Here is a 55,017-nt window from a genome sequence, read left to right on the forward strand (position 1 = left end):
GGGCCCAACGAGGTCAAGATGGGCTGGAACGCCCAGCCCACCCGCCCCGTCATCCTCGACGGCGTGCGCGTGCCCGCCGCCGACCGGCTCGGCGCCGAGGGCGAGGGCTTCACGATGGCGATGAAGGCGCTCAACGGCGGCCGCCTCAACATCGCCGCGTGCTCGCTCGGCGGCGCCCAGTGGGCGCTCGACCGCGCGGTGCGCCACATCTCGACCCGGCGCGCGTTCGGAGCTCCGCTGTCGACGCAGCAGTCGCTCGTGTTCACGATCGCCGACATGGAGACGGAGCTGCAGGCCGCCCGCCTGCTCCTCCGCAGCGCCGCGCAGTCGATCGACAGCGGGCATCCCGACGTCGCCGCGCACTGCGCGATGGCCAAGCGCTTCGCGACGGACGTCGCCTTCACGGCCGCGAACGCCGCCCTGCAGCTGCACGGCGGCTACGGCTACCTCGCCGAGTACGGTATCGAGAAGGTCGTGCGCGACCTCCGCGTGCACCAGATCCTGGAGGGCACGAACGAGATCATGAAGCTCATCATCGGCCGCAGCGTGCTCGAGAAGGTCTCGTGAGCGACGTCTCCGACTCGCACGGCGGCGAGCCCGAGCTCATCGTCGAGGTGCGCGGCTCGCTCGGCCTGCTGACCCTCAACCGGCCCCGCGCCCTCAATGCGCTCACGCACGGCATGGTCGTCATGATGCGCGCCGCGCTCGACGAGTGGGCCGGCCGCGACGACGTGCTCGCCGTCGCCGTCGTCGGCGCGGGCGAGCGCGGGCTGTGCGCGGGCGGCGACATCGTCTCGCTGCACGCCGACGCGCGTGCAGGGGGAGGCGCAGCGGCCGCCGCATTCTGGAGCGATGAGTACCGCCTCAACGCCGCGATCGCCTGCTACCCCAAGCCCTACATCGCGCTCATGGACGGCATCGTGCTCGGCGGCGGCGTCGGCATCTCGGCGCACGGCTCGCACCGCGTCGTCACCGAGCGCTCGCGCATCGGCATGCCCGAGACCGGCATCGGCTTCGTGCCCGACGTCGGCGGAACCTGGTTGCTCTCGCACGCGCCCGGCGAGCTCGGCACCCACCTCGCCCTCACCGGCACGATGATCGGCGCCGACGACGCGATCGCGGTCGGCCTTGCCGACGTCCGCGTGCCGAGCCGCTCGCTGGCGGAGCTCGTCGCCGCGCTCGAGCTCCTCGACCCGGCCGTCGAGGGCGACCCCGCGGCCGCCGTCGACGCGACGATCGCCGAGTTCGCCGAGCCGGCGGGCGCGGCCCCGCTGCTTCAGGAGCGCGCGTGGACCGATGAGGCGTACGCCAGCGACGACGCGGGCGTCATCATGGGGCGGATGCGCGCATCCGGCAACGAGGCGGCGAACGCCGCCGCCGATGCACTCGCCGCCCGCTCGCCCAGCGCCATCGCGGTGACCCTCGCCGCGCTCCGCCGCTCCGCGCGCGCGGGGTCGCTCGAGGAGGCGCTCGCGCTCGAGTTCCGCGCCGCGCTGCGCGCGCTCGCGGCGCCCGACTTCGCCGAGGGCGTGCGCGCGCAGGTCATCGACAAGGACCGCTCGCCGCGGTGGAGCCCGCCGACGCTCTCCGAGGTCGATCCGGCCGCGGTCGAGGCGGCATTCGCTCCGCTCGACGAGGCCGAGCGGGTCAGATTCGGCACGGGGGAGTGGGAGGCATCATGACGAGCGAGGGAGCATCCGGCGGGGTCGACGGCGCGGTCGGCAGCGCGCGTGACGGAGCAGTCGGCGGGGCGGCGGCCACCGGGCCGGTCGCGTTCATCGGGCTCGGGCACATGGGGGCGCCGATGGCGGCGAACCTCGCGCGCGCGGGCGTCGACGTGCGCGGGTTCGACCTGTCGGCCGAGGCCGTCGCGCACGCGCGCGAGGCCGGCGTGCCGATCGCGGCGTCGGCGGCCGAGGCCGTCGCGGGGGCGCGCGTCGTCATCACGATGCTGCCCGTGGGGCGGCACGTCCTCAGCGCCTACAGCGGCAGCGGCGACGGCGACGGCCGCGGAGACGCTGGCCTGCTCGCGATGGCCGCCCCCGGCACGCTCTTCGTCGAGTGCTCGACGATCGCGGTCGACGACGCGCGGCAGGCGCACGACCTCGCGATCGCCGCGGGCCACCGGAGCATCGACGCCCCCGTGTCGGGCGGCGTCATGGGCGCCGAGGCCGCGACGCTCGCGTTCATGGTCGGCGGCGCCGACGCCGACGTCGCCGAGGCGCGGCCCCTGCTCGAGGCGATGGGGCGCCGCGTCGTGCACTGCGGCGGGCCGGGCCTCGGCCAGGCCGCGAAGGTCTGCAACAACATGATCCTCGGGGTGTCGATGATCGCCGTGAGCGAGGCGTTCGTACTAGGCGAGCGGCTCGGGCTCACGCACAACGCGCTCTTCGAGGTCGCCGCGAACGCGAGCGGCCAGTGCTGGGCGCTCACGACGAACTGCCCCGTGCCCGGCCCCGTGCCGGCGAGCCCCGCGAACCGCGACTACCAGCCCGGCTTCGCGAGCGCCCTCATGGCGAAGGATCTCGACCTCGCCGCGCAGGCCATCGCGTCGACCGGCGTGCACGCCGAGGCCGGCTCGCTCGCCGCGCAGATCTACGCGCGCTTCGCCGAGGGCGACGGAGCGATGCGAGACTTCTCGGCGATCATCACCGACATCCGAGAGCGCAGCCTGACGACCGACGGCTCAGGCGAGCGCGGCGAAGGGGCCTCATGACCGGCACGAGCACCATCCTCACCGAGCAGCGCGGACGCGTCGGCCTGCTGACCCTCAACCGCCCCGACGCGCTCAACGCGCTCAACTCGCAGCTCATGACCGAGGTCGTCGATCAGGCGCAGGCGTGGGATGCCGACCCCGGCATTGGCGCGATCGTCATCACGGGCGCGGGGCGGGCCTTCGCCGCCGGCGCCGACATCAAGGAGATGGCGAGCGCCACCTACGAGCAGGTCGCGCGCGAGCGGCTCTTCGCCGGGTGGGACGCCCTCGCGGCGGTCCGCACCCCCGTCATCGCGGCGGTCAACGGATTCGCCCTCGGCGGCGGATGCGAACTCGCAATGCTGTGCGACCTCATCATCGCCTCGGAGGCCGCGACGTTCGGCCAGCCGGAGATCAACCTGGGCGTGATCCCCGGCATCGGCGGCACGCAGCGCCTCACCCGGGCGATCGGCAAGGCCAAGGCGATGGAGCTCATCCTCACCGGCCGCATGATGGATGCCCACGAGGCCGAGCGCACCGGTCTCGTCGCGCGCGTGGTCGCCCCCGAGTCCCTGCTCGACGAGGCGATGGCTCTCGCCGAGATCGTTGCGTCGAAGTCGAAGCCCGTCGCACAGGCGGCGAAGGCCGCGGTGAACGCCGCGTTCGAGTCGTCCCTCGCCGAGGGCGTGCGCGTCGAGCGGCAGCTGTTCTACGCGGGCTTCGCCCTCGCCGACCAGAAGGAGGGAATGACCGCCTTCGTCGAGAAGCGCGAGGCGCGGTTCGAGCACCGGTAGTCGGCCGCGCTGCCGGGGCTGCACGCGCGGGCAGGCCGGCGGCCGAGGTCGCTAGAGCGGATCGGGCGCCGGCGGTGGGGTGACGAAGTCGCCCGCGCTCTCCCGGAAGCGGGCGAGCGCGCGCACGATCGACGCGACGTCGTCGCGCGGCATCCCCGGCTCGGTGAAGACCTCTGAGTTGAGCGCCGCCGTCGCCTGCGCCGCCACGGCCCGGCCCGCATCCGTCAGCAGCAGCATGGAGGCGCGGCCGTCGCGCGGATGCGGCTCGCGCGCGATGAGGCCGTCGCGCTCGAGGCGCTGAACGGTGTTCGTGATGCTCGTGGGGTGCACCTGCAGTCGGGCGGTCGCGCTCGCCATCGGGATGATGCCGTCCTTCGTGAAGCTCAGCAGCTGCAGGAGCTCGAAGCGCGCGAAGGAGAGGTCGAAGCGCTTGAGCGTGCCCTCGACGCGGGCGAGCAGCAGCTGGTGGGCGCGCATGATCGAGGTGACGAGGGTCATGCCGTCGGCGGCGTCGCTCCAGCCGTGGGCGATCCACTGCCGACGCGCCTCGGCGAGCGGGTCGATCGGCAGGGGCTCGGGCACGACTCGAGCGTAGTCGCGGGGGTGCGCGGTGGGCGGCTGCCGGGCGGCGGCTCTTGGCCCGCCGTACCCGATGCGCAACTCAGGAATATCGACGGGTTCGAGGCCGGCAGGCCCGGAGAAGTGCGGATCGGCTTCCGCGGTTCCTGAGTTGCGCATCGCCACCGGGCGACACTCGCGCCCGCCGACCCCGATCCGCGCGCCTACCCGCGCGCGATGGCCGCGATCACCGGGACGACCGACTCGTCCTGCAGCGAGGTCGTGTCGCCGAGCTCGCGCCCGTCGAGCACGTCGCCGAGCAGCCGGCGCATGATCTTGCCCGACCGGGTCTTGGGCAGGTCGGGCACGAGCAGCACGTGCTTGGGCTTGGCGACCGGGCCGATGACCCGCGCGATGTGCGCGGCGAGCTCGGCCCGGGCATCCGCCGCGGCCGCGCGCCACGCGGCGGCGTCGAGAGCGGGGCCCTCCGCGCCGCCAGCACCCGCGCTACCGGCGCCCGCGTCCGCGGCGTCCGACCCCGGCCGCACCACCGGCACGACGAACGCCGCGACCGCCTGCCCCGTGACCGCGTCCGCGACGCCCACGACGCCGGCCTCCGCGACGAGCGGGTGCGCGACGAGCGCCGACTCGATCTCGATCGTCGAGAGCCGGTGCCCCGAGACGTTGATGACGTCGTCGACGCGGCCCTGGAGGCGCACGTACCCGCGCTCGTCGATCGTCGCGCCGTCGCCGGCGAAGAAGAGGCCCTGCGCGGAGAAGCGGCTCCAGTAGGCGGAGCGGTAGCGGTCGTGGTCGCCCCACACGGTGCGCGCCATGGCGGGCCAGCGCCCCTCGATCGTGATGTACCCGCTCGAGCCGGGCGCGACATCCGCCCCCTGCTCGTCGACGACGCGCACGGCGAGACCCGGCAGCGCGACGCCCGCCGCCCCCGGAACCCCCTCGTGCACGCCGGGCAGCGTCGAGACGATCGCGGCGCCCGACTCCGACTGCCACCACGTGTCGACGATCGGCGCACGGCCGCCGCCGAGAGCCACGTGGAACCACACCCACGCCTCGGGGTTGATCGCCTCGCCGACCGTGCCGAGCAGCCGCACGGTCGAGAGGTCGAAGGTCGACGGGAAGCCGTCCGGGAAGCGCGCCATGAACGTCCGGATGAGCGTCGGCGCCGTGTAGTAGACCGTCACGCCGAGCCGCTCGATGATCTCGGCGTGCCGCGTCGGCGCCGGGTGGTCGGGCGAGCCCTCGGCGATGACGATCGACGCGCCGTTCGACAGCGGACCGTAGAGCACGTACGTGTGCGCCGTCACCCACGCGAGGTCGGCGGTGCACCAGTACACGTCGTCCGGCTTCGCATCGAACGCCGCCCAGTGCGACCAGCTCGCCTGCACGAGATAGCCGCCGGTCGTGTGCACGACGCCCTTCGGCCGCCCGGTCGTGCCGCTCGTGTACGTGATGAAGAGGGGATGCTCGGCGTCGAGCTCGGGAGCCACGTGCTCCTCGGGCTGATCATCCACCGCCTCGTGCCACCAGACGTCTCGCCCGTCGACCCAGGGCGTGCCCGGGGTCTCGTCGCCGGTGCGCCGGACGACGAGCACGTGCTCGACGTGGTCGAGCCCCGCGACGGCCTCGTCGACGATGGCCTTGACGCCGACCGCGGAGCCGCGGCGGAACTGCCCGTCGCTCGCGATGACGACCTTCGCGCCGGTGTCGGCGACGCGGAACCGCAGCGCCTCCGCCGAGAACCCGCCGAAGACGAGCGAGTGTACGGCGCCGAGGCGCGCGACCGCGAGGGCCGCGACGACCGTCTCGACGAGCACCGGCAGGTAGATGACGACGCGGTCGCCGGCCTCCACGCCGAGCGCCTCGAGCGCGTGCGCCGCCTGGGCGACGCGGCGCTGCAGCTCGCCGTAGGTGACGCTCTCGCGGTCGCCGCGCTCTCCCTCGAAGTGCAGCGCGACGGTTTCGCCGCGGCCGGCGTCGACGTGGCTGTCGACGCACACGACGCTCGCGTTGAGCGCGCCCCCCGCGAACCAGGTGGCCCGCGGGCTCGCCGGGTCGTCGTCGCTCGGCGGCACCCAGTGGTGCACCGAGTCCCACGGCCGGGCCCAGGGCAGGCGGTGCGCCTGCTGCTCCCAGAAAGCGAGCGGATCGACGGGCAGCGCCGCGAGGTCGGCCGGCGTGACGTTCGCCTGGGCGACGAACTCGGCGGAGGGAGGGAAGCGCCGGGAGTCGTGCACCGTGGTGGAGGGCACGGGGGCGGGTGCTTCGCGCGAGCTCATCGTGGATTCCACGCTAGGCGGCCCGCGCGACCGCCGCAGGTCGGGGCGTCATGCGGCGTCACGCAGCGAACGCGGGGCCCGCGCCATGCGCTGGCGGGCCCCGCGTCCGGGTCGTGCTGCAGGGGGATCAGTCGAAGAACGAGTCGAGGTCGATCTCGCCCATGACGTCGTCGACGATGCCGTCGACGTCAACCTCGTCGAGCGTCGAGTCGACGATGTCGTTCACGTCCACCAGGTCGTTCACGTCGACGACGTCACCGAGGTCGACGTTCGTCTCGTTGCCCGAGCCGATGGGGGCGCTCACGTCGTTGCCGGAACCGATCGCGTTGCCCGAGGCGACGTCGCCGACCTCGGGGGCCACGACCACGGGGCTCTCGTTGCTGATGTCGCCGTTGCCGATCGCCGTGTCGCCGCCGATGGAGCCGACTGCCGCGTCGCCGCCGGTCACGTCGCCGCCGGTGATGTCGCCGAGCAGGCCGTCGATGCCGATGCCGCCGGTGCTCGCGCTACCGCCGGAGATGTCGCCGATGAGGCCGTCGACCGAGCCGTCGAGCAGGTCGGCGATCGTGGTCTCACCCGTGATGTCGCCGAGCAGGTCGTTGGTCAGCTGGCCCTCGGTGACCGTCGAGGTCGACTCGGTGGTCGACGTGGTCGAGCCAGCGTGGTCGGCGAACGCCGGAGCGGCGAAGCCCGCGGTCACGAGTCCGGTGACAGCGAGGGCGGAGGCGCCGACGATGGTCTTCCTGGAGGTGAATGCGTTCATGGGATGAACCCCTTTCGTGTCCGTATCCGTGCCGGGCCGCTCCCGATCGGGGGCGGTCCGCCCGGCACACTGGGGCATCCGGAGCGTGGACCGCTTCGGTTTGCGGCCGTCCCCCCGCACCCCCCGTTCGAGGGGGATGCCGGCACGATTCGCTGTGAGTTCCTGAGAGCCTTCTGCCGCGAGATCTCGGGCGAGCGCGCAGTGATCGAGAAGGATGCTGGGAGTCGGCTTCGAGCATCCGCCCCTGTGTTCTGATAGCGGCCTCGATCACGCCCGATGCGCGCCGCCCGATAGCCTGACCCGGTGACCCAGCCCCTGCAGCTCTCCGACGAGGTGGCCGCGGCGCTCGCCGCCGGGCGCCCCGTCGTGGCCCTCGAGTCGACGATCATCAGCCACGGCCTGCCGCGCCCCCGGAACCACGAGGCGGCGCTCGAGTTCGAGGCCATCCTGCGCGACCAGGGCGTCACGCCCGCGACGGTCGCGGTGCTCGACGGCGTCGCGCGCGTCGGGCTCGACGCCGAGGGGGTGCGCCGCATCTCCGACGACGAGATGGCGAAGGCGAGCGTGCGCGACCTGCCCATCCTCGCGGCCCGCGCCGCGAGCGGGGCGACCACCGTCGCGGCGACCGCGCACCTCGCGGCGATGGCGGGCATCCGCGTCTTCGCCACGGGCGGGCTCGGCGGCGTGCACCGCGGGGCGAGCGAGACGTTCGACGAATCGGCCGACCTGTCGACCCTGGCCGTCACCCCGATCACGGTCGTCTCGGCGGGAGTGAAGAGCGTGCTCGACATCGCCGCGACGCTCGAGCGGCTCGAGACCTACTCGGTGCCGGTCATCGGGCTCGGCACGACGGTCTTCCCGAGCTTCTGGCTGCGCGAGAGCGCCTTCACGCTCGACTGGTCGGTCGACGACGAGACCCAGGTCGCCGCCGTCATGGCCGCGCACGACGCGCTCGGGCACCGTCAGGGCATCGTGGTCGCGAACCCCGTGCCCGCCGACCAGGCCTGGGAGCCCGCCGAGCACGACCGCGTGCTCGCCGAGGCGTTCGCGCTCGCCGACGCCGCGGGCGTCACGGGCAAGGCGGTCACGCCCTTCCTCCTCGGCACGATCGTCGAGCTCTCGGGCGGGCGCAGCCTCGAGGTCAACCTCGACCTCGCGCGCAACAACGTGCGGGTCGCCGGCCGCATCGCGACGGCCTGGGCCGCGCGGCAGTCGGCCTGAGCGGCCGGGCCTCCGCCGTGACCGGGTCGCGCGCGCTCCTCGTGGGCGACGTCATCGACGACATCATCGTCGTGCCCTCCGGCCCCATCCGGCCCGACACTGACACGACCTCGCGCATCACCCGCCAGCCGGGAGGCAGCGCGGCGAACACGGCCGCGTGGCTCGGCTGGCTCGGAGCGGGCGTCGACTTCGTGGGCCGCGTCGGCGCCGGCGACGCTGACCGCCACGCGCGCGAGCTCGCCGCCGCGGGGGTCGCCGCGCACCTGCACGAGGATCCCGACCGGCCGACCGGCACGATCGTCATCCTCGTCGAGGGGCAGCAGCGCTCGATGCTCACCGATCGGGGCGCGAATGCGACGCTCGACCCCTCCCAGGTGACGGATGCCCTGCTCGCGACCGCGGGCATCCTGCATCTGACCGGGTACTCGCTCGTCGACGCCCTCTCGGCCCGCGCGCTGCGCGAGCTCGTCGACCGCGCTCACGCGCAGGGCGCGAGCGTCTCGCTCGACCCCAGCTCGACCGGGTTCATCGCCGACTACGGCGTCGCGGCGTTCCGGTCGGCGATCTCGGGCGTCGACGTGCTTCGCCCGAACCTCGACGAGGGGCGGCTGCTCGCGGGGCTCGACGCGGGCGCACCGCCCGCGCTCGTGGCCGAGGCGCTGCTCGACCTCGCGCCGGCCGTCGTGCTCACGTGCGGGGCCGCGGGCGTGACGATCGCCGAGCGCCGCGCCGGCGAGGGTGCGCGGGTCGCGTCGCTCGACGCCGAGCGCGTGCCGACGGTCGACCCGACGGGGGCCGGCGACTCGTTCACGGCAGGCTTCCTCGCCGCGCGCCTCGCCGGAGCCGACCTCGCCCACGCCGCGCGCGAGGGTCAGCGCGTCGCCGCGATCGCCGTGAGCCGCATCGGCGGCCGGCCGCCCCGCGCGTAGTCGCACGTCGCACGCTTGAGCCGTTTCATCGCATGTGAGCCCGAACCTTCCGGCTCACATGCGACGTATCGGCTCAATCGCAGGCAGCGCCGCGCAGGCAGCGCCGCGCAGGCAGCGCCGCGCAGGCAGCGCAGCGCAGGCAGCGCCGCGCGGTCAGCGCCGCTGCGCCGACGCGACCGCGCCCGCGCTCGCGGCGATGACGAGCGCGATCGCGGCGAGCTGCAGGAACGACAGCACCTGCCCGAGCACGATGAGCCCCGCGAGCGCGGCGACGACGGGGCCGAGGCTCGAGAGCACTCCGAAGACGCGCGTCGGCATGGTCTTGAGCGCGATGAACTCGAGCGCGTACGGCAGCGCCGAGGTCATGAGCGCGATGCCCGCGAACACCGCGAGCAGCACCGGCTCGGCCGCGACGGCCGCCGTCGCCGACACCGCCCCGAACGGCACGACGATCACCGCCGCGACGACCATCGCGACCGCGAGCCCATCGACTCCGCGCACGCTCGTCGCTCCGAGCCTGGCCGAGGCGAGGATGTAGAGGGCCCAGAAGGCGGCGGCCCCCGCGGCGAGGACGATGCCCGCGATCGCGAGGGCCCCCTGCGAGTCGAGGGCGAGCATCCCCACCCCGACGGCCGCGAGGGCGACCCACAGGAGGTCGCGCGGTCGGCGCGTGCCGGCGACCGCGACGGCGAGCGGGCCGATGAGCTCGACCGCGACGGCGACGCCGATCGGCACGCGCTCGATCGCGAGGTAGATGAGGCTGTTCATGCCCGCGAGGCCGATGCCGAGGGCGATGACGCCGATCCACACGCGGCGGGTCCAGCCGCGCACCGAGGGCCGCAGGACGACCAGGAGGATCACCGCCGCGAAGAGCAGGCGAAGGGATGCGGCGCCGAGAGCGCCGACCTCGGCGAAGGTCGTTCCGGCGAGCGCGTTGCCGAACTGCACCGAGACGATCGCGGCGATGGCGAGCGGGAGCGGGCCGAGGCGCGGGCGCCGCGCGGGAGTCGTCACTCCCCGAGTATGCCGAAGGCCGCCCCGCTCCGGTGACGGAGCGGCACGGCCCGGGGGGGCGCGTCTCTCCCACCCGAATGGGAGAGACGCTGGTCGGCGTCGGTCGCGCGTCAGTCGGCCGAGCCGGCGCTGGCCGCCGAGACGGCGCTCGGGACGGAGGCGGGCGTCGCGGGCGACGCGGGCGACGGCACGCTCACGGGCGAGGCCGGGGTCACGGGCGAGGGGATGCTCACCGGCGACGCGACCGAGGCGGGCGTCACGGGCGAGATCGGCGAGACGGGGCTCGCGGTCGTCGCGGGCGACGGGGTGACGATGCTGTCGCTCGTGACGTCGAAGGTCACGTCGGCGCTGCCGCTGCCGGTCGAGACGTCGTCGGTGGTCGACAGGCCGGGGAGGCGGGTGTCGTCGCTCGTGAGGGCCATCTCGTTGGCCGAGGCGACCGCGCCTCCGGCGATGACGCCGAGTCCGAGGGCTGAGGCGGCGCCGACGGCGATCCAGGTCTTCTGCTGCATGGTGCTCTCCTTCATCCGGTATTCGGTCTGAGGGGGAGGGGGCCGCCCTCCCGATGACTCAAGACTCGAGGCGGCGGATGAGACGGGAAGGAGGCGGAGGTGAGAGGGTTCTCATCGACCGGGCGCGGTCGCCGATCGGTGCGCGCCGTCAGCGCGCCGCACCCCGGGCCTGCTTGGCGGCCTTGACCGCCTCGTACGCGTCGAGCGCCGCCTGCCGCGATTCGCGCAGGTCGACCATGGGCTCGGGGTAGTCGTCGGTGCCGGCTTCGGGCACCCAGCGGTGCACGTACTCGCCGCGCGGGTCGAACTTCTTCGCCTGCAGCTCGGGGTTGAAGACCCTGAAGTAGGGCGCAGCGTCGGCCCCCGACCCCGCGACCCACTGCCACGACGCGGCGTTGCTCGCCTCGTCGGCGTCGACGAGCGTGTCCCAGAACCACTCCTCGCCCGTGCGCCAGTCGACCTGCAGGTTCTTCGTGAGGAAGCTCGCGGTGATCATCCGCACGCGGTTGTGCATCCAGCCCGTGCGCCACAGCTGCCGCATCCCCGCATCGACGATCGGGATGCCCGTGCGCCCGTGCCGCCACCGGTCCAGCTCGTCGTCCCCGGGCGTCGTCCACGGGAACGCGTCGAAGTCCGCCCGGTAGTTGCGCGTCGCCAGGTCGGGGTGGTGGAAGAGGATGTGATAGCTGAACTCCCGCCAGCCGATCTCGCTCAGGAACTTCTCCCGGTTCTTCGCCGCCGCCGCGCCGAGGCCGTGCCGCATGCGGTGCCACACCTCGAAGGGGCTGATCTCGCCGAAGCGCAGGTGCGGGCTCAGCATGCTCGTCGCCCGCAGGCCGGGCTCGTCGCGGCGGTGGTAGTCGGCGAGCACGTCCTCGGCGAATTCCTCGAGCCGGTCGTGCGCCCCCGCCGACCCGGGGGTCCACGTCTCGCGCAGCCCCTCAGCCCAGTCGGGGCGGGTGGGCAGCAGAGTCCACGTCTCGAGTGCGTCGCCGCCGGGCGCGAGGCCATCGATGCGCGTCGGAGCCGGCAGGGGCTCGCGCGGCTCGGGGCGATTCAGGCACGCCTTCCAGTAGGGGGTGAAGACGCCGTAGGGGCCGCCGGCACCGGTCGTGATGGTCCACGGCTCGAACAGCAGCGCGGCCTGGAAGCTCGTCGCCTCGACGCCCTCGTCGGTCAGGCGCGACTTGAGAGCGGCATCCGTCTGCTTCGCCGCTCCGTAGCGGCGGTTCCAGTAGACGGCGTCGGCGCCGGTCTCCTCGATCAGAGCGCGGATGCTCGGCTCGGCTGCCCCGCGCCGCAGGGTCAGCGCGCCGCCGAGGCCGGCGAGCTCCTCGTCCAGCCGCTCGAGCGAGCGGTGCAGCCACCACCGGCTCGCCCCGCCGAGCGGACGCACGCCGGGCGACTCCTCGTCGAGGAGGTAGAGCACGATGACGGGCCGGCCGCGCTCGACGGCCGCCGTGAGCGCCGGGTTGTCGGCGATGCGGAGGTCGTCGCGCAACCACACGATGCTCGGAGCGCCTGACATGGTGATCAGGCTAGGGGGAGGCAGGATAGCCTCACTGAGAGGTCACCGATGGTTCGAGAAACGCCGCCCTCCCCGGGCGCTTCCGCTGACGAGCGGCCGCTGAGCGAGCCGGGTCGAGGGGAGCGCGGACCGGGCGTCTACCGGTATCCCGAGCCCGAGACCGCGGAACTCGCCGCGCGGCATGCGTGCATGACCGAGGTGATCGACCTCATCGATGAGCTGGGCACCCGCGCACTGCTCGCCGGCAACATCGTCTTCCCGCCGAACGGGCTCGGCGCCCCCGAGCTGCGGGCCGCGTTCAACCTCCTCGTCGACCCGTCGAGGTGCCTCGAGCTCGCGGAGGCGCTCCTCGCTCGCGGGTGGGCGGCGGCTCGTGTGCGCTGGTTCGGGATCCTGCCGCCCGCGGTCATCTCCCTGCAGGATCCGCGGTCCGGCACGCTCCTGAACCTCTTCCCGCTCGTCCCCGGGTTCTTCACCGATCCGCAGACGGTCTTCGAGCACGCGTGGGGGTACCGCGGCGAGATGATCGTCTTCGACCGCCGCGTGCCGATCACCGACCGGCTGCTCACGATGGTGCTGTCGGTCCACGACAATCTCGGCCCGCGCGCGGCGGCCCCGAGACCGGAGTCGGAGACCGGCCCGCTCATCGACCGCTTCGCCGCGCTCATCACGAACGACGAGCTCGAGCGGCTGCCTCGCCTCGTTCGTGGCGTGGGGGCCGAGGGTGTCATGCGCCGTCTGTTCGACGGCCTGGGGCTGCCGCCCGCAGCCACCCGACTGCCGTCGCAGAACTACGCCCGCGCTCGCTTCGGGATCCCTGGCGCGGGTGTTCTCTCACGACTGCTGCTGCGCGCGATCGAGTCGAGCCCCGGCTATCCGGGCCACGTGACGCGCGACGTGTCGCTCGCCCGCCGGTGGGTCCTCGGCCGACTGCCGAGCGAGATCATCGGCGCGGCGGCGTACATCCTGCGCGCGCGGCGGGCGCGACGCCGATTGCTGCGTGCGGGCGGGGCCTAGCCCCGGAGGCGACGGCAGAGGCGGGCTAGCGGGGCGAGCTCGCCGAGTGCAATGCCGAGTACCGGCTGGCCTACCAGTGGATTTGGTCCGTGGTCTTGCTGATACGAAGTAGTAGTGATACGAATTACCCCAAAACCGCAACATCTGCTCAATGACGAGGGAAGTGCGCAATGAGGTTCCGAAAAACGGCCGCGATCACTCTGGTGGCCAGTCTGCTGGCGACGATCATCGTCTCCAGCCCCGCTGCCCCGGCGGCGGCAGTCGGCTCCACCTACTACGTCGATTCAGTCGCCGGAAGTGACACCAATGTCGGCACAGTCTCGTCAGCACCCTGGAAGACGCTGACGAAAGTCAACACCGTGACATTGACCGCAGGGTCGCGCATTCTGCTGAAGGCGGGCTCAGTCTTCGCGAATCAGTACCTCGACCTCACGGGTTCGGGCGCCTTCGGCGCGCCGATCGTCGTTGATCGGTACGGGGCGGGAGCGCGCCCGCTCATCGATTTCGGGAACACCTCGGTAGGGAACGAGGGCTTCGGCGTCCGAATCAGGAACGGATCGCACTGGGAGGTGAACAACCTCGAGATCACGAGCGGACAGCACGCGACGGCCATGCGGCGCAACGGAATTCTTGTTGTCGGGGAGGGCCCTGGTGGGGGCGATTTCTCGCAGATCAAGATCGTCAACAACGTCGTCCGCGACATCTTCGGCAGCGATCGCCGGAGTGGGGGCATCAACCTTCATGCCCGCAACGTCAGCGGCGGCGGAGAGAGCACGTGGCGCGGGGTGCTCATCCAGGGAAACACGGTCGACAACGTCTCCGACACCGGGATCCAGACCATGACCGACGCTCTCACCGGGGCCCCGGGCTGGGTGCATCAGCGCGATGCCTTCAGGAACCTGCTGATCCGAGGCAACACGGTGACGCGCATCCACCGCGACGGCATTCTCGTCCGCGCCAGCAACCGGCCCCTCGTCGAATACAACACGACGGATCAGATCGGTCGGGAGACGGACGTCAACGCATCGGTCGTGAACTACCTGCCAGTCATCGGCTTCGTCGCGGCGCAGTGGATGTACTTCGTCGATCGCGGTGTCTTCCAGTTCAACACCGCGTCCAACACGCGCAAGCTCGATGGCGACGGGCAGGCGTGGGATTTCGACTACGGGGTTTACGACAGCGTGTACCAGTACAACTACAGCTTCAACAACGAGGGCGGCGCACTGCTCGTTCTGCCCGATACATCCGGCAACGTCTTCCGCTACAACATCTCGCAGAACGACTTCGATCGGCATCGGGGAGCCATCAGCATCGACCCGGCAGCCACGGGAGACCTCGCGGTCTACAACAACGTCTTCTACCGGTCCCAGGGCCAGTACAACCCGCTGACGGTCGCGAACACGAAGACGCAGGTGGACTACCGGAACAACATTTTCTACAACCTCGCCGGTGGCGGTTACGAGAACGGACCAAAGGCCACGTACGCCAACAACACGTTCTTCGGCAACTCCTCCGCGACCGTGACCGGAGATCCGTCGAAATCCGTCGCCGACCCGCAGTTCGCGCTGCCCGGTGGTGCGACAGATCTCCTCAGCGCCATCGCGGCCTATGCGCTTGGCGCAGGTTCAGCGTCTCGCGACAGCGCTGCGGTCCTGCCCGATAACGGCGGCATCGACATCGCTGGCCGACCATTGCCGACCACGTCAATCGACCGGGGCGCGGTCGAGGGCACGCCGGCCGGACCGTCGATGGAGAGCTCGGAGTTCGCAAGCGGACTCGGGGCATTCACGCCCGTGAGCGGCACCTGGTCGAGCGGCGCGGCCGTGGGCGCGGCTCTGCAGACCGACATCCAGGCCGAAGGGATCGCCGTGGCGGGATCGAACTCGTGGACCGACTACTCGGTGAGTAGCTCGGTGGCCGCGAGCAACGCGAACGGCAACGCCGGCGTGATCGTGCGGTACACGAGCCCGTCGAACTTCCTGACCGCGCGCTTCAACCATCAGACTCAGAAGGTGGAGCTCTACAAGAAGCAAAGCGGGGTGATGACGCTGCTGGGATCGTCGGCCTACTATGCGGGCATCGGTGAGTACGTGCCGTTGCGCGTGGAAGTCCGTGGGCCGTCCGTCGACGTCTGGGTGGGTCCTGACAAGCTCGTCAGCTGGACGGACACGATCAACGCTTACCCGGCAGGAGCAGTGGGACTTCGCATGGGCTACTCGCGCGGAGCGGCGAACGAAGTGCTCATCCGGCACTGATCGGTGAAGGCGGTGCATCGGTGGCGCTCACCGCCGGCGGCGATCGCTTTCCTCTACCGGGGCGTCCGGCCGCTGGTGGTCGGCCCCTCCGACTCGCCGCTGCACCGCGACGAATGTGTCAGAGAAGCTTGACTGTTACGAAAAAGTGGTGATACGAATTACTACACGAGCTCCAACGAAGGAGAACACCATGGCCAAAGAGGGCCGAACGGCACGGCAGAGCGACATCGCGCGCCTCGCCGGTGTCAGCCAGACCACGGTGTCGATCATCCTCACCGGCCGCGCTCGCGAGAACTCTATCCCGCAGAGCACCCAGGATCGCGTCATGGCCGCGATCCGCGAGCTCGGCTACGTACCGAACGCCGCGGCCCGATCGCTCCGCGGCGGGCGCAACGGACTCATCGGCGTCCATACCTACGAAGCGGTCTTCCCGGTCACCAGCGAGGACTACTACAACGAGTTCCTCGTCGGCATCGAGGAGAAGGCTGTCGAGATGGGTGTCGACCTGGTTCTCTTCGCCTCGACGCAGGGCGCCGACGGCACGCGCAGTATCTACGGCAGCGGGGCCAACCGCCTTCGTCTCGCCGATGGCGCTGTGCTTCTCGGCGTCGAGCGCAACGACGACGAGCTCGAGCGGCTCGCCAGCGAGGGGTATCCCTTCGTCTTCATCGGCCGCCGCGACACGGTCAGCTCGCTCATGCCCTACGTCGTCCCCGACTATGACAGCGCGCTGCGCGACGTCGTCACGCAGCTCAAGGATGTCGGTCACGGCAAGCTTGCCTACGTCGGGAACCGGATGCGCAACAATCCGCAGGAAGACCGGCTCACGGCGTTCACTCGCCATGCCGAACTCCTCGAGATTCCGACGACGACACCGCAGTTCCTTTCGCCGGCCGATCTCGACACCGACCGAGTCGCCCAATTCATCAAGGACGACGTCACTGCGGTGCTCGTCGAGAGCTGGGAGCTCGCCGTCGCGCTGAGCGATGCCGCCGCATCCGCGGGCATCGCCATCCCGGGTTCGCTGTCGATGGTGTGTCTCGACATCGGCCCGCGAAGCCTCGCCGTCGACAACTGGAGCCACATCCAGGTGCCGCGGCGCGAACTCGGCCGTCGAGCCGTCGCACTGCTGATGGACCTGCTCGACGGCCGAATCACCAACGACCACCACGAGCTGCTGCCGGTCACGCCGCCATCCTTCGCGACGATCGCCCGGCCCCGCCCGGCCCCGACCTCCGCAACCCGGATCGACGGGTAGCAGCCTGCGCATCCCGCACCACACACAGCATCACGACTTCCTCATTTACTACTACGAAAAAGGAGAACACCAATGAAGGTATTCACCCGCTCAGCCTCCGCACGAGCGGCGGTCGGTCTCGCGGCCGCGAGCGCCATCGTGCTCAGCGGCTGCGCCGCCGCGGCCGAGCCAGAAGCGGCCCAGGAAGGGTTCGAGGGTCAGACGCTCACGGTCTGGTTCCCCGGGACCAACCAGGTCGAGATCGACCTCGTCACCGGTCCGCTCAAGGACAAGTTCGAGGCTGAGACCGGCGCGACGCTCGATGTGACCTTCGTCGACTGGGGCGACCTGTCGACGAAGCTCAACGCCGGGTTCGCCGCCGGGACCGCACCGGATGTCTTCGGCCACGGCCCTGCGGCGGTCGCCGACTTCGCGATCAACGGGCGTCTCGAGCCGCTCGACGACTACATTGCGGGCCTCGAGCAGGACGACATCGACGACCTCTCGGCCGCGCTGCCCGGAGGTACCGTCGGCGGCGTCCAGTACCTCATGCCGCTCTCGATGCAGGGCAACCTCATCGTCTACGACGCAGCCGACTTCGAGGAGGCGGGCCTCGACCCCGATGCGCCGCCGACCACCTGGGAGGAAGTCCGTGAGGCCGCTGAGGCGCTCACCGTCCGCGATGCCTCCGGCACGATCACCCGGTCGGGCCTGCTCCTGCCGAGCCAGCCCATCGGACGCCAGCAGTCGTTCGCGGCGCTCCTCGCGTCCGCCGGCGGGAGCCAGCTGACCAGCGACGACCTCGAGTCGGCGTTCGCCTCGCCGGAAGGCGAGAAGGCGCTCGAGTTCTACACGAGCCTGTTCAGCGGTGACGATGCCGTCTCGTACCCGCTCGGTGCCGACTACATCAACGCTCCTGCCGCGCAGCAGCCGCTCGTGCTGGATACCGCCTCGATGACGATGCAGACGCCCAACGGCGCGAACCAGATCATCGCGGCCGCTCCCGAGCTCGACCTGCGCATCATGGATGCGGTTCCGTTCGAGGGCGTCGACGAGGGCTACACGCTCGGAGGCTCGGGCCCCGGCCTCATCCTCAACGCCGACAGCGAGGTCAAGGACCTCGGCTGGGCCTTCATCGAGTACATGATCTCGCCCGAGATCAGCGCCGAGTACGTCCAGGGCATCGGCGGTGTCCCCACCCGGGCCTCGGCCGCCGACACCGACTACGTGCAGAACAGCCCGGTGCTGCAAGCGTTCGTCGCCAACAGCTCGAACTTCCTGCCGAACCCGAACGTGCCCGGCTGGGTGCAGGTGCGTGACGCACTCGACAAGTACCTCGAGCAGGCGCTCAACGGCGTGACGTCGGCAGCGGACGCGCTCGCCGCGGCCAGCCCGGAGATCGACTCGATCCTCGAGTCGGCTCGCTAGGAGCTTCACCCACCATGTCAGTGAACTCAGTGCCTCCCGCCGCGACCTCCACGGTCGCGGCGGGGGGCGCCCGCCCGCCCCTGCCGCGTCGGCGCTGGAAGCGACAGCACGTCGTCGGGATGCTCTTCGTTCTTCCTGCCGCGCTCTACGTGCTCACCTTCCAGTTCGTCCCGGTCATCTACGGGCTCGTGCTGAGCTTCACCGACTACACGCCGCTCCGGCGCGGGGGCCCGGACTTCGTGGGCCTCGAGAACTACGCAGGGCTGCTCACCGACCCGGAGTACGGCAATGCCCTGCTCGTCACCGGTCGATACGTCCTCACGGTGCTGCCGATCACCGTCGCGATCGCACTCATCCTCGCGCTCCTCGTGAACCGCCCATTCCGCGGCGTCGGCATCTTCCGGTCGGCCCTCTACCTTCCCCACATCGTCTCGCTCACCTCGGTGAGTCTCGTCTGGCTCTGGATGTACTCGCAGAACGGGCTCGTGAACGAGGTGCTGAACCTCTTCGGCGCCACCGACCAGCTGTGGCTGCTCGACCCTGAATCCGCGCTCAACGCGGCTTCGGCGATGCGCATCTGGAAGGCACTCGGCAGCAACATGGTGCTCCTGCTCGCCGGGCTCCAGTCCATCCCGAACGAGCTCTACGAGGCGGGGCGCGTCGACGGAGCAGGACGCTGGGCTCTCTTCCGGTACATCACGCTTCCCGGCCTTCGACCGATGCTCGTCTACGTCGTCGTGATGGACATCATCTACCTGTCGCAGGGCTTCGCCGAGATCTTCATCCTCACCAGGGGAGGGCCGCTCGGGTCGACGACGACGGTGAACTACCTCATCTACACCGAAGCCTTCCAGTACAACGACTTCGGCTCAGCATCCGCGATGGCGTTCGTGCTGTTCGCGCTCATCATCGGGTTCTCCGTGCTCTCGGTGCGCTCGCTCGTCGGGAGGCAGAAGTGACCGCCACCGCGGCAGGCAGGAGCAGTTCGGTGCGATCAGTGCGACGCCGTCGCCGGATACGGGGCACGTCCCGCGTGCCGTCCATGATCTTCCTCTACCTGCTGTCGTTCCTCGTGCTCGTCCCGTTCATGTGGATGATCAGCATCGCCTTCACGCCCGAGGAGCAGGCCTTCGGGCAGGTGGCGCTCATCCCGACCGACCCGACCCTGGGCAACTTCGAGACGGCGTGGATCGACGCGAACATCTTCCGGGCCATGACCAACTCGGCGATCGTCGCGCTGACCGTCGTCCTGAGCAACAGCGTCATCGCCGTCATGGCGGGCTATGCCTTCGCGATGCTGCCCTTCCGCGGCAGCTTCGCGGTCTTCGTCACGATCATCTCGACGACGGCCATCCCCGTCTCGGTCACGCTCATCCCACTGTTCCTGATGGCGCGAGGGATCCCTCTGGCCGGCGGCAACGACATCTTCGGCCAGGGCGGCAGCGGACTGCTCGACACCCTCGCCGGCGTCATGCTGCCCTACCTCGTGCTGCCGATGAACATCTTCCTGGCGCGCCAGTACTTCTCCATGGCGCCCACCGAGCTCGCGGAGGCAGCTCGGATCGACGGAGCAGGGGAGTGGGCGATCTTCGCGCGCATCTACCTCCCGCTCGCCCGGCCGCTCATCGCGGTCGTCGCCGTCTTCTCCTTCGTCGGCGTGTGGGACGACTTCCTCTGGCCCCTCGTCGTGACCAACTCCGCTGAGGCGCAGACCGTCCAGCTCGCTCTGGCGCGCTTCCTCGCGACGGGCAACATCCAGTACGGGCCGCTCATGGCCGGTGCCGTCCTCGCGACGATCCCCGTCGTCATCCTCTTCCTGTTCAACCAGAGAGCCTTCGTGTCCGGTCTGGCCGACGGCAGCGTCAAGGGCTGATCGCCCCGTGAGAGAGGTACCCATGTTCACTGCACCCCGGTCTGCCGATCTGCTCGTCCTCGGCGGCGGCCTCGGCGGCACGGCCGCCGCGCTCACCGCCGCCCGACTGGGCCGCACGGTGATTCTCGTCGAGCGCGGCGATTGGCTCGGCGGGCAGCTCACGACCCAGGCGGTCCCGCCGGATGAGCACCCATGGGTCGAGAGCGAGCTCGGCTCTGAGAGCTACCGCGAGCTGCGCGACCGGATCCGCGAGCACTACCGACGCTTCTTCCCGCTCACCGAGGAGGCGCGCACTCGCGAGACCCTCAATCCCGGCATGGGCAATGTCTCGCGTCTCTGCCACGAACCCCGCATCGCAGCGCTCGTGCTGCACGAGATGCTCTCGCCCCACATCTCCTCCGGGCTCATCACGCTGCTCCACGGCTGGGAGGCGAGCAGCGTGACCACGCGCGGGCGACGGATCGAGTCGGTCATCGTCCGTCGGGGGAACGACGAGGTCGAGCTGACTGGCGCGATGGTCATCGACGCGACGGAAGAGGGGGAGTTCCTCGAGCTCGCCGGCCTGCCGTTCGTGGTCGGCGCCGAGGCGCGAGCTGAGACCGGCGAGCTGCACGCACCTGAGCGGGCCGATCCGATGGATCAGCAGGCCGTCACGTGGTGCGCAGCGGTCGAGTACCGCGCCGGCGAGAATCACACCATCCCGGAGCCGGCCGGCTACCAGCACTGGTTGACCACGGTCGACCCCCGCTGGCCCGGCCCGCAGCTCTCGTGGTCGGATGTCGTCCCGCACACCCTGGAGGAGCGCGTCAGGCCGATGTTCGCCGACTCGCCCGAGCGCGCCGTCCATGAGCGCGCCGACGACCTCTGGCACTATCGGCGCGTCGTCTCCAAGGCGGTTCTCCGCGATGAGTTCCCCGGCGGCGAGGTCACCATCATCAACTGGCCGCAGGTCGACTACTGGGAGCTGCCCTTCATCGGCGTCGACGCCGAGACCCGCGCGCGCGCCATCGACGGCGCCCGCGACCTCACGCTGAGCCTCGTGCACTGGATGCAGACGGCGGCTCCGCGGCACGACGGGGGCATCGGGTACCCGGAGCTGCGCCTCCGGGGCGACCTCACCGGCACGTCTGACGGGCTCGCCAAGGAGGCCTACATCCGCGAGTCGCGCCGCATCCGCGCCCTCTTCACCATCACCGAGGGCCACATCGGTCGGGAGATGCGAGGCGACGAAGCCGGGAGCGAGATCTTCGACGACAGCGTCGGTGTCGGCTACTACCGCATCGACCTGCACCCGTCGACCTCGGGCCGGAACTACGTCGACATCGCCTGCTTCCCCTTCCAGATCCCGCTCGGGGCGCTCATCCCGGCGGACTGCGACAACCTGCTCGCGGCCGCGAAGAACATCGGAACGACGCACATCACGAATGGCGCCTACCGCCTGCACCCGGTCGAGTGGTCGATCGGGGAGGCCGCAGGAGCGGCGGCCGTCCGAGCGCTCGACTCCCGCCTCACCCCTCGGCAGGTCCGTGAGTCCAGCAGCGAGCTGCGCGCCCTTCAGCGCTTGCTCTCCGACACGCTCGGTGCGACGCTCGCCTGGCCGGAGGAGATCCGCACCGGTGCGGAGAGCTTCGACCACGTTCCCCAGCCCGCCGCCAACCCCGCCTGAGAGGACCACCGTGCTCACCGACCTCGATGAAGCGGGGCTGCTCGCATATCGCAGCGCCGTGACCGACCCAGCCGATTTCGACGCGTTCTGGGCCGAGACCCTGGACGACGCGCAGCGTCATCCGCTCGACCTCGTCGTCGAGCAGGTCGAGGTCGGGCTCGCAACCGTCGATGTGTTCGACGTGACCTTCAGCGGGTTCGGCGGCCACCGCATCCGCGCGTGGCTGCACCTGCCGCGCATCGACGGCCCGCTCCCCGCCGTCGTGCAGTACCAGGGCTACGGCGGGGGCCGAGGGCACGCCTACCAGTCGCTGCTCTGGTCGGCCGCCGGCTATGCGCACCTGAGCATGGACTCACGAGGCCAGGGCGCGGGGTACAGCGCCGGAGCAACCGGCGACCCGGTCGGCACGAACGGCCCGACCACCCCGGGAGTCATGACGCGCGGGCTCGAGGCCCCGCACGACCACTACTATCGGCGCCTCATCACCGACGCCGTTCGCGCCGTCGATGCCGCACGCGCGCTCGAGCGCGTCGATGCCGCGCGAGTCGCGGTCGTCGGCGGCAGCCAGGGGGGCGGGCTCGCGCTCGCCGTCGGAGGACTGCGAAACGACGTGGCCGCGGTCGTCGCGCACGTCCCCTTCCTCTGCGACATCCGGCGAGCCAGCCGCATCACCGATGCGATGCCGTACAAGGAGCTCGGGAAGTATCTCGCGGTGCATCGAGGGTCGGCCGATCGGGTGTTCGCGACGCTCGCCTACTTCGATGGAGTCTCGTTCGCGCGCCGGATCGACGCTCCCGCGTTCCTGTCGGCGGCGCTCATGGATCCGACCTGCCCGCCCTCGACGGTCTACGGAGCCTTCCACGAGCTCCGCGGCGCGAAGGACATCGCGCTCTGGGAGTACAACGGACACGACGGCGGCGGCCACGACGACGACGAGCGGGCCGTCCGGGGCCTCGCGCGGGCGCTCGCGTGATCCGCCGGGAGCTCCATGAGGGGTGGATGCTGCGCTCCGCGGGCGGGCCCGTCCCGTCCTCGATCGCCGGGCGGGCGATCCCGGCGAGCGTGCCGGGCGTCGTCCACACCGACCTCCTGACCGCCGGACTCATCCCCGACCCGTATCTCGGGATGAACGAGCACGAGCTCACGTGGATCGGCCGCAGCCGCTGGCGTTACAGCCTCGACTTCGACTGGCACGATGACGGCATGCGCCGTCATGACCTCGCGTGTGACGGGCTCGACACGAGCGCCGTGGTGCGACTCAACGGCGTGGAGCTAGGCCGCGTCGCGAATCAGCACCGGCGATACCGCTTCGACCTGGCCGACGTGCTCGTGAGCGGCGCCAACCGGCTAGAGATCGAGTTCGATTCGGCGCTCGAGATCGTGGAAGAAGAGGCGCGGCGGGTCGGCGATCCTCCTCGTCCGCCGGTGTTCCCCCACCCCTTCTCGCTCCTGCGGAAGTCGGCGTGCAACTTCGGGTGGGACTGGGGGCTCGACGTCGTCACGGCCGGAATCTGGCGGCCGATCGCGATCGAGAGCTGGAACGGCACTCGGATCAGCGCCGTGCGAGCCTCTGCGCGCGCCGATCGCACGGCGACCGTGACGGTCGACCTCGAGGGCGACGGCGACTTCACCGCGACGATCGCCGGCGTGAGCGCGACGGGGCGCGGCTCGGTCGAGCTCGCGGTGTCGTCGGCTGAGCTGTGGTGGCCGCGGTCGCACGGCGCCCAGCCGCTCTACGACCTCGTCGTGGAGACGGATGACGATCGCGTCGTCCAGCGGGTCGGGTTCCGCACCGTGGAGATCGACTCCGCGGGCGGCGCGTTCGGCGTCCTGGTCAATGGCGAACCCGTGTTCGTGCGCGGCGCCAACTGGATCCCGGACGACGCCTTCCCGAGCCGCGTCGGTCGGGCCCGCATCGCGGCGCGCGTCACCGACGCGATCGAAGCGAACATGAACTTGCTGAGGGTCTGGGGCGGCGGCACGTTCGAGCACGACGACTTCTACGACGAGTGCGACGAGCGCGGTGTCCTCGTCTGGCAGGACTTCTTGTTCGCCTGCTCGGCATACCCGGAGGAGGAGCCGCTCTACTCGGAGGTCGCGGCCGAGGCCCGCGACGCCGTCGACCGCCTGGCCTCGCACCCCTCGATCGCGTTGTGGAACGGAGCGAATGAGAACATCTGGCAGCACGTCGACCTCGACTGGGACACGCAACTCGACGGTCGGACATGGGGCGAGCGCTATTACCTCGAGCTGCTGCCGAGCATCGTCGCGGCGCTCGATACCGACCGCCCGTACGTCCCCAACAGCCCCTTCTCGTGGAACTCGGAGAACCACCCCAACGATCCCTCCGACGGCCTTTGCCACCTCTGGGACGTCTGGAACGACCTCGACTACACCGCATACGCCGACCACAGCCCGCGATTCGTGTCCGAGTTCGGGTTTCAGGGACCTCCGGCCTGGTCGACGCTCACGCGCGCAGTCCACGACGAGCCGCTACGACTCGACGGGCCACAGCTGCTCTCGCACCAGAAGGCCGACGACGGCCAGGCCAAGCTCGCGCGCGGCCTCGCCCCGCATCTTCCCCCGGGCCGCGACTTCGTCGATTGGCACTGGGCAACGCAGCTCAATCAGGCTAGGGCTGTGCGGTTCGGCATCCGCCACTTCCGCAGCCTGGCCCCGTACAATCAGGGCTCGATCGTCTGGCAGCTCAACGACTGCTGGCCCGTCGTGTCGTGGGCGGCGGTTGACGGTGACGGCGTGCGCAAACCGCTGTGGTTCGCGCTTCAGGAGGTCTACGCCGACCGCATCGCGATCATCAGCGGCGACGAGATCGTCGCGATCAACGACAGCGCAGAGCCGCTCGACACGACGATCGAGGTCGTCCGTGCGACCGGACGCGAGTCCGTGACGGTCTCGCTCGGGGCGCGGTCGGTGCGTCGGATGCCGCTCCCGAGCGGCTCGGGGTGGGTCGCCCTCCGCAGCGACGAGCTCGAGGGAGATCTCCGGCTCGCGGGAGAACCCGTCGATATCGATCTGTCCGCACCACGCATGACCACTCACGTTGATCGGACGGCGAACGGCTACCGAGTGACGGTGACGGCGGCTGAGCTCATCGTTGACCTCTGCCTGTTCCCCGACCGCATTCAGTCGACGGCGACCGTCGATCGATCGATGGTGTCTCTCATTCCCGGCGAGAGCGCGACGTTCGAAGTCGCCGTGCAGGGCGACATCGATCCGACGCTGCTCACGGCCGCGCCGGTGCTCCGGAGCGCCAACGACCTGTTCGGCTAGCCGCGCAGTCGGCGGCAGAGATCGGCGAGCTGGGCGAGCTCCGCGGGGGCGAGCGAGCCGCCCACCCGGCGCGCGATCGAGTCGGCGTGGACGACCGCGACCCGCTTGAAGAGCTCCCAGCCCTCGTCGGTGAGGGCGGCGATCGTGCCGCGGGCGTCGGACTCGTCGGGGAGTTTCTCGACGAGCCCGCGCGCGGCCAGCCGGTCGATGAGCCGCGAGACGCTCGGCTGGCTGAGCAGGAGGTGCGGGATGAGGTCGCGGATGCGCATCCGACGCTCGGGCGCCCGGCTGAGGTTGAGCAGCACGTCGTACTCGGTGAACGAGATCTCGGTCGTCGGGAACTCTGCCGTGAGCTGCCGCAGCACGGAGACCTGGGCGCGGAACAGCGCCTCCCAGGCGTCGATGGCCAGCGACTTGTCGGTCATGGCATTACTCTATGCACACGCATGCTCGTGCGGGTCGATGACATGACAAAGGCCCGGCCGCCGAGGCGAGCGACCGGGCCTTTCCCTTGCACCAAGAGTGTCCTGCAATCACATTCCGCGTTCGCTGCCACAGCAAACAACTAACGCTCGATCAATGTATAACGGTGAGGTAACGGTGTCTAGTTATCTGTTCGTTATTTTTCTGCGAGATCACCCAGAGCGGCTCAGGGGCGCTGCGGGGGGCGGTTCGGGTCGCTCGAACCCGGCACCGGGGGGAGCTTCTGCGTCGGGTCTGCGCTGCCCGCGGTCGACGTGCTCTTGGCGGGACGCGTCGCGGTCGTGCTGCTCGACGAGTCGGAGCGCAGCTCGTCGGCCTTAGCGCGCAGCTGCTCCTTCGCGCTCGGGCTCGAGCTCGCCTCCTCCTTGATCCGGGGCGCCTCAGCCTCGGCCTTCGACAGCCATCCCTCCCAGCGCGCCTGCATCGGCTTGATGAGGCCGCCACCGGCTCCGACGACGATGACGCCGCCGATGATCGCGAGCACCGTGATGAGCACGGGCGTCGTGACGGTCGTGGCGATCTCGACCTGGTTGAGCGCCGCGGTGATCCCGAGGAAGAGGATGAAGATGCTCGCGATGTTCGCGATGACCCTCCCGTACGAGAGGCCGCCGAGCATCCCCTGGATCAGGGTCTTCGCCCCGGCCGCGATCGCCGCGGCGACGATGACGATGATGATCGCGACGATGACGCGCGGCAGGAAGGCGATGATGCCCTCGAGCAGGTCGCTCACCGGGTTCGGCCCGAAGACGCCGAAGGCGAACTGCAGGACGAAGAGGACGAGCGTGTAGTAGACGATCTTCGAGATGATGTCGCTCGCGTCGAACTTGGATCGGTCGAGGGCCTTCTTCACGCCCCCGCGCTCGACGAGGCGGTCGAAGCCGACGCGCTCGAGCAGCTTGTCGAGGCCCTTCGCGATGAGCTTCGCGATGATGAGCCCGACGACGAGGATGATGATGAAGAGAAGGAGCTTGGGCAGGAAGTCGATGACATTCGCGAGCCCGTCGCGAACGATGACGTTGACGTCATTCATAAGAAACCTTTCGATGAGTGCGGTGCTCGTCGAGACTGGCCCCCGGACGGGGGGCGCGGGCAGGGGCTTGCGCTCGGCGCGATCGTGCCCCACCATCGCGCGCCCGCGGCGGTCGAACGCGTTCTAGAAGAAGTCGGGAGACGGCGTCGAGGAGTACGTGATCGACACGTCGGCGTGACGGTCGAACCGGTACCCGGCGCCGCGGACTGTGCGCACGATGTCCTCGTAGCCGCCGAGCTTGGAGCGCAGGCGGCGCACGTGCACGTCGATCGTGCGCTCGTTCGGCACGTCCCCGTCCTCATCGGAGCCCTCAGACCACAGCGACGAGATGAGCTCGCTGCGGTCGATCGTGCGGCCCTCGCGGAGCACCAGGTACTGCAGGAGCTCGAACTCCTTGTAGGTGAGCGACGCCGTCTCGCCATCGAGCACCACGCGCTTGCGCGAGATGTCGATGACGACGCCGGGCACGATGCGCTCGGTGGGCGACTCGGTGCGGCGATAGCGGGCGAGCGCCGCGGGATCCTGCAGGGCCAGGCGCACCACCTCGACGTCGCGGCCGCCCGCGCCGGTCGGGGCGAGAGCGACGGCGGCGTGCGTCTCGGCGCTCGGGGCGAGCTCGGCGGTCACGCGCTTGAGCTCGCTCACCAGGCGACCCAGGTCGATGCCGGCCGCGGCGGCCTTGCGCTCGTCGAGGCCCACGTAGAGCACGAAGCCGCGGGCCTCCGTTCCCGACGGCACCGCGCGCTGACGCGAGGCGTCACCGGTCGCGGGCCGGGCGGTCTCGGCGGAGTCGAAGGGCTCGGCGCTCGCGGAGAGGCGGGGGTCGTGTCGGTCGGTCATCGGTGTCCGATGCGGGAGGCGATCAGCGGCGGGCGGGCGGCGGTCACGCGCGCGGTCGACGACGATCGTCCGTGCGCCGCGGCATCATGCCGGCGTTCCCAGGGGCCTCGAAGGAGGTCGGGGGCAGCGCGTGGACGGTCATGCCCGACAGTATCCTCGCCGCGCTCGCGCGCGGTCAAGGCGCCCCGCCGCCACCGCGACACACGACGACACACGCGAGCGCGGTTCGCGATCGAAGGAGCGGGAGGCGCTCAGCCGACCGTTCCGTAGAGGCGATCGCCGGCATCCCCGAGACCGGGCACGATGTAGCCGTGCTCGTTGAGGCGCTCATCGAGAGCGCCGAGCACGATCGTCACGTCGCGGCCCTCGACGGCCTTCTCGATCGCGGCGAGTCCCTCGGGGGCGGCGAGCAGGCAGATCGCGGTGACGTCCTGCGCGCCGCGGTCGAAGAGGTACTCGATGGCCGACAGCAGCGAACCGCCCGTCGCGAGCATGGGGTCGAGGACGAAGCACTGCCGGTTCGACAGGTCGTCGGGCAGGCGCTCGGCGTAGACGCTCGGCTCGAGGGTCTCCTCGTTGCGCACCATGCCGAGGAACCCGACCTCGGCGCTCGGCACGAGCTTGACCATGCCGTCGAGCATGCCGAGGCCCGCGCGCAGGATCGGCACGATGAGCGGTCGCGGCTCGGCGATCGCGAGGCCGACGGTCTGGGTCACGGGGGTCGTGATCGTGACCTCCTCCACGCGCACGTCGCGCGTCGCCTCGTAGGCGAGGAGGGTCACGAGCTCCTCCGTCAGCGCGCGGAAGGTCGGCGAGGGCGTGCGCTCGTCGCGGAGCACCGTGAGCTTGTGGGTGATCAGAGGGTGGTCGGCTACGTGCACTCGCATAGGCTCAATCTAACGGAGGTGGCGATGACCGCAGTGTCCGAGCGCGACCGCGAGGCCATGCGCGCGGCGCTCGTCGAGGCCCGCGCGGCGCTCGCCACCGCCGACGTCCCCGTCGGAGCCGTCGTGCTCGACGCGCAGGGTCGCATCATCGGTCGGGGGCGGAACGAGCGCGAGCGCCTCGCCGACCCGACCGCCCACGCTGAGATCGTCGCCCTGCGCGAAGCGGCCGCGGCATCCGGCGACTGGCAATTGAGCGGATGCACGCTCGTGGTCACTCTCGAGCCCTGCGTCATGTGCGCCGGGGCCATCCTGTCGGCGCGCATCCCGCGCGTCGTCTTCGGCGCGTGGGACGACAAGGCCGGGGCGGCCGGGAGCGTGCTCGACGTGCTGCGCGACCGCAGCCTGCCGATCCGCGTCGCCGAGGTCGTGGGCGGGGTGCTCGCGGAGGAGAGCGCGGCTCTGCTCAGCGAGTTCTTCCGGGCGCGGCGCTGAGCCCCGGCTCGATGTAGATGACGCGCGCGTGCGGCACGGCCTCGCGCAGCTCGGCCTCGAGGGCGTTGATCGACTCGGCGACCTGCTCGATCGGCTCGCCGCCGTCGAACGTGACCTTCGCCGCGACGAGCAGCTCGTCCGGCCCCAGGTAGAGCGTCTTCATGTGGATCAGGCGTGACACCGCCCCGTGCCCGGAGATCACGGCGCGGATGCGCGCGTCGTCCTCCCGGGAGGCGCCCTCGCCGACGAGCAGGCTCTTCGTCTCGATGCCCAGCACGATCGCCACGAGCACGAGGAGCAGCCCGATCATGATCGTCCCGATCGCGTCCCACAGGGAGTCGCCCGTGAGGATGGTGAGCCCCACGCCGATCAGGGCGAGAACCAGGCCGAGCAGCGCGGCGACGTCCTCCAGGAGGACGACCGGGAGCTCGGGCGACTTCGCCCGACGGACGAACTGCACCCACGACTGATCGCCGCGAACCTGGTTCGACTCGCGGACCGCGGTGCGCAGCGAGAAGCTCTCGAGCGCGATGGCGATGACGAGCACGACGATCGGCAGCCACGCGTTCTCGAGCGGGTGCGGCTCGCGCAGCTTGGCGATGCCCTCGTAGAGCGAGAAGACCCCGCCGACCGAGAACAGGATGATCGCCACGACGAACGCGTAGACGTACCGCTCGCGCCCGTAGCCGAAGGGATGCTCGGTGTCGGCCTCCCGCCGCGACCGGCGCCCGCCGATCAGCAGCAGGAGCTGGTTGCCGGCGTCGGCGACGGAGTGCACGCTCTCGGCGAGCATCGCGCTGGAGCCCGAGACGAGGAACGCGATGAACTTGGTCACCGCGATCCCGGTGTTGGCGAGCAGTGCGGCGATGATCGCCTTCGAGCCTCCCGAGGCGCTCATCGCGTCCTCATCACCAGAAGACGGCGAGGACGACGTTGACGAGCGCGAGCCCGCCCGCCGCGTGGAAGAACGGCTTGATCGAGCGGTCGTTGCTGCCCGAGCGCGCCTTGCGCCAGCCTAGGAGCGCCGCGACGAAGACGACGATGGCGATCACGAGCTTCGTGATGATCTTCGCGTAGTCGAGGTCGCGGTCGAGACCCTCGGCGAGACCGGTGAGGAGGATGCCGGTGACGAGCTGCGTGATCGCCCCGCCGAGGACGGCGGTGATCGCGAAGCCGTCGTTCCTTCGCATCTGCAGCAGGAAGGGGCCGATGATCGCCGCGAGACCGATCACGTGGCCGACGACGAGGAACGAGTAGAGGAACTCCATGACGTGATCCTGGCAGAGCCGCTAGTCGGCGCCGCGGATGACGATGACGTCGGTCGGCGTGTCCATGTCGTCGCGCGGTCCCGCGACGTCCGGCTCGAGCACGATCGCCGAGATGGTGGGGGCGGCGGCGCGGATGCCCGCCTTCACCTCGCGCAGCACGGCGACGACATCGGCGACCGGCGTGGAGGGCCCGAAGCCGAGGACGGCGGTGACGAGCGCGCCGCTGCCGTGACGGTGGATGACGACCTCGCCGACGCTCTGCACGCCCGGCGTGAGGACGAGCACCTCGCGGATCGCGGCGGCCTCGCGCGGGTCGACACCCTGCGCCGAGGTGCCGTTCCCGGCGCCCTGCGCCGCGACTCCCCGGGCCGTCGTGCTGTCTCCGGTCGCGCTCATGCCTTCGCCCTCCATCGGTCGATCCGCCGCTTGCCGTAGGTCCTCCAACCTACACTCGTGGCATGAGCTCGCCACTGCCGTCCACGGCCATCCTGGGAACCGGCTCGATGGGAGGCGCGATCCTCGCCGGACTCCGCCGTCCCGAGGTCGCGGTCGAGGGCGTGCGCGTCACCACGCGCACCGAGGCCTCCGCGGCCGCCCTGCGCGCGCAGGGCGTCGAGGCCCGAGCGATCGAGCACGACAGCGCGGCGAACGACTGGGCCGTCGAGGGCGCCCGGGTCGTCGTGCTCGGTGTGAAGCCCGTGCAGATCACCGGCCTGCTCGCCGAGGTCGGGCCCGCGCTCGACCCGGGCGCGCTCGTCGTGAGCGTCGCCGCGGGCGTCACGACCGCGGCGATGGAGGCGGTCGTCGCGAACCCGGTGGTGCGGGCGATGCCGAACACGCCGTCGCTCATCGGCCGCGGGGTGACCGGTATCAGCGCCGGGTCCCGCGCCGATCGCTCCGAGCTCGCGCTCGCGACCGCGCTCTTCCGCACCGTCGGCACTGTGATCGAGCTCCCCGAGTCGCAGATCGACGCGCTCTCGACCGTATCGGGCTCGGGCCCGGCCTACGTCTTCCTCCTCATCGAGGAGCTCACCCGCGCCGCGCAGTCCCTCGGCTTCGACGACGACGTCGCCCGGCTCATGGTGCAGGAGACCTTCCTCGGCGCCACCCTCCTGCTCGAGTCGACCGGCGCCGACCCCGAGGAGCTGCGCCGCCGGGTGACGAGCCCCAAGGGCACCACCGAGCGCGCGATCGCCGTCATGCAGGAGGCCGACCTCGCCGGGATGTTCGAGCGGGCGACGGCCGCGGCGCTCGCTCGAGCCCGCGAGCTCGCCGCCGGCGCGTAGAGGGGTCTAGCTGTCGAGCGAGGCGAACCGGTCGATGTCGGCCTCGGTGCCCGAGACGATGATGAGGTCGTGGTTCGAGACGACCGTCTGCTCGGTCGCGTAGGTGAACGGCTTGCCCGGGCTCTTCACGCCGACGACCGTGATGCGGTACTTCGAGCGCACCTCCGACTCCGTCAGCGACAGGCCGCGGATGGGCTTCGGCGGGTACATCTTCACGAGCACGAAGTCGTCGTCGAACTCGATGAAGTCGATCATGCGGCCCGAGACGAGGTGCGCGACGCGCTCGCCGGCCTCGGCCTCGGGGTAGATGACGTGGTTCGCGCCGATGCGGGCGAGGATCTTGCCGTGCGACTGGCTGATCGCCTTCGCCCAGATCTGCGGGATCTTGAGGTCGACGAGGTTCGCGGTGATGAGCACGCTCGACTCGATCGACGACCCGGTCGCCACGACCGCGATCGAGAAGTCCTGCGCGCCGATCTGCCGGAGGGCGTCGATCGAGCGGGCGTCGGCCTGCACGGCGTGCGTGACGCGCTCGGCCCACTTCTGCACGAGGTTCGGGTCCTCGTCGACGGCGAGCACCTCACGGCCGAGCCGTTGCAGCTGCCCCGCGGTCGCGGCGCCGAAGCGGCCGAGCCCGATCACGAGGACGGGGGCGTCGTGGCGGATGCGCTCAACCAACGATGGGCCTCTCTTCCGGGCGGCGATAGAGCTGCCGGCGGTGGCTCGCGGCGAGCGCCGCGGCGAGGGTCACTGTACCAACGCGCCCCGCCCACATCGTGGCCGCGAGCACGTACTTCGCGGGTTCGGCGAGCTCGGGGCCCGTCAGGCCCGTCGAGAGCCCGCACGTGGCGAAGGCGGAGATGACGTCGAACAGGACGAGATCCAGCGGAGCCTGGGTGATGTGCAGCACCGCGATCGACGCCGCCGACACGATCGTCGCCCCCCACAGCACGACGCTCACGGCGAGACGCAGGACGTCGACGGGGATGCGGCGCTCGAAGGCCTCCATGTCCTTCACGCCCCGCGCCTCGGCGAGCGCGGCCAGGAACAGCACCGCGAGCGTCGTCACCTTGATGCCGCCCGCGGTCGAGGCAGAGCCTCCGCCGACGAACATCAGCATGTCCATGACGAGCAGTGTCGAGCCGTTCATCGCGCCGACGTCGACGGTCGCGAGGCCGCCCGATCGCGTCATCATCGACATGAACCCCGCGGTGAGCGGTCGGTTCCACGGGTCCTGGCCGCCCAGCGTGCCCTCATTGCCCCACTCGAGCAGACCGATCGCGATCCAGCCGAGGGCGAGGAGGATGAGGGTCGTGGTGAGCGTGAGCTTCGCATGCACCGAGAGGCGGGCGCGCGACTTCACCCACCGCGCGAGCGCGAAGATGACGGGGAACCCGATCGCGCCGAGGAAGACGGCGATCGACAGGACCGACAGCATCCAGATGTCGCTCGCGAAGATCTCCATCCCCTGCGGGAACGGGACGAAACCGGTGTTGGTGAAGGCCGAGAGCGCGAGGTAGAAGCCCATCCAGATCGCCGACCACGCGTCGAACCCCTCGATGAGCAGGCGCGGCACGACGAGCGCGGTGATCGCCAGCTCGATGATGATCGCGCTCGCGGCGACGGTCGCGAGCAGCGTGCCGATCTCGCCGAGGCGCACGGCCTGCGACTCGGAGACGGGCCCCGCGTGCACGCGCGAGGGATTCGTGTCGGAGGCCGCGACGAGCTTCGCCCGGAGCCCCATGCGCTTCGCCACGACGAGGCCCAGGATGCTCGCCATCGTGAGCACGCCGATGCCGCCGATCTGCATCGCGAGGACGATGACGACGTTGCCGAAGATCGACCAGTGCGACGACATGTCGACGACGGTGAGCCCCGTCACGCAGATCGCCGAGACGGCGGTGAAGAGGGCGTCGGCGAGGGGGGTCCACTCCCGTTCGCCGACGCGGGCGATCGGCAGCGAGAGCAGCGCGGTCGTGATGAGGATGAGCGCTGTGAAGACGACGATCGCGAATCGGGCGGGCGAGGATGTCGTGACGTTCGCGAGCGCGGACCGCAGCGCTCGCAGCGGGCCGACCCCGTCATCGCGGCGCACGCCCGACCGGGTCGCAGTGGACATCCTCATCTCCCCTCGGCCCGCGGGCCGGTGTCATGGTACTCCCGCGCCGGGCTGACTAGCCTTGACCCATGGCCGACATCTTCGATGTGATCGCCGACGCCACGCGTCGAGAGCTGCTGGAGCACCTGCGCGAGGCGGCGCTCGTCTCCTCGAGCGGCGAGCTGAGCGTGGGCGAGCTCGTCGACCGGATGGACGCGACGCAGCCGACCGTCTCCAAGCACCTGAAGGTGCTGCGCGATCACGGTCTCGTGCACGTGCGCGACGAGGGTCAGCACCGCTACTACCGCATCGATGTGGAGCCCCTGGAGGAGGTCGAGGACTTCCTCCTGCCGTTCCTGGCTCTCGACGACGCCGAGTCGGGCGCGAGCGTCCCGATCTTCGCCGCGTGGGCCGGAGCCGACGTCGAGCAGGCCGGCAGCTCCGTCGGCCGCGCCGCCGCCGATGCCTCGTACCGGGCGCGCTCGGCCATCCAGGGGGCCCAGGGGCGCCTCGCCGACGTGCAGGAGCAGCTGCACGACGTGCAGGAGAAGGTCACCCGCCGCCTCCAGTGGCGCCGCGACGAGCGCTGAGACAGCCCCCGTTCGGGTCGCTTTACACCCGCCACACCAGCCCCTACAGTTTCAACGCGCGACCCCGTCAGCCCGGCGGCTCGCGCGTGGACGAAGGACACAGCGGATGACCCGTGATCTCTCTGAGGTGCGCTTCCTCACCGTGGCCGAGGTGGCCGACATGATGCGCGTCTCCACCATGACGGTCTACCGCCTCGTGCACGCCGGCGAGCTGCCCGCGATCCGCTTCGGGCGCTCCTTCCGCATTCCCGAGTCGGCCGTCGCCGCGGCCGTGCGCCCGCCCGTCGCCGACGTCGGCTGAGCTCGGGCGGGCGATCGCCCGCCCGCCGCCTCCTCGCCATCCCGCCGCGTCTCCGCCCGCCCGCACGGCGCGCCTGGTGCCTGCGCTAGACTTCTGCGGTACATGACCGGGTCTGAACGGGCCACCGGTTCGTTCAGGCTGAAGATCAGAGGTTTTTCATGGGTTCTGTCATCAAGAAGCGCCGCAAGCGGATGGCGAAGAAGAAGCACCGCAAGCTGCTGCGCAAGACGCGTCACCAGCGTCGCAACAAGAAGTAGAGCATCCGCTCACCGCAAGCGCTCGACCCTCGGGTCGGGCGCTTTCGCGTTGACGCCGGCGCTGCGCGACCAGTCAGGCGCGCCGGCCGTCGCCGGGCTCGTCCTCGTGCGGGTCTCCCTGCGCCTCGCGCCGATCGTCTCGGCGGCCCGAGCGCAGCACGGCGCGGGCCTCGCGGCGGATGCGCTTGCGCGCCGCGCGGACGCTCGCCGCTCCGGCGGTGAGCACGGGCCAGGCGTGCGCCCGTGCGTGTCGCGACAGTGCGGTGTCGGGGTTGACGACGACCCGGTTGCCGACGAGCGCGAGCAGGGGGATGTCGTTGCGGCTGTCGCTGTACGCCCAGCAGTCGGCGAGCCTCGCCCCGCGCTCGGCCGCGAGCGCCTCCGCGACCTCGGCCTTGCGCGCGCCGTGCATGATCGCTCCGTCGAGCTCGCCCGTGAACACGCCGCCCCGGCTGCGGATGCGCGTGCCGACCGCCCCGGTCAGGCCCAGCCGCTGCGCCATCACGCTCGCCATCGCCTCCGGGGTCGCACTGAGCAGCCACACCTCGTGGCCCTTCGCCCGGTGCTCGCGCGCGAGCGCGACCGTCTCGGGGATCAGGCGCTGGTGGATCGAGCGCTCGTAGCTGTCGACGGCCAGGCGCGTGAGCTCGCCCTCCGTGCGGCCGGCGACGAGCGCGAGAGCGCGCTCGCGGACCGAGAGCTGGTGGCGCGTGTTCTCGCCGACGGCGATGAATCGGGCCTGCGCCCAGACGAATCCGAGCACATCGCGCAGCCGGATGAAGCCTTCGCGCCACGCGGCGGTGCCGATGTGGAAGATGCTCGCGCCGCGCATGAGCGTGTTGTCGATGTCGAAGAACGCGAGGATGGGCGTCGGCGACGGGGAGTCGGCGGCGCTGCCGGGCGAGGTGGACATCCCTGCCAGCATACGTCCGGCCGTAGGCTGGGCTGGTGCCCGCGACGACCGTGACGCTGCTCAGCCGACCCGGCTGCCACCTGTGCGACGACGCGCGCGCGATCGTGACCCGCGTCGTCGGGGAGGTCGGCGGCGTCGGATTCGAGGAGCGCAGCATCCTCGACGACGAAGCTCTGCTGGAGCGCTACCGCGACGAGATCCCGGTCGTGCTCATCGACGACGCCGTGCACACCATCTGGCGGGTCGACGAGACCCGCCTCCGTTCCGCACTTCTGGAGGATCAGTGATCAGGCACATCGTCTCGTGGACTCTGCAGGCTCCCGACGCGGAGGGCAGGGCCGCCGCGATCGAGGGGATGCGCTCGCGGCTCGAGCCGCTCGTCGGCGTGATCCCCGGGCTGCGGTCGCTCGTCGTGCGCGGCGACATCGGCCAGGTCGACGCGAACTGGGACGTCGTGCTGGTCTCGGAGCACGACGACGCCGAGGCGCTCGCCGCCTACCAGGCGCACCCCGACCACGTCGCCGTCGGCCCGTTCGTGCGGAGCGTCGTCGCCGACAAATCGTGCGTCGACTACGAGTTCTGAGCCCCGGGCTCTGAGCTCCGGACGGGACTGAGCGAGCATGTGCGGTCGGTACGCGAACACCAAGAGCGGTGAGGAGCTCGGCCGCTACTTCGAGGCCGATGAGGTCGACGAGGTGCGCCTGCCGCCGAGCTGGAACATCGCGCCGACGCAGCGGGTGTTCGTCGTCGTCGACACGGTGCCGAAGGATCTGGCCGGTTCGGGCGCCGACGCGCCGGTCGCTCGCCGCGTGACGACCGCGCGCTGGTCGCTCGTGCCGCGGTTCGCCAAGGAGCTCGCGTCGAAGTACCCGACCTTCAACGCCCGCAGCGAGACCGCGGCCGAGAAGCCGACCTTCCGATCCTCGGTCGTGCGCAGCCGCGCGATCGTCCCGGCGGACGGCTACTACGAGTGGCTCACGGTCGGGAAGACCAAGACGCCGTACTTCGTCACCGACCCGGAGGAGGGCGAGCTCGCCTTCGCGGGGCTGTACTCGTGGTGGCGGCCGCCGGTCGCCGAGGGGTCGAAGGGCACCGAGCCGGAGCCGTGGATGCTGACCGCCACGATCCTGACGCGGGCGGCGGCGGGGCCGGCGGCGCGCATCCACGATCGGATACCGGTGATGCTGCCGCGCTCGGAGTGGGACACCTGGCTCGACCCCACGATCGCCGGCGACCACGCGCTCGTGCAGCACGCGGTCGCGGCGTCGCAGCCCGTGATCGAGCGGCTCGCGGTGCACGAGGTCGCGCCGCTGCGCGGCGACGGGCCCGAGCTCATCGCACCGCTCAACCCGCTGTAGGCGCGATCAGGGCGCGGGGCAGGCGGACCACAGCCCGCGGCCGGCGTCGCGCGCTTCTCGCTCAGCGGCCTGCAGCTCGGGCCAGTAGCGGTCGTTGGGCTCGACGCGCAGCGCCTCGGCGTAGCCCTGCGCGACGAGCTCGAGGTTGATGAGCGTGCCGTCGGCGGCGTAGAGGTACATGAGCTCGCGCTCGTAGCGGTCCTGCGGGTCGCGGTCGTAGGCGTAGCCGACCTCGCTGCCGACGGGCGCGAGCGCCTCGAGCGCGGCCGTCGCCTCCGGCCCGAAGCACTCGAGAGGGTCGCGCACCTCGGGGGTGTCGAGCCCGATGAGCCGCACGCGCAGCTCGTCGCCGCCGACGCGCAGGCGCACGGTGTCGCCGTCGGTGATCGACGCGATCGTGCCCGTGCCGGTCGGCTCGCCGAGAGAGCCCGAGCCGCCGCCCGACCCGCCGCCCGTGCCCGTGCCCGGTGCGCCGGGCACCCCGCGGTCCGGCTCGCGCAGCTCGACCGGGAGGGGCGAGCAGCCCGCGAGCGAGCCGAGCACGAGCAGCGCGGCGAGCGCGAGGGCGGAGGAGCGGGGCACGCTGTGAGGCTACCGGGGCGCATCCGACATCGACGCGGCCGGACGTATGCTGGCGCCGACGGAAGGACCCGCCGTGACCGACGACCGCTCACCCGGAATCGACCCGCGATTCCCCGAGGTCTACCAGCGCGCGGGCGCCGACGCGCCGATGACCGCCCCGGTCCGCCGCGCGCCCGCCCGAGCCGCCGACCCCCGCCCCGTGCTCGATGAGGGGATGGTGGCGCCGAGCGCCGCTCCCGGCCCGCGCGGCCAGGCGGCGCCGAGCGTCGCGGCGCGCGCCGAGAAGCCGGAGCGCTCGCTCGAGCTCGTCGTCGTCGGCAACCCGTGGCTCCGCGCGCTGTGGATCGTGGGCGGGGCCACGCTGCTGCTCGGCATCGGCGCGATCCTCTACGCGCAGAACGCCTTCCTCGACGCGAGCACCTCGGGCTTCGACCGCGCCGCGCTCGTCCTCCCGACGATCGCGAGCGAGCTCTCGGGGCCGCTCGTGACGGGCGGCGTGCTCGCGCTCGTGGCCGCGACGTGCCTGCGCATCGCGGCATGGCGGCCGAAGGGGTACCGCACGCTCGAGCCCGACGCGCAATAGGTCGGTTGGCAGCAGCGCAGCCGGCGGCGGCTCAGCGCTGGCAGGTCGGGCAGTAGAACGTCTGCCGCTCGGTCAGGGCGTCGTCGCCGAGCATCCCCATCCGGATGCGGGTGCCGCACCGCCGGCAGGGCTCGTGCTCGCGATGCGCGACCCAGACCCGCTTGCCGCGGCGGGTGTCGCCCGTCGTGACGCGCTCGACGCGGTCGCGGTTGGCGCGGATGAGACGCACGCCGAGGTCCAGGACGGCCCCGGCATCCGTCTGCCCGATCGGAGTCTCGGGAAGGATGCCGCGGAGGAACAGCACCTCGTTGCGGTAGTCGTTGCCGAGCCCGGCGACGTTCCGCTGATCGAGCAGAGCGAGGCCGATCGGCCGCTGGGGGTCGGCGGTGAGGCGGCGGAGGGCCTCGTCGCGGTCGAACGCCGGACCGAGCGGGTCGGGGCCGAGATAGCCGACGATCGACTCCTCGTCGCGGGTGGGCACGAGCTCGAGCTCGCCGAGCGCGAAGCCGACGGCCTGCCAGCCGGTCTCGTTGGCGCCGTCGGGCGCCGCGCCCACCTCGAGCACCATGCGCGCCTCGAACGCCGGTCGTCGCCACCGGCTGCCGGGCCGGTAGACGTGCCACGAGCCCTCCATCTTGAGGTGCGAGTGCACGGTCGTCTCACCGATGCGCATGAGCAGGTGCTTGCCGATCGCGACGACCTCATGCACGGTCTGCCCGCTGAGGTCGACTGTCGCGAACGCCGGCACGCGGATGTCGCACCGCGTCACCTCGCGCCCCGCGAGCACCTCGTTCAGGCGCCGCGCGGCGCGGTGGACGGTATCGCCCTCGGGCACGTCGCCTCCTCCCCGGCCCGGCCTAGATCCGCAGCCGCAGGCCCTGCGGCGTCGCGACGAAGCCCGCCTCCTGCAGCGCCTCGGCGAACGGGGTGCCGAAGACGCTCGCGCCATTGACGCGCTCGATCCGCAGCGAGCGCAGGCGGGCGCGCACGACGGCGGCGAGCTCGGTCGCGGCCGCCGCGAGCGACGCGGGCTCATCGGTGAAGGTCAGTGCGCTCTTGCCGCCGCGCTCGAGGTAGGCGGCGAGGTGCCCGTCGACGAGGGCGACGAGGGCTCCGGCCTTGCGCCCGGGCCGGTGCGCGGGCGTGCCGACGACGGGGTCGTCCGCGGCGCCCGGCCACGGCAGGGCCGCGCCATACGGGTTGGCGGGGTCGGTCGCGGCGAGGACGAGCGGCGCCAGGGCGGGGGCCGCATCCTGATCGCGCACGAAGGTGCGCAGCCGGTCGACCGTCGCGGGCGTGCCGAACTGCGCCGCGCCGAGGTGCTCGACGAAGTAGCCGCGGCGCACGCGCCCGGCCTCCTCCATGCGCGCGAGCACCTTGTACATGAGCGCGAAGCCGCCGCGCACGTTCTCGGCCTGCACGGCACCGCGAGTGACGACGCCGTACCGCTCGAGCAGGCTGTCGGCGAGGTGCGCGCCGCGGCGCGTGGGGTCGAGGTCGCGGTCGGGCAGGAGCGACCAGCGACCCGCTGTCGATGGCGGGCCCGAGCGGGCGGGCATCGTCGGGCGGGCGTAGCCGCGGTACGCGCGCGGTCGCGGCGCCCGTGCCGCGGTCGGGCGCTTCGAGCAGCCGAGCATCGCGCGCACCGGCGCGAAGGTGTCGTTCGTGATGAGCCCCGCCCAGACGAGCTGCCACAGGTCGTCGGCGAGGCGCGCGTCGTCGGTCGCTCCGGTCGCGTCGGCGAGCTGGCGGAAGAAGAACCCGCCGCCGCCCGCGAGCACCGAGAGGATGCCCTCCTGCCGCTCGGTCGCGCCGGCGTCGGCCTCGAGGGCGGTCGGCTCGGCGAGGCTCAGAGGCGCGAGGTGCGGCAGGTGGATGCTCAGCCAGCCGTCGCTGCCCGGCAGCGACCCGCCGCCCGACCAGACGAGCTCGCCGCTCGCCATGAGCTCGTCGAGCCACGCGGGCGAGTAGTCGCGCACGCGGCTCGGCAGCACGAGGGTCTCCCACGCCGAGGCCGGCAGCGCGACGCCCTGCAGCTGCTCGGCGGCCTGCAGCACGCCGTCGATGCCGCGCAGCGCGCCGCCGCCCGTGCCGCCCCCGCGGCCGAGGTGCTGCCACGCGGGCAGGAAGCGGCCGAGCGCGCCCGCGCTCACGGGCTCGATCTCGGCCCGCAGGGCGGCGAGGCTGCGGCTCCGGAGGCGGCGGAGCACCTCGGCGTCGACCCACTCGGTGCCGGAGGACCCGGGCCGGAACTCGCCCTCGATGACGCGTCGGTCGCTCGCGAGCCGGCGCAGGGCATCCGTCACGACCGCGATGCCCAGCCCCAGCCGGTCGGCGACGTCGTGCGCCGTGAAGGGGCCGTGCGTGCGGGCGAAGCGCGCGACGAGGTCGCCGAGCGGGTCGGGCACCGGATCGAGGAACGCGCTCGGCACGCCGTGGGGGATGGGCGTACCGAGAGCGTCGCGCAGGCGCGCGGCGTCCTCCACCACGGCCCAGCGCTCGGCGCTCGCGCCGCCCGCGTCGCGCACGGCGAATCGGAAGACCCGGTTGGTGCGGGCGAGGGCGACGAGCCACTCCTCGACGGTCGCGCCCTCGACCGCGCGCGCGGCGAGCTCGTCGACGGAGTGCGGGCCGAGGATGCGCAGGAGGTCGACGACGCCCTCGTCGTCCTTCGCGCGGCGGTCGGGGGCGAGGCGCTGCAGCTCGGCCTCGGTCTGCGCGATGACCTCGGGGTCGAGGATCTCGCGGAGCTCGGCGCGGCCCAGCAGCTCGGCGAGGAGCGTCGAGTCGATGCTGAGGGCGGCCGCGCGGCGCTCGGCGAGCGGGCTGTCGCCCTCGTAGAGGAAGGCGGCGACGTAGCCGAACAGCAGCGACCGGGCGAAGGGCGAGGGGCTCGGGGTCTCGACCTCGATGATGCGCAGCTCGCGCTGGTCGATCGCCGTCGCGATCGCCGTGAGGCCCGGAAGGTCGTAGACGTCGCTCAGCACCTCGCGGATCGTCTCGAGCACGATCGGGAAGCTCGGGAACTCGCGCGCGACCTCGAGCAGCTGGCTCGCGCGCTGGCGCTGCTGCCACAGCGGCGAGCGCTGCGAGGGATTCCGGCGCGGCAGCAGGAGGGCGCGCTGCGCGCACTCGCGGAAGCGCGCGGCGAACACGGCCGAGCCGCCGACCTCGCTCGTCACGAGCGCGTCGAGCTCGGCCGGGTCGAAGAGGAACAGCTCGGCTCCCGGCGCCTCGGCCTCGGTGTCGGGCAGCCGCACGACCAGCCCATCGTCGGCCGCGATCGCCGCGCCGTCGAAGCCGTGCCGCTCGCGCAGCCGCGCCGAGATCGCGAGCGCCCAGGGCGCGTGCACGCCGAGCCCGAAGGGGGAGTGCAGGATGACGCGCCAGTCGCCGAGCTCGTCGCGGAACCGCTCGATCACGAGCGTCGAGTCGGTCGGCAGCTGGCCCGTCGCGGCGACCTGCTCGGCGAGCAGCGCGTCGAGGTTCATGACGGCCCGGTCGTCGAGACCGGCGGCGCGCAGGCGGTCGCGCCGGGCATCCGGCGAGGCGGCGGCGAGCTCGCGGGTCGTCGCGCCGAGCGCACGCCCGAGCTCGGCCGGGCGCCCGAGGCCGTCGCCCTTCCAGAACGGCACCTTGCCGGGCTGGCCGAACGCGGGGGTCACGACGACGCGGTCGTGCGTGATCTCCTCGATCCGCCAGCTCGTCGCGCCGAGCGCGAAGACGTCGCCGACGCGCGATTCGTAGACCATCTCCTCGTCGAGCTCGCCGACGCGGCGACCCGCTCCCTCGCCCGCCAGGAACACGCCGAAGAGCCCGCGATCGGGGATCGTGCCGCCGCTCGTCACCGCGAGCCGCTGCGCGCCGGGGCGGCCCGAGAGCTGGCCGCTCACGCGATCCCACACGATGCGGGGGCGCAGCTCGGCGAAGCGATCGCTCGGGTAGCGGCCGCTCAGCAGGTCGAGCACGGCCTCGTACGCCGAGCGCGGCAGGGTCGCGAACGGGGCGCTGCGGCGCACGGCGTCGAACCACTCGTCGATGTCGGCGGGCTCGAGGGCGACGTGCGCGACGGTCTGCTGGGCGAGCACGTCGAGCGGGTTGGCGGGCACGCTGAGCTGCTCGATCTGGCCCGAGAGCATCCGCTCGCTCGCGACCGTCGCGTGCAGGATGTCGGCGCGGTGCTTCGGCACGATGACGCCACGGCTGATCTCGCCCACCTGGTGACCGGCCCGGCCGAGGCGCTGCAGGCCGCTCGCGACGCTCGGCGGCGACTCGACCTGGATGACCAGGTCGACCGCGCCCATATCGATGCCGAGCTCGAGGCTGCTCGTCGCGACGACGCAGCGCAGGCGGCCCGACTTCAGGGCGTCTTCGATCTCGGCGCGCTGGTCTTTGCTGACCGAGCCGTGGTGGGCGCGCGCGAGCAGCTCCGCGCCCTCTCCGAGGCGTTCTGCGCAGATCTCGTTGAGCCGCGCCGTGAGCCGCTCGGCGAGCCGCCGCGAGTTCGCGAACACGATCGTCGAGCGGTTCGCGAGCACGCGGTCGACGATGTCCTCCTCGACGTGCGGCCAGATCGACGGGTTCGCCGCTCCGCCCGCGGCCGAGCCCTCGTCGTCGACGGGGCCGACGGGGGGCGGCTGCGTCATGTCGTCGACGGGCACGACGACGCGCAGGTCGAAGGTCTTCGCGGCGGGCGGCTGCACGATCGTCACGGGGCTGCGCCCGCCGAGGAACCGAGCGACCTCCTCGACCGGCCGCACCGTCGCCGACAGGCCGATGCGCTGCACGGGCGTCGCGAGCCTCGCGTCGAGCCGCTCGAGGCTCAGCGCGAGGTGCGCGCCGCGCTTCGTGCCGGCGACGGCGTGCACCTCGTCGACGATGACGGTCGTGACGCTGTCGAGCGACTCGCGCGCGCTCGACGTGAGCATGAGGTAGAGGCTCTCGGGGGTCGTGATGAGGATGTCCGGGGGCGTCTTCTGCAGCGCCCGCCGCTCCGCCGACGGCGTGTCTCCCGATCGCACGCCCACCGTGATCGTCGGCGCCGGGTGCCCCAGCCGCGCCGCGGTCTGCGTCACGCCGATGAGCGGCGAGCGCAGGTTGCGCTCCACGTCGACGCCGAGCGCCTTGAGGGGGGAGATGTAGAGGACGCGCGTGCGCCGCGGCTCGTCGGCTGCGGCTGCGGCTGTGCTGGCGGTGCCGGCGGCCGGCTCGGCGATGAGCCGATCGATCGACCAGAGGAACGCCGCGAGGGTCTTGCCCGAGCCGGTCGGTGCGACGACGAGGGCGTGCTGGCCGCTCGAGATGGCCTCCCACGCGCCGAGCTGCGCGGGCGTCGGCTCGGGGAAGGCGCCGTCGAACCACGTGCGGGTCGCCGGTGCGAACCGGCCGAGCACGCGATCGAGGTCGGGGGAGGTCATCTGTTCATCATGCACGCGACGGCCGACAGCATCCCCGGCCGGTTCTCAGCCCGCAGTCGGGTCGGAGGGCGCGGCGTAGAACGGGCGCAGGAAGCCGAGGACGTCGCTGAGCTCGGCCTCGCTCACGGCGTGCCCGAGGCCCTCGTAGATGCGGTCGGTGACGGTCGCGTGGCGCGGAAGCCAGTCGTGGGTGTGCTCGATGAGGGCGGGCGCGATGACCTGGTCGAGGGTGCCGCGGCCCCAGAAGACGGGCGGCCTCTGGTCGAGCATCCGGTCGTCGGCGGGGGCGGGGCCGGGGACGACGAAGCCGGCGAGGCTCACGGCGAAGTCGAAGCGCTCGGGCGCGTGGCGCAGGAGCTGGATCGCCATCGACCCGCCCTGACTGAAGCCGAGCAGGCCGACGCTCGTCGCGGGCTGCCGGTCGAGCCAGTGCAGGATGCCGCGCGCGGCGGCGTCGGCCTGCGGGCCCCGGTCATCCGTGATGTCGTACCAGGCGTACCCGAGTCCGGAGCGCAGCGGGCCGCGCAGGCTCGCGATGACCGGCTGCAGCGGCAGGTACTGCGAGAGGCCGAAGAGGTCGCCCTCGTGCGAGCCGTAGCCGTGCATCAGGACGAGCAGCGGGCGCTCGGCGCGCTCGTGCTCGGGGGCCGACCACATGATCGCGGAGTCGTCGATGAGCTGCATCCCGGTCATGCCTCGAGTCAACACCACGGGGCTCCTCGCCCGCCTGGGGTAAGAATGAGGCATGGCCAACACGCGCACGCCCGACCCCAACCCCGGATGGCTGTCGGACGACGAGCTCGAGCAGATCCGCCGTCGACTGCCGCTGCTGTACGTCGAGGCCGTGCCGGTGCGCGTCGACGGCATGGGGCAGGTGACCGAGGTGGGCGTGCTGCTGCGCGTCAATACCTCCGGGTCGATGACCCGCACCCTCGTCTCGGGCCGCGTCATGTACGGCGAGACGCTGCGCGACGCGCTCTTCCGACACCTCGAGAAGGATCTCGGGCCCATGGCGTTCCCGCAGCTGCCGGCGTCGCCGAACCCGTTCCACGTCGCCGAGTACTTCCCCCTGCCGGGCGTCTCGCGCTTCAGCGACGACCGCCAGCACGCGGTCGCCCTCGCCTACGTCGTCCCGGTGACGGGCACGTGCGACCCGCGGCAGGATGCCCTCGAGCTCACCTGGCTCACGCCCGAGGAGGCCGCGTCGGAGCGCGTCTCGGCCGAGATGGAGGGCGGCCGCGGGGTGCTGCTGCGGGCCGCGCTCGCCTCGGTGGGCGTGCTGCCGTAGAACTGTTGCGTCTCAGCGCACCATCCGCGAGCAGTGGGCGTCGTCCCAGGGCGCGTACGGATGCCCCAGGCCGTCGAGCGCGAACCCGTGCTTCTCGTAGAAGCGGCGCGCCCGCTCGTTCGCCGTGACGATCCACGCGTAGGCGGGTCGGTCACCGAGCACGCCGTCGAGCAGGCGCGCGCCGAGCCCGGAGCCGTGCGTGCTCGCGAGCGTGTAGAGCGAGTCGAGCTTCGTCGACCGCGGGGCCTCGGGATCGTCGCTCGGGGCGCTCCGCGCGAAGCCGACGAGCGCCGGCGACGTGCCGCTCGGCCCGGCTGACGGGTCGAGCAGCTCGGCGACGAGCGCCTTCGAGCCAGGAACGGTGGCGTCGGCCGAGCCCGCGGCGAGCATCCCGGCCCATTCGTCGGTGAGCGAGTCGGCGCTCGCCGCAGCGAGGAACCGCTCGCTCAGGACCCCGGCATAGGTCTCGAGCCAGCACTGCCGGTGCAGTAGGCCGAGCGCGGGAGCGTCGGCGACCGTCGCGGGGCGCATGCGGAACTCGAGCACCCCGAGAGCCTAGAACCCGCGGGCTCGGCGTTCCCTCGTGCTCCCACGCTCCGCCGACAGTCGGCCCGCCCCCTCCGCCCTACCGTTGTTGAGGAATGACGTAAATCGATTTCGACACTCCTCAACAACGGTAGGAGGTGGGCCGAGGGCGATGGTCGGCAGCCGCGAGCCCGACTTCGGCGGCGCTCACGATGTGGAGGAGTGTCGAAATGCGATTACGTCACTCCTCTGCATCCTGAGCCTGTCGGCCGCGGACGCGCTCCCCGCGCGGGCTCAGCGCACCAGCCGGAGCTCGACGAGGTTCTCGAACCTCGGCAGCAGCTCAGTGGTTCCGTCGTGGGTGAATCCGTTGCGCTCGTAGAAGGCCCGCGCCCTCGGGTTGCGCTCGAGCACCCACAGCGACGCCGGCCGGTCGCCGATCGCCGCATCGAGGAGGCGCTGACCGAGTCCCGATCCGTAGGCGGATGCTCGGACGTAGATCGCGTACAGCTCGAGCGCGCGCGGCGGGGCCTCGCCGCGGCCCGGGCCCGCGCTCGAGAACCCGACGAGCTCTCCGTCCTCCTCGGCGAGGAGCACCACCCCGCCGTCGCTCGCGATGCGCGGGATCGTCGTCGCCCAGCGCTCGGCGCTCGACTCGGGCGTCGCGCTGCCGAAGAACTCGGCGCTCAGCAGCTCTCCGTACGCCTCGCGCCAGCACGCCATGTGCAGGCGGCCGAGCGCGTCGGCGTCGTCGGGGGTCGCGGGGCGGATCTCGGTCGTCATCCGACCACGCTAGAGGATTCGTCAGCACCCAGCGGATGTCGGCAACGCGAACGCGCCCGCCCCCGAGAACGGGAGACGCGCGCGTTCGATGCGTGGTGCGGCGGACTACCGGCCGCGGCGCTGCCCGCCCGAGCTGTTCGAGCGGACGACCTGGCCGACGCGGATCCCGCCGGCACCGGAGCCCGAGCCGCCCGAGGGCGCCGACGCGCGGCGCGAGCCCTGGCGGGTGCGCGGCGCGGCGGGAGCATCGGTGTGGCGCACGGCATCGGAGCGGTGCGGGGCGGCGTCGGTGCGCGGGCGATCGGTGCGGACGCGAGCGCCCCCACCGGTCGACACGGCGCCGGAGGCCGTCGAACCGGCGGCGCCGGAGTGACCGCCGCGACGGCCGGAGCCCGAGCCCGAAGCCGAGCCCGAGCGGCCCGACTCGGAGCGGCCCGCTCCCGAGCCCTCGCGGGTCGAGCGCTTGCGCTGCGCGTTGGCGCCCTGCGAGCGGCCCCCGCCCTGGACGGGCGGACGCAGCACGGCCGGGAGCGCGTCGGCGGCGACGCGGGGCGCGACGTCGCCGATGAGGCGCGTCACGGCATCCGAGCCCGCGGTCACCTGCTGCGGCTGCACCGAGATCGCGGCCTTCTTCAGCAGCGCGGCGGTGTCGCGACGCTGCTCGGGCAGCACGAGGGTGACGACGTCGCCCTCGGCGCCGGCGCGGGCGGTGCGGCCCGAGCGGTGCAGGTACGCCTTGTGCTCCATGGGCGGGTCGACGTGGATGACGAGCTCGATGTCGTCGACGTGCACGCCGCGGGCGGCGACGTCGGTCGCGACGAGCACGCGCACGCTGCCGTCGCCGAACGCGGCGAGGTTGCGGTCACGGGCCGGCTGCGAGAGGTTGCCGTGCAGGTCGACGGCGGGGATCCCCTCGGCCGTGAGCGCCTTCGCGAGCTTCTTGGCCTGGTGCTTGGTGCGCATGAAGAGGATGCGGCGGCCGCTTCCCGACGCGAGCGCCGAAACGAGGCGCTTCTTCTCGTCCACGCCCGAGACCTCGAACACGTGGTGGGTCATCGCGGCGACGGGCGAGTTGGCCTCGTCGACCGAGTGCGTGGCCGGGTTGTGCAGGAACTGCTTGACGAGCTTGTCCACGCCGTTGTCGAGCGTCGCGCTGAACAGCAGGCGCTGGCCGTCGGAGGGCGTCGCCTTCATGATGCGCGTGACGCCGGGCAGGAAGCCGAGGTCGGCCATGTGGTCGGCCTCGTCGAGCACGGTGATCTCGACGGCGTCGAGCGAGACGAACTTCTGCTGCATGAGATCCTCGAGGCGGCCGGGGCACGCGACGATGATGTCGACGCCGGCGCGCAGCGCGCTGACCTGGCGGCTCTGCGAGACGCCGCCGAAGATCGTGGTCGTCGTGAGGCCGTACGCCTTGGCGAGCGGCTCGAGCACGGCGTTGATCTGCGTCGCGAGCTCGCGCGTCGGGGCGAGGACCATGCCGAGCGGGCGGCCCGGGCGGCGGGGTCCGCCGGCGAGGCGCGTGCCGAGGCGCGCGATCATCGGGATCGAGAAGGCCAGGGTCTTGCCCGAGCCCGTCTTGCCGCGGCCGAGCACGTCGCGCCCGTTCAGGGTGTCGGGCAGGGTGTCGACCTGGATGGGGAACGCCTCGGTCTTGCCCTGAGCGGTCAGGACCTCGACGAGGGGGTACGGCACGCCGAGCGCGCTGAAGGTGGTTTCGGTCATGGGGTGGTGCCTTTCGAGCATGCGCGATTCCCGGCATCCGCGACCGAGCGGTCAGGATGCGGAGCGCGCGCCATGGGCGCACGCAGTCGGGAATCGAAGTGGCGACGGCGGCAGTGGCCGACATCGTTCGCCGTGAGAAAGTATCGAACCGCGGTGCGCGAGTCGGTGCGCGAGGTGCGGGATGAGTAAGCGTTCTACGACGCAGGCTGACCATCAATGGCCGTGCCTATGCCTCAACCGTAGCAGGTCGGTCTGTCGGGCCTCTCGCGGCGCCGCGGAAGCCGCGCTACGCGAGCACCGCCCGCCCGTCCCCGTAGCGCTCGCCGACCGGGATCTCCACGTCGACGACGTTGCCCGCCGGCGCGAGCGGGCACGCCCACGCGGGGTCGTACGCGCACGAGGGGTTGTAGGCGAAGTTGAAGTCGATCACGAGAGACCCGGGCTCGCGCCCCGGCCCGAGGTCGGCGCCCTTGACGGTGTCCAGGAGGTAGCGTCCGCCGCCGTAGGTGCCGCCCTCGGCGCGCGAGAGCGCGTCGCGGACGGGCACGAACAGCCCGCCACCGTACGACCGCAGCCGCCACACGTCGAGCGGGCCCACGCCGGGCACGTCGACGACCCCGATGCGCTCGAAGGGCACGACCCCGTCGGTGCCGGTCGGCACGTCGAGCGACGCGGGAGGAGCATCCGCGATCACGCACTCGAACCGCCACGCGCGGTCGTAGGGCTTCACGCGCAGCCCGGTGAAGCGCTCGCGATCGGCGGGCAGCAGCGGCGAGGCGGGGTGCTCGAGGAAGAGGCGGTCGCGCTCGCGACGCCACACGTCGTGGGCGGCCTCGAGATCGGTCGCGCGCCGCACCTTCTCGTAGAGGCGGAAGACCGCGCGGCGCCAGCTCACCGTGTCGAGCGCGACGCCGGCGGCCGAGAGCGTGCCGGCGCTCACGGGCGGCTCGCGAACTGCGTGCGCCAGCCCGGGGCGAGGCGCTTGATCTGCCGCGCCCGCAGCTGCCAGAAGACCCAGAAGCCGATCATCACGACGGGGGTGAGGATGCCCGCGCCGACGTCGAGCCGATCGCGGAAGCGCGTGCGCCCGCCCGGCGCCACCGAGATCGCCATGCGGTGGTGCCACGAGCGGACGACGCGCATCGGACCGGATACCGGCCCGCCCGCGTCGTGCACGATGCGCTCGGTCGAGCCGTCGGAGAGCATCCGCGACTCATCGCTCAGCCTGATCACCTGCACGCCCATCGGCACGACGCCCAGCAGCGTCAGCTGCACGCGGTGCTCGCCGCCCGGCCACCGCTCGGGGAACCCGCCGGGCTCGAGCGACTCGACGGTCGTCCACGGCCCCGACACCGCCCGGAACACGGCCGGCGAGTGCACGGCCTCCCACGCCGCGTCGGGCGGGCAGTCGAGAACGAGATCGAGCGTCACGGGCATGCGACCAGTGTGCTCCCCCTGGCTACCATCGACCTGTGACCGACCGCGCCAGCACCGAACCCGCCGACCCCGCCACCCAGGATCGCTACCAGGTGCGCTTCGACGTCGGGCTCGACGGCGCTCGCCGCATCGGCGGCTCGGCCCACCTGCTGGTCTGGTGCGATGCGATCGCGACCGAGCAGGTTCCGGTGGATGCCCTGCCCCACCGCCTCGAGGTCGTCGACGCCCGTCTCGGCGCGGCCTCCGCGATCGCCCAGCGCCTCCTCGCGCTGCAGGTCGCGCGCGGCGAGCGCACGATGGTCGCCGTCGTCGCCGCGGGCTCCCCGCTCGAGAGCCCCGACGGGTTCCCCGTCGGGGACGTCCTGCTCGCCGGCGCCGTCATCGACGCGCTGGGCGCGGTCGGCATCGATGCGACGAGCCCCGAGGCGGCCGCGGCGGCCGCCGCCTTCCAGGGGCTCCGCGGTGCCGTGGGTCACATGCTGACCGCGTCGGTCGCCGGGCGGGCCCTCGCCGAGAGTCAGGGGGCGGATGCCCTTCCCGCCGCCCGCGCGCGCCTCGAGGAGTCGGCGCTCGTCATCCTGCGGGAATTCAGCCACTCCGCCTAGCGTTCCTCCCGGTCAGAGATCCACGTCTGGCACCGACCCGGGAGGACCCACCATGAAGGCCCACGTCAACGGCACCGTCATCGCCGAGGCTCCGGAGGAGCAGCTCGTCAAGATCGAGGGCAACTGGTACTTCCCGCCGTCGAGCGTGAAGAGCGAGTTCCTCGAGAAGAGCCCCACGCCGTACACCTGCCCCTGGAAGGGCGAGTGCCAGTACTTCACCGTCGTCGTCGACGGCCAGAAGCTGCAGGATCGCGCCTGGAGCTACCCGACGCCGTACCCCGCATCCTTCGACCGCGTCGGAACCGATTACTCGGACTACGTCGCGTTCTGGAAAGAGGTGCAGGTCTCCGCGTAGCGGACGAGTCGGCTACGCGGCGCGCTGATCGACCCAGTCGATCAGGTGCTGCGGGCTGAACCCGCGCGCGCACTGCCCGCACGACAGAGGCTTCGCGGGCTTGCGGAACCGGACGAACTCGTGCCCGTTCGGGCAGCGGCCGCGCCAGCGCGCGCGCTCATCGGCGATCGGGCCGTCGTGGGTGCGCCCGCCCTCGTAGCCGAGCCCGCGGGCGAGCGCGCGCCAGACGGGACCGTGCCCCGTGCCGGGCCCGGCGAGCGCGTGCGCGACCTCGTGCAGCAGGATCTGGTGGATCTCGTCGTCCTCGAAGCGCGCGGCGAGGTGGCGCGAGACCGTGATGCGGCGGTCGGTGTAGTTGCACAGGCCCGCCCGCCGCGTCGCGTTGTCGAACCCGAAGCTCCACGTCGCATCGAGGTGAAGGCGCAGCAGGGCCTCGGCCCACACCCGCACGCGCTCGAGCTCGCTCATGCCTCCAGGCTACGAGCCGCCGCCGACACGGGCGCTCCGCGCGTCCCAGCGCGCCGCGACCCGCCGTATGTTCGTTTAGCGAATGCGGAACCCGCGACGGACGAGCGTTCTAGTGGTGTGCGGCGTTCGCCGCGCGACTACGCTCGCCCTGAGCGTGAGGAGAGTTCACATGCCGCTGATCCGCCGGCTCGGTGGCGACGAGGGCGTCGCCGCTCTCGTCGACCAGCTTTCCGCCCGGGTGAAGGCTGACCCGCTCATGGGCCCGTACTTCCGCGATGTCGACGAGGCGGCGCTGAATCGGCACCGCTCGATGTTCCTCTCCGCCCTGCTGGGCGGGCAGCACTCGTACACGGGCAAGACCGTCGCCGAGGCGCACGGCCCGTTCCGGCTCGGCGATGCGGAGTTCGACGCCTTCCTCCGCGTCATGAGGGAGACCCTCGAGGCCGCCGACGTCCCCGCCGTCGACCGCCGCACGGTGCTGCGACGACTGTCTCGACTGCGTGCCGACATCGTCAGCCGCGGCGTCTCGGTGGCGCCCGGCGCGCCCGTCTTCGGCGGGCCGGAGAGCTCCGGCTGAGACCCGTCGGCAGCGCCTCCCCGCCCAGAGCCGCCGGGCGGAGGATCAGTCGCGCCGCGAGAACAGCCCGGAGGTCGGCTCCGGCGAGCGCACGGCGGTCGCATCGGTCGCGACCGGGGCGCCCGCGATCCAGTTGACGAGGTCGCGGCCGCTCGTCACCGTGGCCGGGTGCGGTCCGCGGGCCATCAGCCGCGGCATCCAGTCGAGCGGCAGCTCGCTCGTCGAGGCGATGAGCACGACGTTCCCGAAGCGGCGCCCCTTGAGGATGCCCGTCTCGGCGAGCGCGGCGACGTCGCGGTAGGCCATCCGCAGCGTCGCCGCCTGGGCTCGGGCGAAGGCGAGCCCGGGCCCGTCGGCCACGTTGACCGCGACGATGCCGTTCGGAGCGAGGAAGCGCCGCACCTCCTCGTGGAACTCGAGGCTCGTGACGTGGGCCGGGATGCGCGCGCCGCTGAAGACGTCGACCACGATCAGGTCGACCGCGCCGTGCAGGGCTGCGGGGAGGCGCGCGAGCGTCGCTCGAGCATCCCCGTATCGCACCCGGATGCTCGCGCGGCGCGGCAGCGGGAGGTGCTCGCGCACGAAGGCGACGAGCTCCTCCTCGAGCTCGACGACCTGCTGCCGCGAGCCCGGGCGCGTCGACTCGATGTAGCGGGGGAGGGTGAGCGCGCCGGCCCCGAGGTGCAGGGCCGTCATGGGCTGACCGGCCTCGCCCCACTCGTCGATCACGTGGCCGATGCGCTGCACGTACTCGAAGAACAGGCGGCTGGGGTCGTCGAGATCGACGTGCGACTGGGGCGTGCCGTCGACGATGAGGCTCCAGCTGCCGGGCGACCATCTGTCGGGCTCGATGACCGCCCGCATGCCGTTCGAGAGCTGCCGCGAGACGGCGACGGGGGAGGACATGACCGCTAGCGTGCCACAGCCCGAGGCGGGGGCCGGCGCGGTTATAGCGCAGAGGGGCAGATCGGTCAAGAATCCGACTGGACACGGCGGGGCGGGCGCGCCTAGTATTGAGGTTTGCGCTCCCCGACAACTTCAGCCGTCAAATGGCGGTCGGCTGACGTGCCCCGAGTATAGCGGCGGGGTGGGCCCGAGCACGGGCCCTCAATGGGTTTCTGGCGTGATCACTCGACCGTGTTCATCTGTCGCTCCGGCGACGGTATTAGGGCTTCGACGCCCACGGAGGTTAGTTCGTTGGCTGCTTCGCGCACCGCTAAGAATTCCCAGTCCCCCCAGAACGGCCGGAACGCATCCCGGCTCTCGTTCGCCAAGATCAGCGACACGCTGACCGTCCCCGATCTGCTGGCGCTGCAGACCGAGAGCTTCGACTGGCTCGTCGGGAACGACGCCTGGAAGGCGCGCGTCGCCGAGGCCGAGGCCGCCGGTCGCACCGACGTCCCGGGCCGCAGCGGCCTCGAGGAGATCTTCGAGGAGATCAGCCCCATCGAGGACCTCGGCGAGACGATGCAGCTCTCGTTCACGAACCCGTACCTCGAGGAGCAGAAGTACTCGATCGACGAGTGCAAGGAGCGCGGCAAGACCTACGCCGCCCCGCTGTACGTCGAGGCCGAGTTCATGAACCACATGACGGGCGAGATCAAGACCCAGACCGTCTTCATGGGTGACTTCCCGCTCATGACCGAGCGCGGCACGTTCATCATCAACGGCACCGAGCGCGTCGTCGTCTCGCAGCTCGTCCGCAGCCCGGGCGTCTACTTCGAGCGCACGCTCGAGAAGCTCTCGGACAAGGACGTCTACACCGCCCGCATCATCCCCAGCCGCGGCGCCTGGCTCGAGTTCGAGATCGACAAGCGCGACCAGGTCGGCGTGCGCATCGACCGCAAGCGCAAGCAGTCGGTCACCGTCTTCCTCAAGGCCCTCGGCATGACCACCGAGGAGATCCGCGAGGCCTTCGCCGGCTTCGACTCGATCGAGCAGACCCTCGAGAAGGACGCCGTCCTGACGAAGGAAGAGGCGCTCAAGGACATCTACCGCAAGCTCCGCCCGGGCGAGCAGGTCGCCGCCGAGGCCGCGCGCGCGCTCCTCGACAACTTCTACTTCAACCCCAAGCGCTACGACCTCGCGAAGGTCGGCCGCTACAAGGTCAACCGCAAGCTCGGCGTCGACGCCCCGCTGACGGACTCGGTGCTGACGGTGGAGGACATCGTCGCGACCATCCGCTACATGGTGTCGATGCACGAGGGCCGCACGACCATGCCCGGCCAGCGCGACGGCAAGCCCGTCGAGCTGCGCCTCGACGTGGACGACATCGACCACTTCGGCAACCGACGCATCCGCGCCGTGGGCGAGCTCATCCAGAACCAGGTGCGCACCGGCCTCAGCCGCATGGAGCGCGTCGTCCGCGAGCGCATGACCACGCAGGACATCGAGGCGATCACGCCGCAGACCCTGATCAACGTGCGCCCGGTCGTCGCCGCGATCAAGGAGTTCTTCGGCACCTCGCAGCTGTCGCAGTTCATGGACCAGAACAACCCGCTCGCGGGTCTGACCCACAAGCGCCGGCTCAGTGCTCTTGGGCCTGGCGGCCTGTCGCGTGAGCGCGCCGGTGTCGAGGTGCGCGACGTGCACCCCTCGCACTACGGCCGCATGTGCCCCATCGAAACCCCGGAAGGCCCGAACATCGGCCTCATCGGCTCGCTCGCGTCGTTCGCGCGCATCAACGCGTTCGGCTTCATCGAGACGCCGTACCGCCGCGTGGTCAAGGGCAAGGTCACCGAGCACATCGACTACCTCACCGCGAGCGAGGAGGACGAGTACGTCGTCGCCCAGGCCGGCGCGCCCCTGAAGAAGGATGGCTCGTTCGCCGAGGAGCGCGTGCTCATCCGCAAGAAGGGCGGCGAGGTCGAGCTCGTGCCCTCCGCCCAGGTCGACTACATGGATGTCTCGCCGCGCCAGATGGTGTCGGTCGCGACGTCGCTCATCCCCTTCCTCGAGCACGACGACGCGAACCGCGCGCTCATGGGCGCCAACATGCAGCGCCAGGCCGTTCCGCTGCTCCGCTCCGAGTCGCCGCTCGTCGGCACCGGTATGGAGGGCTTCGCCGCGATCGACGCCGGTGACGTCATCACGGCCGAGAAGGCGGGCGTCATCGCGGAGGTCTCGGCCGACGCCGTGACCGTCCAGCTCGACGAGGGCGGGACCCAGCAGTACTTCCTGCGCAAGTTCGACCGCTCGAACCAGGGCACGAACTACAACCACCGCGTCATCGTCAACGCGGGCGACCGCGTCGAGGCCGGCGAGGTCATCGCCGACGGCCCCGCGACGGAGAACGGCGAGCTCGCGCTCGGCAAGAACCTCCTCGTGGCGTTCATGTCGTGGGAGGGCCACAACTTCGAGGACGCGATCATCCTCAGCCAGAACCTCGTGAAGGACGACACGCTGTCGTCGATCCACATCGAGGAGTACGAGGTCGACGCCCGCGACACGAAGCTCGGCAAGGAGGAGATCACCCGCGACCTCCCCAACGTCAGCCCGGACCTCCTGGCCGACCTCGACGAGCGCGGCATCATCCGCATCGGCGCCGAGGTCCGCCCCGGCGACATCCTCGTCGGCAAGGTCACGCCCAAGGGCGAGACCGAGCTCTCGGCCGAGGAGCGCCTGCTGCGCGCGATCTTCAACGAGAAGTCGCGCGAGGTGCGCGACACCTCGCTCAAGGTCCCCCACGGCGAGCAGGGCACGATCATCGGCGTCAAGGTGTTCGACGCTCAGGACGGCGACGACGAGCTCGGCTCGGGCGTCAACCAGCGCGTGGTCGTCTACATCGC

At 71.6% G+C, this 55,017-nt stretch carries 56 protein-coding genes (2 of these 56 running past the window's edge); 29 read left to right on the forward strand and 27 right to left on the reverse strand.

Annotated elements, in window-relative coordinates:
• The 4 genes in view from ASC54_RS03635 to ASC54_RS03650 are tightly spaced (each overlapping or abutting the next) and all read left to right on the forward strand, a layout consistent with a single transcriptional unit that may run on beyond the window.
• On the forward strand, nucleotides 1-567 hold the 3' end of the coding sequence (locus ASC54_RS03635) for an acyl-CoA dehydrogenase family protein (RefSeq protein ID WP_082514821.1). 612 nt of this gene lie to the left of the window's left edge; the window shows 567 of its 1,179 coding nt (coding positions 613-1,179); its start codon lies off the left edge, out of view; the stop codon is at nucleotides 565-567.
• Nucleotides 564-1,682 carry an enoyl-CoA hydratase/isomerase family protein gene (locus tag ASC54_RS03640; protein WP_055896742.1) on the forward strand — a complete coding sequence of 373 codons (1,119 nt, stop codon included), beginning with the start codon at nucleotides 564-566 and terminating at the stop codon, nucleotides 1,680-1,682. The genes ASC54_RS03635 and ASC54_RS03640 overlap by 4 nt, the downstream gene beginning before the upstream one ends.
• Nucleotides 1,679-2,716, forward strand: a complete 1,038-nt coding sequence (gene mmsB / locus ASC54_RS03645; RefSeq protein WP_082514945.1) for a 3-hydroxyisobutyrate dehydrogenase — start codon at nucleotides 1,679-1,681, stop codon at nucleotides 2,714-2,716. The genes ASC54_RS03640 and mmsB overlap by 4 nt, the downstream gene beginning before the upstream one ends.
• Complete coding sequence (locus tag ASC54_RS03650) at nucleotides 2,713-3,489, forward strand: enoyl-CoA hydratase (RefSeq protein WP_055896745.1); 777 nt, start codon at nucleotides 2,713-2,715, stop codon at nucleotides 3,487-3,489. The genes mmsB and ASC54_RS03650 overlap by 4 nt, the downstream gene beginning before the upstream one ends.
• A 51-nt stretch (nucleotides 3,490-3,540) precedes the next feature.
• On the opposite strand, the gene ASC54_RS03655 is transcribed toward ASC54_RS03650, so the two are convergent.
• The 3 genes from ASC54_RS03655 to ASC54_RS03665 form a co-directional block, all read right to left on the reverse strand.
• Nucleotides 3,541-4,071, reverse strand: a complete 531-nt coding sequence (locus tag ASC54_RS03655; protein ID WP_055857447.1) for a MarR family winged helix-turn-helix transcriptional regulator — start codon at nucleotides 4,069-4,071, stop codon at nucleotides 3,541-3,543.
• Nucleotides 4,072-4,271: 200 nt separating this feature from the next.
• Nucleotides 4,272-6,347, reverse strand: coding sequence for an acetate--CoA ligase (gene acs, locus ASC54_RS03660; RefSeq protein ID WP_055896748.1), 2,076 nt, complete (start codon nucleotides 6,345-6,347; stop codon nucleotides 4,272-4,274).
• Nucleotides 6,348-6,474: 127 nt separating this feature from the next.
• Nucleotides 6,475-7,110, reverse strand: coding sequence for a hypothetical protein (locus ASC54_RS03665; RefSeq protein WP_055857439.1), 636 nt, complete (start codon nucleotides 7,108-7,110; stop codon nucleotides 6,475-6,477).
• A gap of 303 nt (nucleotides 7,111-7,413) precedes the next feature.
• On the opposite strand from ASC54_RS03665, the gene ASC54_RS03670 reads away from it, so the two are divergent.
• Nucleotides 7,414-8,331 carry a pseudouridine-5'-phosphate glycosidase gene (locus ASC54_RS03670; protein ID WP_055857436.1) on the forward strand — a complete coding sequence of 306 codons (918 nt, stop codon included), beginning with the start codon at nucleotides 7,414-7,416 and terminating at the stop codon, nucleotides 8,329-8,331.
• Nucleotides 8,332-8,348: 17 nt separating this feature from the next.
• The gene (locus tag ASC54_RS03675) at nucleotides 8,349-9,260 is read left to right on the forward strand and encodes a carbohydrate kinase family protein (RefSeq protein WP_055896751.1); all 912 of its coding nucleotides are present in this window, start codon (nucleotides 8,349-8,351) and stop codon (nucleotides 9,258-9,260) included.
• 153 nt (nucleotides 9,261-9,413) lie between these two features.
• Here the strand turns inward: ASC54_RS03675 and ASC54_RS03680 are convergent, their stop codons facing one another.
• The 3 genes from ASC54_RS03680 to ASC54_RS03690 form a co-directional block, all read right to left on the reverse strand.
• A complete protein-coding gene (locus ASC54_RS03680) occupies nucleotides 9,414-10,274 on the reverse strand; it encodes a DMT family transporter (RefSeq protein ID WP_055896754.1) in 861 nt (286 codons plus the stop codon).
• Between the two features lie 110 nt (nucleotides 10,275-10,384).
• The gene (locus tag ASC54_RS03685; protein ID WP_156376716.1) at nucleotides 10,385-10,786 is read right to left on the reverse strand and encodes a hypothetical protein; all 402 of its coding nucleotides are present in this window, start codon (nucleotides 10,784-10,786) and stop codon (nucleotides 10,385-10,387) included.
• A 148-nt stretch (nucleotides 10,787-10,934) separates the two neighbouring features.
• Nucleotides 10,935-12,314 (reverse strand): deoxyribodipyrimidine photo-lyase, encoded by a 1,380-nt coding sequence (locus ASC54_RS03690; RefSeq protein ID WP_055896759.1) that lies wholly within the window; start codon nucleotides 12,312-12,314, stop codon nucleotides 10,935-10,937.
• Between the two features lie 189 nt (nucleotides 12,315-12,503).
• Here ASC54_RS03690 and ASC54_RS03695 point away from each other — a divergent pair, with 189 nt between their 5' ends.
• From ASC54_RS03695 to ASC54_RS03735, 9 genes are all read left to right on the forward strand, one after another.
• On the forward strand, nucleotides 12,504-13,331 hold the full coding sequence (locus ASC54_RS03695) for a hypothetical protein (RefSeq protein ID WP_055896761.1): 828 nt from the start codon (nucleotides 12,504-12,506) through the stop codon (nucleotides 13,329-13,331).
• A gap of 203 nt (nucleotides 13,332-13,534) precedes the next feature.
• On the forward strand, nucleotides 13,535-15,586 hold the full coding sequence (locus ASC54_RS03700; RefSeq protein WP_162242489.1) for a hypothetical protein: 2,052 nt from the start codon (nucleotides 13,535-13,537) through the stop codon (nucleotides 15,584-15,586).
• Between the two features lie 190 nt (nucleotides 15,587-15,776).
• The gene (locus ASC54_RS03705) at nucleotides 15,777-16,844 is read left to right on the forward strand and encodes a LacI family DNA-binding transcriptional regulator (RefSeq protein WP_055857414.1); all 1,068 of its coding nucleotides are present in this window, start codon (nucleotides 15,777-15,779) and stop codon (nucleotides 16,842-16,844) included.
• Nucleotides 16,845-16,916: 72 nt separating this feature from the next.
• The gene (locus ASC54_RS03710; protein ID WP_055857412.1) at nucleotides 16,917-18,251 is read left to right on the forward strand and encodes an ABC transporter substrate-binding protein; all 1,335 of its coding nucleotides are present in this window, start codon (nucleotides 16,917-16,919) and stop codon (nucleotides 18,249-18,251) included.
• Between the two features lie 14 nt (nucleotides 18,252-18,265).
• Nucleotides 18,266-19,210 (forward strand): carbohydrate ABC transporter permease, encoded by a 945-nt coding sequence (locus ASC54_RS03715; RefSeq protein WP_082514823.1) that lies wholly within the window; start codon nucleotides 18,266-18,268, stop codon nucleotides 19,208-19,210.
• Nucleotides 19,211-19,293: 83 nt separating this feature from the next.
• A complete protein-coding gene (locus ASC54_RS03720; protein ID WP_055896767.1) occupies nucleotides 19,294-20,124 on the forward strand; it encodes a carbohydrate ABC transporter permease in 831 nt (276 codons plus the stop codon).
• Nucleotides 20,125-20,146: 22 nt separating this feature from the next.
• Entirely contained in the window at nucleotides 20,147-21,790 is a 1,644-nt protein-coding gene (locus tag ASC54_RS03725; RefSeq protein ID WP_055896769.1) for an FAD-dependent oxidoreductase, read from the forward strand.
• A gap of 10 nt (nucleotides 21,791-21,800) precedes the next feature.
• Nucleotides 21,801-22,763: an acetylxylan esterase gene (locus tag ASC54_RS03730; RefSeq protein WP_055896772.1), complete on the forward strand. Its 963-nt coding sequence runs from the start codon at nucleotides 21,801-21,803 to the stop codon at nucleotides 22,761-22,763.
• Nucleotides 22,764-22,789: 26 nt separating this feature from the next.
• Nucleotides 22,790-25,081, forward strand: coding sequence for a glycoside hydrolase family 2 protein (locus ASC54_RS03735; RefSeq protein WP_055896775.1), 2,292 nt, complete (start codon nucleotides 22,790-22,792; stop codon nucleotides 25,079-25,081).
• Here ASC54_RS03735 and ASC54_RS03740 read toward each other — a convergent pair.
• From ASC54_RS03740 to upp, 4 genes are all read right to left on the reverse strand, one after another.
• A complete protein-coding gene (locus tag ASC54_RS03740) occupies nucleotides 25,078-25,506 on the reverse strand; it encodes a MarR family winged helix-turn-helix transcriptional regulator (protein ID WP_055857395.1) in 429 nt (142 codons plus the stop codon). The genes ASC54_RS03735 and ASC54_RS03740 overlap by 4 nt on opposite strands.
• A gap of 224 nt (nucleotides 25,507-25,730) precedes the next feature.
• Nucleotides 25,731-26,594, reverse strand: coding sequence for a hypothetical protein (locus ASC54_RS03745; RefSeq protein WP_082514824.1), 864 nt, complete (start codon nucleotides 26,592-26,594; stop codon nucleotides 25,731-25,733).
• Nucleotides 26,595-26,717: 123 nt separating this feature from the next.
• On the reverse strand, nucleotides 26,718-27,434 hold the full coding sequence (locus ASC54_RS03750; protein WP_082514825.1) for a winged helix-turn-helix domain-containing protein: 717 nt from the start codon (nucleotides 27,432-27,434) through the stop codon (nucleotides 26,718-26,720).
• A gap of 251 nt (nucleotides 27,435-27,685) precedes the next feature.
• Nucleotides 27,686-28,321, reverse strand: a complete 636-nt coding sequence (gene upp, locus ASC54_RS03755; RefSeq protein WP_055896778.1) for a uracil phosphoribosyltransferase — start codon at nucleotides 28,319-28,321, stop codon at nucleotides 27,686-27,688.
• A 24-nt stretch (nucleotides 28,322-28,345) separates the two neighbouring features.
• Here upp and tadA point away from each other — a divergent pair, with 24 nt between their 5' ends.
• Nucleotides 28,346-28,813: a tRNA adenosine(34) deaminase TadA gene (gene tadA / locus ASC54_RS03760; RefSeq protein ID WP_055897943.1), complete on the forward strand. Its 468-nt coding sequence runs from the start codon at nucleotides 28,346-28,348 to the stop codon at nucleotides 28,811-28,813.
• On the opposite strand, the gene ASC54_RS03765 is transcribed toward tadA, so the two are convergent.
• From ASC54_RS03765 to ASC54_RS03775, 3 genes are read right to left on the reverse strand one after another with little or no spacing between them, the layout of a single operon-like run.
• Nucleotides 28,785-29,711, reverse strand: coding sequence for a cation diffusion facilitator family transporter (locus tag ASC54_RS03765; protein WP_055857388.1), 927 nt, complete (start codon nucleotides 29,709-29,711; stop codon nucleotides 28,785-28,787). The genes tadA and ASC54_RS03765 overlap by 29 nt on opposite strands.
• A 10-nt stretch (nucleotides 29,712-29,721) precedes the next feature.
• Nucleotides 29,722-30,081, reverse strand: a complete 360-nt coding sequence (locus tag ASC54_RS03770) for a hypothetical protein (protein WP_055857387.1) — start codon at nucleotides 30,079-30,081, stop codon at nucleotides 29,722-29,724.
• A gap of 21 nt (nucleotides 30,082-30,102) precedes the next feature.
• A complete protein-coding gene (locus ASC54_RS03775; protein ID WP_156376720.1) occupies nucleotides 30,103-30,477 on the reverse strand; it encodes a hypothetical protein in 375 nt (124 codons plus the stop codon).
• Nucleotides 30,478-30,539: 62 nt separating this feature from the next.
• Here ASC54_RS03775 and proC point away from each other — a divergent pair, with 62 nt between their 5' ends.
• Nucleotides 30,540-31,367: a pyrroline-5-carboxylate reductase gene (gene proC / locus ASC54_RS03780; RefSeq protein ID WP_055896784.1), complete on the forward strand. Its 828-nt coding sequence runs from the start codon at nucleotides 30,540-30,542 to the stop codon at nucleotides 31,365-31,367.
• A 6-nt stretch (nucleotides 31,368-31,373) separates the two neighbouring features.
• Here proC and ASC54_RS03785 read toward each other — a convergent pair whose 3' ends face one another.
• Entirely contained in the window at nucleotides 31,374-32,045 is a 672-nt protein-coding gene (locus tag ASC54_RS03785) for a TrkA family potassium uptake protein (RefSeq protein WP_055857377.1), read from the reverse strand.
• Nucleotides 32,038-33,486, reverse strand: a complete 1,449-nt coding sequence (locus ASC54_RS03790) for a TrkH family potassium uptake protein (protein ID WP_055857374.1) — start codon at nucleotides 33,484-33,486, stop codon at nucleotides 32,038-32,040. The genes ASC54_RS03785 and ASC54_RS03790 overlap by 8 nt, the downstream gene beginning before the upstream one ends.
• A gap of 68 nt (nucleotides 33,487-33,554) precedes the next feature.
• Between ASC54_RS03790 and ASC54_RS03795 the strand changes: the two genes are divergently transcribed.
• From ASC54_RS03795 to ASC54_RS12555, 3 genes are all read left to right on the forward strand, one after another.
• The gene (locus ASC54_RS03795) at nucleotides 33,555-34,055 is read left to right on the forward strand and encodes a helix-turn-helix transcriptional regulator (RefSeq protein WP_082514826.1); all 501 of its coding nucleotides are present in this window, start codon (nucleotides 33,555-33,557) and stop codon (nucleotides 34,053-34,055) included.
• Between the two features lie 106 nt (nucleotides 34,056-34,161).
• Complete coding sequence (locus ASC54_RS03800) at nucleotides 34,162-34,356, forward strand: helix-turn-helix domain-containing protein (protein WP_055857371.1); 195 nt, start codon at nucleotides 34,162-34,164, stop codon at nucleotides 34,354-34,356.
• Between the two features lie 158 nt (nucleotides 34,357-34,514).
• A complete protein-coding gene (locus ASC54_RS12555; RefSeq protein ID WP_003792170.1) occupies nucleotides 34,515-34,613 on the forward strand; it encodes a 30S ribosomal protein bS22 in 99 nt (32 codons plus the stop codon).
• Nucleotides 34,614-34,686: 73 nt separating this feature from the next.
• Here ASC54_RS12555 and ASC54_RS03805 read toward each other — a convergent pair whose 3' ends face one another.
• Nucleotides 34,687-35,526: an HAD family phosphatase gene (locus tag ASC54_RS03805; protein WP_082514827.1), complete on the reverse strand. Its 840-nt coding sequence runs from the start codon at nucleotides 35,524-35,526 to the stop codon at nucleotides 34,687-34,689.
• Between the two features lie 35 nt (nucleotides 35,527-35,561).
• Here ASC54_RS03805 and ASC54_RS03810 point away from each other — a divergent pair, with 35 nt between their 5' ends.
• The 3 genes from ASC54_RS03810 to ASC54_RS03820 are packed head-to-tail and all read left to right on the forward strand — an operon-like array spanning nucleotide 35,562 to nucleotide 36,884.
• On the forward strand, nucleotides 35,562-35,813 hold the full coding sequence (locus tag ASC54_RS03810) for a glutaredoxin family protein (protein ID WP_055857368.1): 252 nt from the start codon (nucleotides 35,562-35,564) through the stop codon (nucleotides 35,811-35,813).
• Nucleotides 35,810-36,109, forward strand: a complete 300-nt coding sequence (locus tag ASC54_RS03815) for a Dabb family protein (RefSeq protein WP_055857365.1) — start codon at nucleotides 35,810-35,812, stop codon at nucleotides 36,107-36,109. Before ASC54_RS03810 ends, ASC54_RS03815 begins: the two co-directional genes overlap by 4 nt.
• A gap of 37 nt (nucleotides 36,110-36,146) precedes the next feature.
• Nucleotides 36,147-36,884 (forward strand): SOS response-associated peptidase, encoded by a 738-nt coding sequence (locus ASC54_RS03820; protein ID WP_055896786.1) that lies wholly within the window; start codon nucleotides 36,147-36,149, stop codon nucleotides 36,882-36,884.
• Between the two features lie 6 nt (nucleotides 36,885-36,890).
• Here the strand turns inward: ASC54_RS03820 and ASC54_RS03825 are convergent, their stop codons facing one another.
• Nucleotides 36,891-37,466 (reverse strand): thermonuclease family protein, encoded by a 576-nt coding sequence (locus ASC54_RS03825; protein WP_055896789.1) that lies wholly within the window; start codon nucleotides 37,464-37,466, stop codon nucleotides 36,891-36,893.
• Nucleotides 37,467-37,539: 73 nt separating this feature from the next.
• Between ASC54_RS03825 and ASC54_RS03830 the strand changes: the two genes are divergently transcribed.
• Nucleotides 37,540-38,049, forward strand: coding sequence for a hypothetical protein (locus tag ASC54_RS03830; RefSeq protein WP_055896794.1), 510 nt, complete (start codon nucleotides 37,540-37,542; stop codon nucleotides 38,047-38,049).
• A gap of 31 nt (nucleotides 38,050-38,080) precedes the next feature.
• Here the strand turns inward: ASC54_RS03830 and ASC54_RS03835 are convergent, their stop codons facing one another.
• Genes ASC54_RS03835 through ASC54_RS03845 form a run of 3 tightly spaced genes read right to left on the reverse strand, consistent with a single transcriptional unit; the run spans nucleotide 38,081 to nucleotide 44,159 of the window.
• The gene (locus ASC54_RS03835; RefSeq protein ID WP_055896797.1) at nucleotides 38,081-38,884 is read right to left on the reverse strand and encodes a DNA-formamidopyrimidine glycosylase family protein; all 804 of its coding nucleotides are present in this window, start codon (nucleotides 38,882-38,884) and stop codon (nucleotides 38,081-38,083) included.
• Between the two features lie 22 nt (nucleotides 38,885-38,906).
• On the reverse strand, nucleotides 38,907-43,466 hold the full coding sequence (locus tag ASC54_RS03840; RefSeq protein WP_055896800.1) for a DEAD/DEAH box helicase: 4,560 nt from the start codon (nucleotides 43,464-43,466) through the stop codon (nucleotides 38,907-38,909).
• Between the two features lie 45 nt (nucleotides 43,467-43,511).
• The gene (locus tag ASC54_RS03845; RefSeq protein ID WP_055857349.1) at nucleotides 43,512-44,159 is read right to left on the reverse strand and encodes an alpha/beta hydrolase; all 648 of its coding nucleotides are present in this window, start codon (nucleotides 44,157-44,159) and stop codon (nucleotides 43,512-43,514) included.
• A gap of 52 nt (nucleotides 44,160-44,211) precedes the next feature.
• On the opposite strand from ASC54_RS03845, the gene ASC54_RS03850 reads away from it, so the two are divergent.
• Nucleotides 44,212-44,754, forward strand: coding sequence for an NUDIX hydrolase family protein (locus ASC54_RS03850; RefSeq protein ID WP_055857345.1), 543 nt, complete (start codon nucleotides 44,212-44,214; stop codon nucleotides 44,752-44,754).
• Between the two features lie 12 nt (nucleotides 44,755-44,766).
• Here ASC54_RS03850 and ASC54_RS03855 read toward each other — a convergent pair whose 3' ends face one another.
• The 5 genes from ASC54_RS03855 to ASC54_RS03875 all read right to left on the reverse strand — a co-directional run bounded on the left by ASC54_RS03855 (nucleotide 44,767) and on the right by ASC54_RS03875 (nucleotide 49,224).
• Complete coding sequence (locus tag ASC54_RS03855) at nucleotides 44,767-45,300, reverse strand: GNAT family N-acetyltransferase (RefSeq protein WP_055896803.1); 534 nt, start codon at nucleotides 45,298-45,300, stop codon at nucleotides 44,767-44,769.
• A 273-nt stretch (nucleotides 45,301-45,573) separates the two neighbouring features.
• On the reverse strand, nucleotides 45,574-46,062 hold the full coding sequence (locus ASC54_RS03860) for a GNAT family N-acetyltransferase (protein ID WP_055896806.1): 489 nt from the start codon (nucleotides 46,060-46,062) through the stop codon (nucleotides 45,574-45,576).
• Between the two features lie 105 nt (nucleotides 46,063-46,167).
• Nucleotides 46,168-47,787 (reverse strand): DEAD/DEAH box helicase, encoded by a 1,620-nt coding sequence (locus ASC54_RS03865; protein ID WP_055896809.1) that lies wholly within the window; start codon nucleotides 47,785-47,787, stop codon nucleotides 46,168-46,170.
• A gap of 286 nt (nucleotides 47,788-48,073) precedes the next feature.
• The gene (locus tag ASC54_RS03870; RefSeq protein WP_055857336.1) at nucleotides 48,074-48,727 is read right to left on the reverse strand and encodes a DUF1684 domain-containing protein; all 654 of its coding nucleotides are present in this window, start codon (nucleotides 48,725-48,727) and stop codon (nucleotides 48,074-48,076) included.
• Entirely contained in the window at nucleotides 48,724-49,224 is a 501-nt protein-coding gene (locus tag ASC54_RS03875; protein ID WP_055896811.1) for a hypothetical protein, read from the reverse strand. The genes ASC54_RS03870 and ASC54_RS03875 overlap by 4 nt, the downstream gene beginning before the upstream one ends.
• 35 nt (nucleotides 49,225-49,259) lie before the next feature.
• Here ASC54_RS03875 and ASC54_RS03880 point away from each other — a divergent pair, with 35 nt between their 5' ends.
• Complete coding sequence (locus ASC54_RS03880; RefSeq protein ID WP_055896814.1) at nucleotides 49,260-49,829, forward strand: hypothetical protein; 570 nt, start codon at nucleotides 49,260-49,262, stop codon at nucleotides 49,827-49,829.
• Between the two features lie 52 nt (nucleotides 49,830-49,881).
• The gene (locus tag ASC54_RS03885; RefSeq protein WP_055896817.1) at nucleotides 49,882-50,184 is read left to right on the forward strand and encodes a DUF427 domain-containing protein; all 303 of its coding nucleotides are present in this window, start codon (nucleotides 49,882-49,884) and stop codon (nucleotides 50,182-50,184) included.
• A gap of 12 nt (nucleotides 50,185-50,196) precedes the next feature.
• Here the strand turns inward: ASC54_RS03885 and ASC54_RS03890 are convergent, their stop codons facing one another.
• On the reverse strand, nucleotides 50,197-50,652 hold the full coding sequence (locus ASC54_RS03890; RefSeq protein WP_055857326.1) for a SprT-like domain-containing protein: 456 nt from the start codon (nucleotides 50,650-50,652) through the stop codon (nucleotides 50,197-50,199).
• Nucleotides 50,653-50,821: 169 nt separating this feature from the next.
• Between ASC54_RS03890 and ASC54_RS03895 the strand changes: the two genes are divergently transcribed.
• Nucleotides 50,822-51,229 carry a group 1 truncated hemoglobin gene (locus ASC54_RS03895; protein WP_055857325.1) on the forward strand — a complete coding sequence of 136 codons (408 nt, stop codon included), beginning with the start codon at nucleotides 50,822-50,824 and terminating at the stop codon, nucleotides 51,227-51,229.
• 45 nt (nucleotides 51,230-51,274) lie between these two features.
• Here ASC54_RS03895 and ASC54_RS03900 read toward each other — a convergent pair whose 3' ends face one another.
• Complete coding sequence (locus ASC54_RS03900) at nucleotides 51,275-52,135, reverse strand: spermidine synthase (RefSeq protein ID WP_055896820.1); 861 nt, start codon at nucleotides 52,133-52,135, stop codon at nucleotides 51,275-51,277.
• Between the two features lie 291 nt (nucleotides 52,136-52,426).
• Here ASC54_RS03900 and rpoB point away from each other — a divergent pair, with 291 nt between their 5' ends.
• On the forward strand, nucleotides 52,427-55,017 hold the 5' portion of the coding sequence (rpoB, locus tag ASC54_RS03905) for a DNA-directed RNA polymerase subunit beta (RefSeq protein WP_055896823.1). Its footprint extends 904 nt past the window's final position; only the first 2,591 of its 3,495 coding nucleotides appear in the window; it begins with the start codon at nucleotides 52,427-52,429; its stop codon lies off the right edge, out of view.

This window comes from Yonghaparkia sp. Root332, from assembly GCF_001425665.1.
In the GTDB taxonomy this organism is placed as follows: domain Bacteria; phylum Actinomycetota; class Actinomycetes; order Actinomycetales; family Microbacteriaceae; genus Microcella.

Excerpts from the sequence above, each read along its gene's own strand:
- ASC54_RS03790 (WP_055857374.1), bottom strand. The coding sequence starts at position 33,486 with ATGTCCACTGCGACCCGGTCGGGCGTGCGCCGCGATGACGGGGTCGGC.
- ASC54_RS03795 (WP_082514826.1), top strand. The coding sequence starts at position 33,555 with ATGGCCGACATCTTCGATGTGATCGCCGACGCCACGCGTCGAGAGCTG.
- ASC54_RS03665 (WP_055857439.1), bottom strand. The coding sequence starts at position 7,110 with ATGAACGCATTCACCTCCAGGAAGACCATCGTCGGCGCCTCCGCCCTC.
- ASC54_RS03720 (WP_055896767.1), top strand. The coding sequence starts at position 19,294 with ATGATCTTCCTCTACCTGCTGTCGTTCCTCGTGCTCGTCCCGTTCATG.
- mmsB (WP_082514945.1), top strand. The coding sequence starts at position 1,679 with ATGACGAGCGAGGGAGCATCCGGCGGGGTCGACGGCGCGGTCGGCAGC.
- ASC54_RS03775 (WP_156376720.1), bottom strand. The coding sequence starts at position 30,477 with ATGAGCGCGACCGGAGACAGCACGACGGCCCGGGGAGTCGCGGCGCAG.
- ASC54_RS03750 (WP_082514825.1), bottom strand. The coding sequence starts at position 27,434 with ATGACCGACCGACACGACCCCCGCCTCTCCGCGAGCGCCGAGCCCTTC.
- ASC54_RS12555 (WP_003792170.1), top strand. The coding sequence starts at position 34,515 with ATGGGTTCTGTCATCAAGAAGCGCCGCAAGCGGATGGCGAAGAAGAAG.
- ASC54_RS03740 (WP_055857395.1), bottom strand. The coding sequence starts at position 25,506 with ATGACCGACAAGTCGCTGGCCATCGACGCCTGGGAGGCGCTGTTCCGC.
- ASC54_RS03875 (WP_055896811.1), bottom strand. The coding sequence starts at position 49,224 with ATGCCCGTGACGCTCGATCTCGTTCTCGACTGCCCGCCCGACGCGGCG.
- ASC54_RS03735 (WP_055896775.1), top strand. The coding sequence starts at position 22,790 with ATGCTGCGCTCCGCGGGCGGGCCCGTCCCGTCCTCGATCGCCGGGCGG.
- upp (WP_055896778.1), bottom strand. The coding sequence starts at position 28,321 with ATGCGAGTGCACGTAGCCGACCACCCTCTGATCACCCACAAGCTCACG.
- proC (WP_055896784.1), top strand. The coding sequence starts at position 30,540 with ATGAGCTCGCCACTGCCGTCCACGGCCATCCTGGGAACCGGCTCGATG.
- ASC54_RS03800 (WP_055857371.1), top strand. The coding sequence starts at position 34,162 with ATGACCCGTGATCTCTCTGAGGTGCGCTTCCTCACCGTGGCCGAGGTG.
- ASC54_RS03705 (WP_055857414.1), top strand. The coding sequence starts at position 15,777 with ATGGCCAAAGAGGGCCGAACGGCACGGCAGAGCGACATCGCGCGCCTC.
- ASC54_RS03650 (WP_055896745.1), top strand. The coding sequence starts at position 2,713 with ATGACCGGCACGAGCACCATCCTCACCGAGCAGCGCGGACGCGTCGGC.
- ASC54_RS03885 (WP_055896817.1), top strand. The coding sequence starts at position 49,882 with ATGAAGGCCCACGTCAACGGCACCGTCATCGCCGAGGCTCCGGAGGAG.
- ASC54_RS03850 (WP_055857345.1), top strand. The coding sequence starts at position 44,212 with ATGGCCAACACGCGCACGCCCGACCCCAACCCCGGATGGCTGTCGGAC.
- tadA (WP_055897943.1), top strand. The coding sequence starts at position 28,346 with ATGACCGCAGTGTCCGAGCGCGACCGCGAGGCCATGCGCGCGGCGCTC.
- ASC54_RS03860 (WP_055896806.1), bottom strand. The coding sequence starts at position 46,062 with ATGACGACCGAGATCCGCCCCGCGACCCCCGACGACGCCGACGCGCTC.
- ASC54_RS03690 (WP_055896759.1), bottom strand. The coding sequence starts at position 12,314 with ATGTCAGGCGCTCCGAGCATCGTGTGGTTGCGCGACGACCTCCGCATC.
- ASC54_RS03900 (WP_055896820.1), bottom strand. The coding sequence starts at position 52,135 with ATGTCCTCCCCCGTCGCCGTCTCGCGGCAGCTCTCGAACGGCATGCGG.
- ASC54_RS03840 (WP_055896800.1), bottom strand. The coding sequence starts at position 43,466 with ATGACCTCCCCCGACCTCGATCGCGTGCTCGGCCGGTTCGCACCGGCG.
- ASC54_RS03805 (WP_082514827.1), bottom strand. The coding sequence starts at position 35,526 with ATGTCCACCTCGCCCGGCAGCGCCGCCGACTCCCCGTCGCCGACGCCC.
- ASC54_RS03710 (WP_055857412.1), top strand. The coding sequence starts at position 16,917 with ATGAAGGTATTCACCCGCTCAGCCTCCGCACGAGCGGCGGTCGGTCTC.
- ASC54_RS03725 (WP_055896769.1), top strand. The coding sequence starts at position 20,147 with ATGTTCACTGCACCCCGGTCTGCCGATCTGCTCGTCCTCGGCGGCGGC.
- ASC54_RS03715 (WP_082514823.1), top strand. The coding sequence starts at position 18,266 with ATGTCAGTGAACTCAGTGCCTCCCGCCGCGACCTCCACGGTCGCGGCG.
- ASC54_RS03765 (WP_055857388.1), bottom strand. The coding sequence starts at position 29,711 with ATGAGCGCCTCGGGAGGCTCGAAGGCGATCATCGCCGCACTGCTCGCC.
- ASC54_RS03770 (WP_055857387.1), bottom strand. The coding sequence starts at position 30,081 with ATGGAGTTCCTCTACTCGTTCCTCGTCGTCGGCCACGTGATCGGTCTC.
- acs (WP_055896748.1), bottom strand. The coding sequence starts at position 6,347 with ATGAGCTCGCGCGAAGCACCCGCCCCCGTGCCCTCCACCACGGTGCAC.
- ASC54_RS03695 (WP_055896761.1), top strand. The coding sequence starts at position 12,504 with ATGACCGAGGTGATCGACCTCATCGATGAGCTGGGCACCCGCGCACTG.
- ASC54_RS03745 (WP_082514824.1), bottom strand. The coding sequence starts at position 26,594 with ATGAATGACGTCAACGTCATCGTTCGCGACGGGCTCGCGAATGTCATC.
- ASC54_RS03895 (WP_055857325.1), top strand. The coding sequence starts at position 50,822 with ATGCCGCTGATCCGCCGGCTCGGTGGCGACGAGGGCGTCGCCGCTCTC.
- ASC54_RS03890 (WP_055857326.1), bottom strand. The coding sequence starts at position 50,652 with ATGAGCGAGCTCGAGCGCGTGCGGGTGTGGGCCGAGGCCCTGCTGCGC.
- ASC54_RS03845 (WP_055857349.1), bottom strand. The coding sequence starts at position 44,159 with ATGACCGGGATGCAGCTCATCGACGACTCCGCGATCATGTGGTCGGCC.
- ASC54_RS03820 (WP_055896786.1), top strand. The coding sequence starts at position 36,147 with ATGTGCGGTCGGTACGCGAACACCAAGAGCGGTGAGGAGCTCGGCCGC.
- ASC54_RS03685 (WP_156376716.1), bottom strand. The coding sequence starts at position 10,786 with ATGCAGCAGAAGACCTGGATCGCCGTCGGCGCCGCCTCAGCCCTCGGA.
- ASC54_RS03865 (WP_055896809.1), bottom strand. The coding sequence starts at position 47,787 with ATGACCGAAACCACCTTCAGCGCGCTCGGCGTGCCGTACCCCCTCGTC.